This window comes from Streptomyces sp. HUAS 15-9 (assembly GCF_025642155.1).
In the GTDB taxonomy this organism is placed as follows: domain Bacteria; phylum Actinomycetota; class Actinomycetes; order Streptomycetales; family Streptomycetaceae; genus Streptomyces.
Genome location: NZ_CP106798.1, coordinates 4,501,099 through 4,558,769, shown reverse-complemented (window position 1 = coordinate 4,558,769; position 57,671 = coordinate 4,501,099). Strand labels below are relative to the sequence as shown.

Below are 57,671 nucleotides of genomic sequence, written 5' to 3'. Positions count from 1 at the left end.
GGTTGTTGTGCGGGGCCTGGACGACATTGCCGCCGAGGCGCCCGCCGGGCATCGACTGCCGGTAGAAGCTGGTCCCGCAGTCCTTGGGCACACCGGGGTTGAGATACAGCACGGCGGCATACCGGCACAGCGCACGCGAGTCGGTGTGCGGCCTAGGCTCGCTCTCGCCTTCGCCCACCACCTGCACGCAGTTGTGATTGAGGGTCCCGCCGCCGGGCGCCCGCTGCACCCACAGTTCCTTGGCGCCGGTGGCCTTCTTCACCAGCCGCTCCACCCGGCCCAGTTCGGCGGGTTCGAGCCCGGGCATGGTGCGCAGTCCCGGCCAGGTCTCCGACGTGTACGGATACCCCTGGACCCAGTCGTCCTTGGCGAGACACCGCTCCCGCACGGCGTCCACGTCGGGCAGCACGTCGTCCAGCACCCAGTAGTCACGGCCCTTGGTCGGCTTGCGATAGGGCAGGACGGGAAGAGGGGCGGGAACTCTGGGGGGAGGCTGTGGGGGCATGCGGCGAATCTAGGTCCGGGGCTCACCAGGACTCGCCCGCGAGGGGGTCAATGTTCCATCAACCGGCATCGCCGCTGACACGTACCCCCTCACACACCCGCCCCGACTCCCCGTAGATTTTGCCAAACCAAAAGACTCCCACACCTGCCGCATCCGTACTGGTGGCCGGGATTCACGAACGGCCAGGAGGCACGGTGCGCTTTTCGCGGAACGCGGCGGGAACTCTCTTCGTGGGCGGTGCCCTGATCCTGACCCTGGGGGCGCTCGTCTACCCGAGCATGCTGGGAGTGAGCAAGGTCTCCAGTTCGCCGGACCTGGTCATCGCCCAGACGCAGTGGGGGCCGTTGACCGAGGGCGACCGTGACTTCGTGGTCAAGGTGCGCGCGGCCGGTCTGTGGGAGTACCCGGTCGGTCAGATCGGGCTGCAGAAGGGCACCACGAAGGCGGTCGTCACCGCGAGCCGGCACCTGGTCGACGGGCACGCCGCACTGGACGCCTCCTGCCGCAAGATCGCGCCCATGCTGAACATCACGCTGCCCAACATCGCGAGTCCACAGCAGGAGGGCTTCGTCACCCAGCTGAAGTCCGAGAGCGGCAAGAAGTTCGACTCCGACTTCGCCAACATCCTGCGGATGACGCACGGTTCGATCTTCAACACCATCGCGAAGATCCGGTCCACCACCAAGAACACGCTCATACGTGCCCTGGCCGACCAGGCCAACGACACCGTGCTCGACCACATCACGGTGATGGAGAAGACCGGTCTGGTCGACTTCGACCAGACCATCTTCCAGCAGACCACCCCGCCGAAGCTGCCCGACGCCGACCTGACCCCACCGCCCCCGCCCGCCGGGCAGCCGCAGGTCGTACTCACCCCGCCGCCGAACGCCACGTCCAGCCCCCTGAACATCGACGGTTCCACCGGCGGCAGCGGTGGCGGCGCCACCCCCAGCCCCAGCCCCACGGTGGGCTAGCCGGCGCCCGGTCCTGTCTGCCGGAGGGGATCGTTCCCGATGTGGCGGAATTGTGACGGCGGCGTCAACTCCCCCCGCATCAGCGCAGGTTGACAGGTTCAAACCTCGGGAACCACCATGTGATCACGCCGTGCCGCATATGACCGATGGGGCCGGTGTCTCCATGCCGCTCTCCTCGGGCTCCTGAGATGGGATACGTATGTCCATAGCCAGACGTGTCACCGCGCGCCGCCTGCTGGGGGCGGGCGCCGCGTCGCTCGCCCTCTGCGCGGCCTCCGTCGCCGCCGCATCCGGCGCCTGGGCCCATGACACGCCCGGCGGTGACGGCTGGAAGTCCGGCGGCACCTACCAGCCCGGCACGGGCGCGGGCACGGAGACCGGCACCGACCGCTGCCAGTTCTCGCTCGACGGCACCTCGTTCTACGACTCGGTCAAGGTCGACGACCAGAACCTGAAGCCCACCGAGGACGGCAAGGTCCACATCAAGGTCCGCGCCGCCGGCGACGCCACCACCTGCACCGCCTCCCTGGCCTCCTACCTCGCCCACGGCTCCTCCTTCGCCACCTCCGGCGAGCAGGTCTTCGTCGACTTCGACTCAGTGACGGTCAAGCCCGGCCAGATGGACTCCCTCGACATCGCGGTGCCGGACGCGGGCTGCTTCGGCCAGATCGACCTCTACCGCGGCACGGTGAAGTTCGATGGCAAGGCGGACGCGAACGACGGCTTCGAGCACGGCGACCTGCCCAAGGGCCCGGACCACCCGGTCATCAAGGACAAGCTGATCGCGGCCTGGAACGGCGGCACGAAGGACTGCGCGACGACCGGGTCGCGGCCCCCGGCCACCCCCACCCCGTCCGCCCCCGAGTCCGCACAGCCCTCGACCCCGGCCGAGGAGTCGACACCGCCCGCGACGGGCACCCCGTCGACCGAGCCCCCCACCACCCCCGCCCCGAGCGCCTCCAAGTCGACCAGCGCTCCGGCCCCCACGCCGAACGGCGGCGGCGATGACCTCGCGGAGACCGGCGGCGGCACCGGCAGCGGCATCATCGCGGGAGGCGCCGCGGTGCTCCTCGTGGGCGGTGCCGCGATCGTCTTGGCGACGAAGCGCCGCCGTACGGCCCGCTCCTGATCCACCCCTGAACCACCCCCGAAACGAACGCCCCGGAGACCCCCGCTCCGGGGCGTTCGGCCGTCCGGCGGCGGAGTGTGACCGTCGCTAGGCCCGCTCCACCGTCTCCAGGTACAGCTTCACGTAGCGCTCCACGTCCACGTCCAACGCCACGTCCACCAGGGCCTGTTCGCGCGTGCCGTGGTGGATCTCCGACTCCCCGGGGCGCGGCCTGCGGTCGACGATCGTCTGGCCGCGGGTCGGGCCGAGGGCGAGGGAGACCTCGACCGGCAGCGGGCGGGTGGCGATGCCGGCCGGGTCGGCGACCGCGCACACGGCGCCCGCGTCACCCAGCCCGCCCGCCGGGTCGTCGCCGTCCGGGTCGGGGGCGGAGGGGCGGTGGGCCAGCAGCTCACCGGCGAGCCGGGTACCCGGTTCCGCGCTCGCCCGCAGCCGCCGCACCTCGGCCCCCGGGACCACGACCCGGGTGAACACGTCCAGCCCGTACATGGTGATCGGCACCCCCGCGGTGAGCAGGATCGCGGCCGCCTCCGGGTCGTGCCAGACGTTGAACTCGGCGACCGGCGTGGCGTTCCCGGCGGCCACCGCGCCACCCATGAACACGATCCGCTCGATGTTGCGGGTCACCTCCGGGTGGGTGCGCAGGAGCAGCGCGATGTTCGTCAGGGGCGCGGTCGGGATCAGGGTCACCGGCCGCGGCGAGGCGAGGATCTCGCGGCGCAGCAGCGTCACGGCGTCCACGTCGGCCGGGGCACGGGTGGGCGCGGGCAGCCCGAGGTCGCCCATCCCGTCCTCCCCGTGCACATGCCGGGCCGAGCGGGCCGGTTCGATCAGCGGCCGCGCGGCCCCGCGGGCGACGGGGATGTCCTCGGCGCCCGCCTGCTCCAGTACGGTCAGGGTGTTGCGGACCACCCCGTCCACGTTCGTGTTCCCGGCGACACAGGTGACGGCGCGCAGGTCGAGGCCGGGGTGGCGGACGGCGAGCAACAGGGCCAGGGCGTCGTCGACGCCGGTGTCGCAGTCGATGATCACGGGGATGGTCGTCCGGTCGGTCACGGCGGGGCTCCTTCTGTGGTCCCTCGTGCCTCTTCCCTCGCCCCGACCCTATGCGGGGTTCAGTCCCACAGCACGGTCCCGCGGGCCTCGACCCGGGCGGCGATCCGGGCCAGAAGCTCGGCGACGGGCAAGGTCCCCGGCCGACGGCTGTCCCGCAGCCGTACGGTCACCGCGTCGCCGTCGGCCTCGCGCGCGCCGATCACGGCCTGGTACGGCACCAGACGCGCCGCCCGGATCCGGGCACCGAGGCTGCCCTGCCCGGGGTCGGCGAGCTCGGCCCGCAGCCCCCGCGCGACTGCTTCCCGCACCACGGCCTCCGCGCGCGCGTACTGCTCGTCCGCGACCGGCAGCACCACCAGCTGCACGGGCGCCAGCCAGGCCGGGAAGGCCCCGCCGTGCTCCTCGACGAGGTGCGCGACGGCGCGCTCGATGCTGCCGATGACGCTGCGGTGCACCATCACCGGCCGGTGCTTGGCCCCGTCGGGGCCGATGTAGTGCAGGTCGAAGCGCTCGGGCTGGTGGAAGTCGATCTGGACGGTGGAGAGGGTGGACTCACGGCCCGCGGGGTCGGCGATCTGGACGTCGATCTTGGGGCCGTAGAACGCCGCCTCGCCCGCCGCCTCCTCGTAGTCCACGCCGGACTCGGCCAGCACCTCCTTCAGCAGCGCGGTGGCCCGCTGCCACAGCGCCGGGTCGGCGACGTACTTGCCGCCCTCACCGGGCAGCGAGAGGCGGTACCGGGCCGCGCGGATGCCGAGGTCGGCGTAGGCACGGGCGATCAGCTCCAGGGCGGCGCGGGCCTCCTGGACCGCCTGGTCCAGGGTGCAGAAGATGTGCGCGTCGTTGAGCTGGATCGCGCGGACCCGGGTGAGCCCGCCGAGCACACCGGACAGCTCGGAGCGGTACATGCCGCCCAGCTCGGCGATGCGCAGGGGCAGTTCGCGGTAGCTGTGGGAGCGGGAGCGGTAGATCAGGGCGTGATGGGGGCACAGGCTGGGACGCATGACGACCTGTTCGGAGCCCAGCTCCATCGGCGGGAACATGTCGTCGCTGTAGTGGTCCCAGTGCCCGGAGATCTCGTACAGCTCCCGTTTGCCGAGCACGGGCGAGTACACGTGCCGGTACCCGGCCACGCGTTCCGCGTCGCGGACGTACTCCTCCAGGGTGTGGCGTACGACGGCTCCGTCGGGCAGCCAGTAGGGCAGCCCGGCGCCCATCAGCGGGTCGGTGTCGAACAGGTCGAGCTCACGGCCGAGCCGGCGGTGGTCGTGCACGGTGGTCTCCTCGGTGAGGGAGGCGAACACCCCGTGAGCACGACGAAGCCCCGGGGCACTCGCCCCGGGGCTTCGGACTGGGTCAGCTGTCAGCGCGCCGGGACACTCTCCGGCGTCGTCGTGCGGAAGGGGTACGACAGGGCGCGCTGCATGGGCCGAGGCTAACCGGGCGCGGGCATACGGTCGATCGGTTTTCCGCACGGCACGCCGCGCCCCACCCGGACACCGCGCCTCACCCGGACGGCTCGTCGCGCTGGTGGCCGGGGCCGAGGGGTGATGCCGTGAGATCACACACGTACCCGGTCACCGGAACCGGCCCGCTCAGGAGGCCCCGCCATGTCCGTCCGCCCGGCCCGTCGCCTCGCCGCCTGCGTGTTCACCATCGGTGTGCTGGTCACGGCCTCCGGATGTCTGGCAGGCCGGCAGGGGAAGGCGGCCCGGCGGTCGGTCCCCGCCGCCTCCGCCGCCGGACAGCTCTCCCCGTCCGCCGGCCCCGCGCTCACCGCGGCCCAGGCGCGATCGGCCCTGATCACGGAGGCGGATCTGGGGGTGCCGTGGGGGCCGACCCAGGGAGCCGCGACCTGGCGGGACACGCTGCTGAAGGCGGCCACCACGGCCCCGCAGTGCCAGCAGCTGCTCGACGCCCTGTACGCCGACGAACTGCTGGTGCAGTCGCCGGGGGCGTACGCCGTGACCGCCCTCGACGACGGCGACGACCAGGCCCAGCTGCGCTACCAGGTGGCCGGCGACCGCCGGGTGGACCTGGACCGCACGCTGGCCTGGCTGAAGACGCTGCCGCGGACGTGCGCGCGGTTCTCGGCGGCCACCACCGGCGCGGGACCACAGACCGTCCAGGTCTACGAGGCCGAGCTGCCGCAGGTGGGGGACGCCCGGCAGGGTCTGCGGGTGACGCTGACCGGGGAGGCCGTCGACGAGGACGGCGACGCCGTCACCCTCACCGTGGACGTCGCGGTCGTGCGTGTCGGCGACGACGCGATCGTGCTCACCGAGGGCGCTCTGGGCACCCCGCCCTCCGATGCCGTCGCCCAGTCCCTCGAACTCGGCAGTCGGCGTCTGGCCCAGGTCCGGGAACAGGGACGCGCGCAGGCCTGACCCGGCGCTCAGTCCGCGTACAGGCTCCTGGGGTGCCCGACCAGGTCGTGCGCCACGTCGAGCACCGTACGGCCGCGCGCGAACGCGTAGCCGCGCAGCCGGTCGAGCGCCTCGTCCGCGGGAACCCGTAGCTGGGCCATGATCATGCCGACGGCCCGGTGGATCTGGTCGTGGTCCGCCGTCAGGCCGCTCAGCCCACCCCCGCCGAACGAGTCGGTGCCCGCCTCCGGGCGGGGCAGGGCGACGAGGGCGCGGGTCAGGACGCCCGCGAGGACCACGGCGGTGTGCAGATCACCGCCGTCCAGGTCGCCGGGCTCGGGGCCGTACAGGTCGAGGGTGCCCACGCAGACCGGCTCGACGCCCAGCGGTATCGACGTGACCGCGCGTACCCCGGCGGCCGTTGCCTGATGGGCGAAGACCGGCCAGCGCAGCACGGCCGGTACGGCCGTGAGATCGCGGGCGAGCACGGGCGCGGCGATCCTGGCGGCGTACAGGCACGGGCCGTCGCCCAGCGTGGTCTGCAGCTCGGCCATGCCCGCCGCCGCGTCGTCGCTCGCCCCGATCCGCACGGGCAGCCCCCCGACGCACAGCGACACGCTCGCGCCGGTGACCGGCAGCAACTCCACCGCCAGGGCGCACACCCGCCCGGGCGCGGCCCAGGGCGCCGTGCCCCGCAGCCGCTCGACGATCGCCTCGTCGACCCGCTGCACATCCACCGCCTCCTTCAGCATCGGCACAACCCGAAGGGCCCGGGCGGGCGACGCTCCCGTCGGAAGGGGGCACACCGGGTACCCACCGCACCGTGACCGAAACGGCCCCGCGCCCTCGGGGAGGGGGCTGACCGAGGGTCGTGGTGCCCCCTCACAAAGGCGGCTGCGCCGGCGCCGGACCGAGCGTCGTCGTGCCCGGGGCCGTACGGTGCCCCAGTCCCGTCCGGTACGCGTCCAGCGCGGCCTCCACGCGGCCGGTGCGGCGCAGCAGGTCGCCGAGCAGGCGGCACAGGTCGGCGAGGTCGCCGGCGGCGCCCGCCCGTTCCAGGAGGCTCAGGGCGCGGACGTAGTGCTCCTCGGCCGCCTCCGTCTCGCGGGCGTCCTCGGCGATGATGCCGAGCAGCCGGTGTGCGGCGGCGGAGTGCACGGCACCGCGTTCGGAGGACAGATCGCCCAGCACCCCGTGCAGCAGTTCGGCGGCCTCGTCGGACTTTCCGCGCCGGTGCAGTACGTCGGCGAGTTCGACGGCGACCTGGCTGCTGTAGAGGGCGGCGCGGGTGGCCGAGAGCATGGTCATGGCCTCCCGCAACTCGCCCTCGGCCCGCTCCAGTTCGCCGTCCTGGGCGTACACGTACCCGCGCATCCAGTGGCAGTTGGCGAGTTCGGTGCGCAGTTGCAGCTGGCGGTACAGCTCGGCCGCCTTGGCCAGTGAGGCGTCGGCCTCGGCGACCCGGCCCTCGGCGAGCAGGGTGCGGGCGACGGAGCGGTGCATCCGGGCGATCAGCGCGGGGTCGGCGACCTGCGGGGCGAGGGCCAGCGCGAACTCGGCGGCCTGGGCCGCGCGGGCATGGGCGCCCATGTCCATGTAGGGGCCGATGACGCTGGCGTACAGGAGCAGCAGGGCGTCGGGGTCGTGCAGTCCGCCGCGGTTGAGCTCGTCGAGCGTGGACTCCAGCAGGTAGACCGCGTACCGGAGTTCACCCGCGAGGTAGTGCGAGACGGCCCGCCCGCGCAGCGCGGGCACCCGGATGGGCAGCGGTTCCCCGGCCATCCGCTCCTCGGCCCGCTCGAAGTGCCCCCGGGCCCCGGCCAGGTCCCCGGTGTCCAGCGCGCACTCGCCGAGCCCGAGCAGCGCGGTGGCCTGCTCCAGCGGGAGCCCGTGCGCCTCCGCCTCCGCGAACAGGGCGGCGTACTGCGCGGCCGCCTCCTCGGCGGCCCCGGTGGCCAGGGTGCGCTGCGCCTCGGTGAGCCGCAGCCGCAGATCGGTGGCGAGGTGGGCGGGCCGCCCGATGGCCAGCTCCTCGAAGGCGACCCCGAGCCGCCCGGCGATGTGCCGCAGCGCGTCGTCGGAGGCGCGCACCCGCCCTGCCTCCAGGGTGGAGATATAGGCGGGCGTATAGGCGGGCTCGGCCAACTGCCGCTGGGTCAGCCCCCGTTCCGTGCGCAGCTGCTGCACCCGCCGCCCGATGATCGCCGGATCATCCCGCTCCTGCACCGCGAACTCCCCCCAACTGCCGCTGAACCCCTTGCCGTTAGGCTCCGCCAGCCCCTAGGTTAAACCGCGCATTAAGCATGCTTAACACGTCGCTGTCGTTGCGAGGTTGCCGTGCACGAACGCTACGGACGCCCCTCCACGCTCCCCCCTTCCCGCATGCGCTCGATCGGGGAGACCCCCACCGCCAGGGGCCTGGCCGCCGCCGTGGTGGCGGTGATCGCCCTGATCACGGCGGCGAATGCCGGCCCGGCCCGGGCGGCCGACGCCCATCCGGTCCAGCAGACCGTACAGACAGCCGAGACGGCCCGATAGAGCCGCTCCATCACTGGTACAGCGCGCCTCTCCCCGGGCCGCCGACCTGTGGCCCGGGGCCTACGCTGGCCCCGTGACCTCTCCCGCCGCTCGTACCGCGCTGGACCTCACCGCCGATCTCCCGGTCCCGGACCTGGAGCGCTTCTACCGGGATCTGCACCGGCACCCCGAGCTGTCCCTGCGTGAGCACCGCACCGCCGGGAAGCTGGCCGGGCGGCTGCGGGCGGCCGGGTTCGAGACGGCCGAGGGGGTCGGCGGGACCGGTGTCGCCGGGGTGCTGCGCAACGGGGACGGGCCGGTGGTGCTGCTGCGCGCCGACATGGACGCGCTGCCGGTCAAGGAGGAGACGGGGCTGCCGTACGCCTCGCGCACGGACGGCCTGATGCACGCCTGCGGGCACGATCTGCACGTCACCTGGCTCGCCGGGGCGGCCGCCGCGCTGGCGGCGGGGCGGGAGACCTGGTCGGGCACGCTGCTGGCGGTCGGGCAGCCCGCCGAGGAGACCGGGCAGGGCGCGCGGCGCATGGTCGAGGACGGGCTGTACGAGTGCTTCCCACGCCCCGATGTGCTGCTGGGGCAGCACGCGGCGCCGGGACCGGCCGGGCTGTATCCGCACGCGCCGGGGCTGATCATGTCCGCCTCGACGGACGTCGACATCGTGGTGCACGGCAGGGGCGGACACGGTTCGCGGCCCGAGTCGACCGTGGACCCGGTGGTGACGGCGGCGTATCTCGTCACGCGGCTGCAGAGCGTCGTCTCCCGTGAACTCGCCGCCCGTGAGCCGGCGGTGCTGACGGTGGGCCGTATCGGGGCGGGTACCCGGCACAACATCATCCCGTCCGAGGCGCGCATCGCCCTGAATCTGCGCACCCAGTCCGAGGCGGTGCGGGAGCGGATGCTCGCCGCGATCCGCCGTATCGCGCGGGGCGAGTGCCTGGCCGCCGGCTGCCCGCGCGAGCCGGAGGTGACGGTCGGCGGCACCTTCCCGGTGATGGTCAACGACGCCGACACCGACCGCAGGGTGGCCGCCGTGCACGGCGAGGTCTTCGGCGCCGGGACCGTGTTCGACCCGGGTGCGGCGATGGGCAGCGAGGACTTCCCGCAGCTGGCGGTGGGCTCGATCCCGTACTCCTACTGGTTCGTGACGACCACTCCGGCCGAGGTGTGGGAGCGGGCGCCCGGCGACGAGCTCATGGACAAGCTCCAGCGGGTGCCGAGCAACCACAGCCCGCACTTCGCGCCCGACCTCGCCACCGTGGCACCGGGTGTGCGGACGCTCGTCTCGGGGGCACTCACGTTTTTGTCAGTGGCATGACCTAGTGTTCCCCACCTAGTCTTCTCACATCCGCCACACACGGCTCACAGGGGACACACAACAGCCATGCCGTGTGGCGCCTTTCTTCATCATTCGCCCTGGGGGGTTCGAACCCGCGTGCGTATCCGCACTCTTCCCGCCGCAGCAGCCCTGGCGGCCCTCATCGGCTCGACGGCACTGGCCGTGCCGGCGTCCGCCGATTCCGACCGGCCCATCCCGGTCTCGGACACCAACGACATGGTGGTGGACGGGGTCCACCAGCACGTCTTCCTCAGCGACAGCTCGCACAACCAGATCGTCGTCACCGACTACTCCGGCAAGGTCGTCGGCACGGTCACCGGCCTGTCCCTGGTCAAGGACCTCGAACTGAGCCCGGACTCGGGCACCCTGTACGCCGCGGTCTACGGCGCCGACAAGATCGTCGCGATCGACACCACGCACCTCACGCAGACCGCCGAGTACCCGACCGGCGCCCTGACCATCCCCTCCCGACTGGCCTACGCCGACGGCAAGTTGTGGTTCGGCTACGGTGACCAGTGGGACTCCGGGCTCGGCGTGGTCGACCTGACCGCCCAGAAGCCCACGGTCACCCTCGACCTGGCGGCCGGCCACGACTTCGCCTCCCCGCCCGAGCTGTACGCCGACCCCGACAACCCGGGCACGCTGGTCGCTCTCGACGCGCACATCAGCTCCGGACCGATGGTCGTCTACGACATCTCCTCCGGTACCCCGGCGATCCGCGTGTCCGCCGACAAGGGCGGTTTCTACCACGACGCCGCCCTCACCCCGGACGGCCGGCACATCGTGGTGGCCGGCCCCGGCAACCGGGCGCTAACCGAGTACCGGCTCTCCGACCTGGCCGAGGTGCGGACCTACCCCGTCGCCTCCGAACCGGAGACGGTCAGCGTCGCCCCGGACGGCACGGTCGCGGCGACCGTCCTCGACACCGACGACCTCGGCGACACCTACGTCTTCCCCGGCGACACCGGCCGGCCCGCCAGTGTCCGCAACCTGGCCCACGACTGGATGCCGTGGGGCGGACACTCCATGAACTGGTCGGCCGACGGCACCAAGCTGTTCGTGCAGACGGGGACGGACACGTCCACCCGGCTGCACACCGTCGACGAGCCCCGCAAGTACGCCACGACCCTGACGGTGAACGCCCCGTCGACCGCCCCCCGGGCCAAGTCCCTCACCGTCACCGGCAAGCTCACCGCCGGCCTCGCGCTGCCCGCGGGCACACCGCTGAAGGTGACCCGCACGGACCTGGACTCGCCGAACGGCAAGTCCCTCGGCACCAAGTCCCTCGGCAGCGGCGGCAAGTTCTCCTTCACCGACACCCCGCCGGCCGGCAGCAAGGTCACGTACACGGTGACGTACGCGGGCGACGCCGCCCACACGTCCGCCTCGGCCTCCGACACCGTCGACGTCTCCCGGGCCAGGCCGACGCTGAGCGTCGACAACAACGGCAAGGTGTACTCGTACGGCGCCGACGTGAAGTTCACGGCGCACCTCGGGTCGACGTACAAGAACCGCACCGTGGAGATCTGGGCCGACCCGTTCGGCTCGGACAAGCCCAACAAGCTGGCCAAGAAGGGCACGGTCAACTCAAGCGGCAACCTGTCGGTCACCCTGGACCTGAAGCGGGACACCAAGGTCACGGCCAAGTTCAGCGGCGACGCCCGCTACCAGCCGCGCTCCGTGTCCAGCACGGTCGGCGCCAAGGTGAAGGTGTCCACGTCGGTCAGCCGGCAGTACAAGACGAAGAGCACGTGGGGCCACACGTACTACTTCTTCCACAAGTCCAGGAACCCGCTGTTCACGACCACGATGACGTACTTCCCCGGCCGTCAGCAGCGCCTGGAGTTCCAGGTGTACTACCAGGGCCGCTGGTACGACTCCGGCTCCCGGTACTTCCCGCTGGGCTCGAACGGCGTGTCCCGGGTGGAGCTGCGCGGCGACCACGGCCAGGACGTCGGCTGGCGCTTCCGGGCCCGCTCCTCGTACTTCAACAGCACCTCCGGTGACACCGTGAACTCCACCACGCACGGCGCCTGGAAGTACTTCACCTTCACCAGCTGAGGTACCGGCCGGGTCTCACTGGGTCTGGAGCTGACGCAGCTGCTGCTGGACATGGTCCAGCGCACCCTGCTTCCGCCCCGGCACCCTGAGCCTCAATTCCGCGAGCGCGGGCCCGAGTTCACGGGCCCGCGCTCTGTCGTCGATACGCCCCCACTGGTGGTGCGCCCGGTCCGCGGCCGCCTCCACGGCAGGCGCGTCCGCGGCCTGTCCGGCAGCCAGCCGGGCAGTGGCGACCGTCAGCCAGGTACGGCAGCTGCGTACCGCGTCCCCCGCGAACATCGCGAGATCCGCGCGGACTTCGGCCCAGTGCAGCGCGTCCTCGGAACCGGGCCCGTGCGCGCGCACCGCGGCCTGCTCCCACTGCGCGGCGAGCCCGTCGGCCTCCGCATGCCGCCCGGCCTCGACGGCGGCGGCGATGGCCGCGTGCGGATCACCGCTGTGCGGCACCCGCGCGGTCAGCAGGACGTTCGTGGCGGCCTCGGCCCCCAGCCGGACGACCGCCTCCTGGTGCAACTGCTCCAGCGGCGGCCGGTGCCCACTGCGCAGGATCGTCGCCACCGCCTTCATGTACGACGGCAGGCCGGCGCCGCGGCGGGACGGCGGCGGCGCGATGCGACCGTAAACGGCGTTGTTGCGGCCGGAGTCCAGTGGGTGGGCGGTCAAGTGCTCCCAGGTCTCGGCGTCCGCGTGCAGATCGACGAGCAACGTCGTGGCACCGGTCGGACGCAGCCGCAGCTCCTCGCGGATCCAGTGCCAGGGGAAGGCCGTGTAGCGGACGGTCGCCGGGGTGGTGCGGGCCAGCGCCAGATGGGGCAGGCTCTGACGGCGGTCCAGCTGGAGCTGGCCGGTGACGAACACGGTCAGCGGACCGGGGGCGGCCGCGGCGGCGCGCAGCCGGGTCAGGACGGCCTGCGGCTCCAGCGGGTCGGCGAGTTCGACCACGTTGGCGGTGTCCGTGCCGGACAGCACGGCGGGGGCGACGGCCGCGAGGACAGGGAGCACCGAGGCCGCGTCCACCAGTTGCCCACGGCCCATCGGCGAGGCCGCGAGCAGCAGCACGGTTCCGGGCATCGTCCCCCCTGTCGTCGGTCCGCGGTCGCCGGACCACGGTCGTCGGTCCTGGTGACCGGTCCCGGTCATCGGTCTGGGCAGCACCGTAACCGCTGCGGCTGCAAAGGGGGGTGTCAGGACGGCAATCGTCCCCCCAACGCGGCTCCTTGGAGCCGCCGGACCGCGAAGATCGTGGTGTCGTCGCCCAGATGACCGCCGCTGTGGCGCAGGACGCCGTCGCGCACATGGCCGACCAGGCGCTGCGGGTCGACGAGGTCGGGGTCGGCGGCGACGGCGCGGCTGACCTGGTCGGTGAGGGCGTAGTACACACCGTGGCCGTCCCGGGCCTCCGTCACGCCGTCCGTGGTGATCAGCAGCGTCGTGTCGGAGCCGAGGGTGACATGGGCCACGGGAGGCGCGCCCTCGGTGGGAACGAGGTCGTTCATGCCCAGCGGGAGGCGCTCGCCGGGCGGCAGGGGGCGTACGCCGTCGTGGCCGACCGCGAGCGGGGGTTCGTGGCCGAAGTTGACGACCTCGACCGTGCCGGGCCTATCGTCCGAGAAGCCGAGCAGCACGGCGGTGGCGAAGCGGTCGGCGTCGTCGCGGCCGAGGGCGGTCGTGTGGCCGCGGTGGCGGAGCATTCGGATCTCCAGGCGGGCGGCGACGGTCATCAGATCCGGTTCGTGGTACGCGGCCTCCCGGAAGGTGCCGAGCAGCGCGGCCGCGGTCTCCACCGCGCCCAGGCCCTTGCCCTGCACATCCCCGACCAGGACGCGGGCGCCGTACGGGCCGGGCTGGATGTCGTAGAAGTCGCCGCCCACCCGGGCGTCGGTGTCCGCGGAGAGGTAGACCGCCGCGTGCTCAAGACCCGCCCAGTCCGACGGCAGTGGGCGCAGCACGGTACGGCGGGTGGTCTCGGCGACGTCCTGCATGTGCAGCATGCGCTGCACGCCGCGCACCCGTATCGCACAGGCCAGCGTGGCCAGGACACCACCGAAGGCGACCAGGATGAAGTCGGGCAGGCCCGCGTGGTACTCGTTCGGATAGGCGCTGTCCATCACGACGTACACCACGACCGAGACCACCGCGAACGCGGCCGTGGTCCACACCCCGCAGATCGCGGCGGCGATACCCGGCACCAGGACGATCCAGGAGGTGATCCGGAACCGCTCGCCGGTGTAGAAGTCGATCAGCGCGATCGCGACGAGCAGCAGCAGCGGTGCCAGCCAGGCCACACTCCGCCCATGGATCCGCAGCAGCTGCTGCCGGCGCAGGCCCGGGTCGTCGGTCACGCGCCTCAGCCAAACACGCCAGGGTTCTGGTCGCATCCGGACCCCTTTTCCGACTTGCCAGGCGGTCCCCCCAGGTGTGCTCTGGAAGGCGGGGGCGAGGAGAGAGGAGTGCTCTCATGGCTCATGCGGCACCCGCGACCGGTGCGGTGACCCGGCGCGGCGCACTGCCCGACGTCTTCAGCGAGCGGACCCATGCGATCGCCAGGTGGGCCACGCCCGCGGTACTGGGGCTCGTCTACGGGTACTGGGCCGCGGCCAACACCCGTTACGGCGGCCCCATCACCGGCTGGAACCTGCTGTTCGGCTTCGTGACCGCGATCGTGTTCTTCGCCGTGTACATGGGTGTGCAGGCGCTGGCCCCGCGGATGCCGCGCGAGGTGCACGCGGTGCTGTGGGGCGCCTTCGCGGGCATCGCGGTCGGCTTCCTGTTCAGCCTGAGCGGCCGCGGTCACACGTGGCTGGCGTCCACGATCCTGGGCCTGGTGATCGGCGCGGTCGTGTTCTGCACGCTGTTCTATCGCTACTACACACACGAGGACGCGGAGGGACACAGAATCCACTGATGCACTGATCCACGGATCCGTACACCGATCCGCCGATCCGTGCACCGGATCCGCCGATCCGTGGGGCACGTGCGGGCCCCGGCCGGACTGCCGGGGCCCACACGCTCCCCTGTTCCCTCCTCATCGGCCGCCGAGCAGGCTCCAGATGCTCGACGGCGTCCAGGCGGCGGTCCACGCGGGTGCCGGGCTCGAAGCCCGTCCTCCCCCACCACCAGGAAACACCCGTTCGGGTGATCCCTCCACCGGAGCGCATGGCCCCCACCCGCCTGAGGGACCGTCGGAGGGACCCCCGTTCGGCTGGACTCACTCCCCCAAATGCCAATAAATACCTCCGAATGCAGGCGTACCGCTCGCGCTCCCGGTCCCCAGGCTCTTGCCTGAAAGCGTGCCCCCACGCCTCAGGAGCGCCCTGTCGGCGGCGCTGATCGCCCTGTCCTGCCTCCTCGCGCCGTTCGGCGCGCTGGCGGCCTGGGCGGCGTACACGCTCGCCGACACCGGCCGGTACGTCACGACGATGGCGCCGCTCGCCACCGACCCGGACGTGCGCGACGCCGTGGCGGACACCGTCGGGGCCGGAATCATGCGCGAGGTCGGCATCCGGTTCGACACCCGCCGCATGCGCGGCACGGTCGGCCCCTTCGTGCACGACGCGGTGCGCTCCTTCACCCAGACCCGGGCCTACCGCCTGGCCTGGGACGCGGGCAACCGGGCCACGCACGACGCCGTCCTGCGGGCGCTGCGCGACGAGGACGGCGGCGTGGAGAGCACCGTCTTCGTCGATCTCGCCCCCGTCACCGCCCAGGTCAAGGAGCAACTCGCCCAGGACCATGTGCCGCTCGCGGCCCGCATCCCCGTCGAGCACACCGCGGTCGCCGTGCTCCCGGCAGGCCGACTGACCCCGTTCCGGAAGGGTTTCCACGTGCTCGAAGTCGCCGGTTTCTGGCTCCCCGTCGCCTCCGTCGTCCTCGCGGTCGCCGGGATCGCGCTCGCCGTCCACCGCCGCCGTGCGATCGTCGCCACCGGCCTGGGCACGGCCCTGGGCGGCGCCCTGCTCGGCGTCGCCCTAGCCGTCGGCCGCGGCCTCACCCTCGCCGACCTGCCCACCGACGTCCCGCCCGCGGCCGCGGGCGCCGTCTACGACGCGCTCACGGCCACCCTGCGCACGGTGTCCTGGCTGCTGGTGGGCCTCGGCCTGACGGTGGCACTGACCGTCTGGCTGACCCGGTACGTGCGCGCGGTGCGCCTGGTACGACGCCGGCGCGCGGCCGCGACGACAGCCGCCCCGGCTCCCACCCGCGCCGAGGTGTGACGGCGTACCCTCGGCCTCGTGACCTACCAGCCCGTCCGGGGTTCCGGGACAAGGCCGTTCGGTCCGAACGGGGAGTACGGGGACGACCATCCCCGGCGAACGGGGCGAGGGCTCCGCGTATGGGCCGCCGCGCTGCTGCTGGCAGGCGTGAGCGCGGTCGTCGGCTGCCGCTTGGCCGACACCGACGGCGTCACCCCCGTACCGCAGCTGCTGGCCTTCCTGCCCTGGCTCCTGATCCCCACGGGTGTGGCCCTGCTGTGCGCGCTGCTCGCGCGGTGGTGGCCGGGGCTGGTGTGGGGGGTGGCCGCACTCGCGCTGCTGGCGTGGTTCATCGAGCCGTACGGAAAGAGCACGGAGCCCACCGGCGCGCCCCTGGCCCGGCTGCGGGTGCTGACCTCGAACGTCGAGTTCGGACGGGCGACCGACGCCCTCGCCCCCGAGATCAAGCACCTGCACCCCGACGTCGTATTCGTCCAGGAGTGCGACTACACCTGCCAGGCCACCCTGGAGCGGGACTTCGGCGGCACCTATCCCCACCGACAGGCGGTAGAGGCGGGCGGCTCTGCGGGCTCCCTGCTGCTGAGCCGCTTCCCGCTGGAGGGCACCGACGGCGTCCACGGCACGATGGGTATGCCCGGCGCCGTCGCCGACGTCCAAGGACACCAGGTGCGCCTGCAACTCGCCCACCCCATGCCCCCGTTGCCCGGACAGCTCGGCGTCTGGCGCCGTGAGCTGGGCCGGTTGCGCGACTTCGCCGAGGCCGACGACGACACCCCGACCGTGCTGGCCGGCGACTTCAACGCGTCCCAGGACCACGCCGCCTTCCGCGACATCCTCGACACCGGCCTGTACGACGCCGCCCGCCTGGCCGGACACGACCGCACCCCCAGCTGGCCCGCCCGCACCTCCCCGGTCCTCGGCGCCCAGATCGACCACGTCCTGGTGTCCCGTGACTTCTCGGCGACCGACGCCCGCTTCCTGCGCCTGGCCGACACCGACCACCGTGCGCTGGTAGTCGACATCACGCTCCATGAGCGGCAATGACATGAAGTAACGGTAAATGACCCGGATCGGCCCAAGGGAGCTGGAGCTCTCAGCGCAAACCTGACCCTCCCCAAGATCGCCCCCGAGGGCCGCTAACCTTACGTGTCCGTCCTGGCCAGGGATTGACGGGCATCAACTCACGCGAAGGGTTGCGCACATGGGCATTCTCACTCTCCTGCGGAACGCATTCGGCCGGTCACGCAAGACGCGTACCGCCGAGGCAGAGGGTGCGGATCGAGTTCCTTCGCAGGAGCAGGAACCGCAGGTCACACCCCCCACCCCCCACGTCCCCGAGCCCCGCACGTCCGCCCAGGACGAACACGAACTGGTCTCGGCGGCATTCAACAACGTAACGGTCCCGAAGCAGCAGGACGGGACGGATGCGGATCTGGAGCCGGTGGCTGAGGCGGAGCCGGTGGCCGAGGCGGAGCCTGAGCCGGTGGCTGAGGCCGAGCCGGTCGCCGAGGCGGAGCCGGCGGCTGAGGCCGAGCCGGTGGCCGAGGCGGAGGCCGGGGCTGCCCCTGAGCCCGTGGCTGAGGCGGAGCCGGTCGCCGAGGCGGAGCCTGAGCCGGTGGCTGAGGCCGAGCCGGTCGCCGAGGCGGAGCCTATGGCGGAGGTCGAGGCTGAGGCGGAGCCTGAGCCCGTGGCTGAGGCCGAGGCTGAGGCGGAGCCTGAGCCCGTGGCTGAGGCCGAGGCTGAGGCGGAGCCTGAGCCCGTGGCTGAGGCCGAGGTCGAAGCGGAGCCTGAGCCCGTGGCTGAGGCCGAGGCTGAGGCGGAGCCTGAGCCCGTGGCTGAGGCCGAGGTCGAAGCGGAGCCTGAGCCCGTGGCTGAGGCCGAAGTCGAGGCTGAGGCGGAGCCGGTGGCTGAAGCTGAGGCGGAGCCCGAGCCGGTGGCCGAGCCCGTGGCTGCGCCCGAGCCCGTGGCTGAGGCCGAGGTCGAAGCGGAGCCTGAGCCCGTGGCTGAGGCCGAAGTCGAGGCTGAGGCGGAGCCGGTGGCTGAGGCCGAGGCGGAGCCCGAGCCGGTGGCCGAGGCCGAAGCGGAGCCCGAGCCCGTGGCTGCGCCCGAGCCCGTGGCTGAGGCCGAGCCGGATACGGTCGCCGAGGCGGAACCTGTCGTGGAGCCCGAGCCGGTGGCAGCGGCCGAGGCCGAGCCGGAACCGACCACGGAGGCCACCCCCGAGCCCATCGCCGAGGCCGAGGCCGTCGTGGAGCCGGAGCCGGTGGCCGAGGTCGAGGCTGTCGTGGAGCCCGAGAGCACCCCCGAGCCCGAGCCGGTGGCCACCGCAGCGATCGCACCCGCGGACGCCGACGGCGAGGACGCCCCACAGGGGCCACCCGCACTCGACGACGAAACCCGCACGGGCGGTGCGGGTGGGAACGACCCCGCCGAAGGCGAAGCCGAGGCGGAGGCCGCAGCAGCCAGCGCACCCGCGGACGCCGACGGCGAGGACGCCCCACAGGGGCCACCCGCACTCGACGACGAGACCCGCACGGGCGGTGCGGGTGGGAACGACCCCGCCGAAGGCGAAGCCGAGGCCGACGACGCCGCCAAGGCCGCCGAGGCCGACGCCGACGCCGAGTTCCCGGAGGGCCCCGCCCCGGGCCTCGCCACCGCCTACAAGGCCGCCGCAGCCACCCTCACCAAGACCAACCTCACCGGCACCCGAGCAAAGCTCTACCTCGTGCTCGACCGCTCCGCCTCCATGCGCCCGTACTACAAGGACGGCTCCGCCCAGGCCCTCGCCGAGCAGACCCTCGCCCTCGCCGCCCACCTCGACCCCGACGCCACGGTCCACGTCGTCTTCTTCTCCACGGAAGTGGACGGCACCACCGACCTCACCCCCACCGCCCACGAGAACAAGATCGACGAGGTCCACGCCGGCCTCGGCCGCATGGGCCGTACCAGCTACCACGCCGCCGTGGAAGCCGTACTCGCCCACCACGACAAGGAAAACGACGCCACGGCCCCCGCCCTGGTCGTCTTCCAGACGGACGGCGCCCCCGACGCCAAGACCCCCGCCACCCAGTCCCTCACGGCCGCCGCGAAGAGCCACCCCTCCGTCTTCTTCTCCTTCGTCGCCTTCGGTGAGCACGACAACAAGGCCTTCGACTACCTCCGCAAGCTGAAGACCGGCAACACGTCGTTCTTCCACGCGGGCCCGACCCCCCGCGAGCTCACGGACACGGAGCTGTACGAGGGCGTACTGGCGAACTGGCGCCCGTAACCCCGCGTGAACGCCCCATAACCGAACAGCGACATCCCCCGACCACCACCCCATGCCGCCCGCTTCCCACCCCGTAAAACGGGAAGCGGGCGGCATACACATGTCGGCTACGATTTCAAGGTTCGTACACACCACGACCGCGACCTGGGAGCAGCCCCCGATGGCTCGACACCTCATCACCAGCGCCCTTCCGTACATCAACGGGATCAAGCACCTGGGCAACATGGTGGGGTCCATGCTCCCGGCGGACGTGTACTCCCGGTACCTCCGCCAGCGCGGCCACGACGTGCTCTACATCTGCGCGACGGACGAGCACGGCACCCCCGCCGAGCTGGCCGCGAAGGAGGCGGGCCTCTCCGTCGCCGAGTTCTGCGCCCAGGCGCACGACGCCCAGAAGGCGGTCTACGACGGCTTCGCGCTGGCCTTCGACTACTTCGGCCGCAGCTCCAGCGCCGAGAACCGCGACATCACGCAGCACTTCGCCCGCAAGCTGAACGAGAACGGCTTCATCGAAGAGCGCGCCATCCGCCAGGTCTACTCGCCCGCCGACGGCCGCTTCCTCCCGGACCGCTACGTCGAGGGCACCTGCCCCCACTGCGGCTACGACAAGGCCCGCGGCGACCAGTGCGAGAACTGCACCCGCGTCCTCGACCCCACCGACCTGATCAACCCGCGCTCGGCGATCTCCGGCTCCACGGACCTGGAGGTCCGCGAGACCAAGCACCTCTTCCTGCTCCAGTCGAAGCTCCAGCACGAGGTCATGGAGTGGGTCGCCCGCCATGACAACGACTGGCCGCAGCTGGCGTCCTCCATCGCCCACAAGTGGCTGACCGAGGGCCTGCACGACCGTGCGATCACCCGTGACCTGGACTGGGGCGTCCCGGTCCCGGCGGACACCTGGCCGGAGCTGGCCGCCGAGGGCAAGGTCTTCTACGTCTGGTTCGACGCCCCGATCGAGTACATCGGCGCGACGAAGGAGTGGTCGGACCAGGACCCGGAGACCCGCGACTGGAAGTCCTGGTGGTACGACGTCGACAACGACGTCCGCTACACGGAGTTCATGGCGAAGGACAACGTCCCCTTCCACACGGTGATGTTCCCGGCCACGGAACTCGGCGTACGCGAACCGTGGAAGAAGGTCGACTACGTCAAGGCCTTCAACTGGCTGACGTACTACGGCGGAAAGTTCTCCACGTCCCAGAAGCGAGGCGTCTTCACCGACCAGGCTCTGGAGATCCTCCCGGCCGACTACTGGCGCTACTTCCTCATCGCGAACGCCCCGGAGTCGGACGACTCCTCGTTCACGTGGGAGCACTTCACCGCGACGGTCAACAAGGACCTCGCCGACACCCTCGGCAACTTCGTCAACCGCGTCCTGTCCTTCTCCCGCAAGCGCTTCGGCGACGACGTCCCCGCGGGCGGCGAGCCGGGCGAGGCGGAGGCGAAGCTCGGCGAGGAGATCGCGCGTCTGCTCGCGGAGTACGAGGAGCACATGGAGGCGCTCCAGTTCCGCAAGGCGGCCGCCGCGCTGCGCGCCCTGTGGTCGGCCGGCAACTCCTACCTGGAGGAGAAGGCCCCCTGGCTGGAGATCAAGACCGACAAGGACGGCGCGGCCCTCACCCTGCGCACGGCGATGAACCTGATCCACCTGTACGCGGTGGTCTCGGAGCCCCTCATCCCGAGCTCGGCGGCCACGATGCGCGCGGCGTTCGACCTGAAGGACGACTCGGCCGTGTGGGTCTCGGCGGACGAGGCGAAGTCCCTCTCCTCCGTCCCGGCCGGCACGCCCTTCACGGTCCCGCCGGTGCTGTTCGCCAAGCTCACGGACGAGGACCTGGAGACGTACAAGGAGCGCTTCGGCGGCCAGGAGGGCTGACACCGTGACGCCCCGGAACCCGTCGTCGTACTAGCTCACGGGGGCGGCCCTCTTCCTGCGGCTGGAGGAGGAGCCGGGCGAATGACACCGCCCGGCTTCTCCCCTCAGACCGAGGCACCAAGAACAAGCGCACCGACCACCGGGGCCGCGTAGACGAGCGGGAACGGGATGTGTGAGTACCACCGCGCCCGTGCCACGGTCACAACGGCCCCGGCGAAGTAGAGCACCAGCCCCACCCCCGCCGCTACCCCGATCACCGGCACGAACAGCCCGACAAGCAGCCCCACGGCCCCGGCGGCCTTGGCCAGCCCGAGCAGGGTCCACCACGACTTGGGCACCCGGTACTCCTCGAGCAGCTTGACGATCCACTGGGCCCGCAGCAGCAGGACGGCACCCGAGAAGCCGGACATCAAAGCGGCGAGGACGGTGACGACGACATAGGCGACGCGCATGAGGAGCTCCGTTCGACATCAGTACCGGACACCCCTCTGACGACCGCGAACCCACACATGTGACCGCCACCGCAAAAAACTTCGGCAGAAGGGATCAGCTTCCCGACGCGTATGTCACGAAGTTCGCCCAGGCGCCGGGCGTGAGCGCCAACCGGGGACCCTCGACGTTCTTGGAGTCGCGGACATGCACGGTGCCGGGGGTGACGGCAAGCTCAATGCAGGAGTTCCCGTCGTTGCCGCTGCTGTAGCTGCTCTTGAACCACGCCAGCTCGGAGGCGTCCCCGGCAGTGGTCTTGCGGATCATGTTTCTCCCAGCAGTTGCTCGATAAAGGCCAGCGACTCCCGTGGCGGGAGCGCCTGAGCCCGGATCGTGCCATACCGCAGCTCAAGGATGCGCAGATGTTTGGGATCGGAGGTGGGCCGACCGTTGAACGCACCATCGGAGCGACCCACGGCCGAACCATCCACGAACTTCAGGAGCTCGATCTTGCCGTCCATCCCGGAGTGGGTCTCGCAGTGCAACGGCATCACCTGAAGAACGACGTTGTGTAGCCCACCAACCTCCACCAGACGTTCGAGCTGCTGGCGCAACACCATTGTGCCCCCGATCGGACGGCGCAGAGCAGCCTCTTCCAGGACGAAGCTGAGCGCAGGCGCGGGCGAACGCTCGTAGATCGACGCACGAGCCACGCGTGCCGCCACCATTCGCTCCACCTCGTCCGGGGAGTACGGAGGTTGCATGGCCTCGAACAACGCTTTGGCGTGGTCCGGGACTTGCAAGAGGCCGTTGATGCTGTTGTTCTCGTAGATACCGACCTCTACCGCCTGCGCTTCCAACTTGGCCAGCTCCCGAACCTTCCTCGGATACCGGACCCTCTTCACGTCCTCCCACGTCGCCGCGATGAGCCCACCCGCCTTCAACACCTCGTCGGCCCGGTTCAAGTAGTCCTGCCGAGGGATCCGCTTCCCGCCCTCGACCTTGTAAACCAGGTCCTCCCCGTACCCGACGGCCGCCCCGAACTCGGCTGCCCGTAGCCCCGCCGCCTCCCTCCGGAGCTTCAGCTGCCGCCCCACCGTGGTGATGACGGCCACACCCCACTCGTCGTCCGGGTCCACCTCCCAACCCGGCTCGTCCGCCTCGCCCTTGAGCCGACCCTCGTCACCGCTCACGTGCTGCATCCCGCGCCCCTCCGTCGTACGTCCGCGCCGCAACGCCGCTTACCCATACAGCCCGTGCCGACAGCCCCGACAGCACCGGACAAACTGCGGACGGTCACCGTACGGACCGCTTGAGTCACTGTTCACGGTACGCACACACCACCACGCTCAGTCACGTGAACCAGGAAAACTCCACCCAACTCCACCCCCACACCCGCTACTTCAGCGCCCTCTTGTCCCCCACCCCACGCGGTGCCCGCCTCGCCCGACTCCTCGCCACGGAGTGGCTGCGCACCTGGGACCTGCCGTACGGCCTCACCGACGCCGCCGAACACGTCGTCGCCGAACTCGCCACGAACGCCGCCACTCACGGCCGGCTCCCCGCCCGGAACTTCCACGTCGCCCTGCACGCCACCACCCACGCACTTCGGATCGAGGTGACGGACACACGCGGTGACGACCTCCCCCGCCGCCAACCGCCCACCCCGGACGCCGAATCCGGCCGCGGCCTCCTCCTCGTCGAGGCCCTCTCCGACCGCTGGGGCGTCGAACTCGGGCCCACTCCCCGCAAGACCGTCTGGGCCGAACTGGACCTCTCGTCACCGGAGCACAGCGGACCACGCTCCGGTGCTGCCGGCGCCCTTCCCTAAGAACCGCGGGGAGAAAGAAACCCCACCAAGCCCCACCCCTCCCGCCCGCCGCGCAAACTCACTCCCGCGAGTGAATATGCCCAACTCAGCTGGATTTGGTCCCGGTTACCTGCCCTACGCTCAGCGCGAGCGACACAGCACAACCGCAAACATGCGACGGCCCTCGCCGGGACTGCAATCCCAGTGCGAGGGCCTGACCACCGAGGAAGAGAGAGCTTCCCGATGGACACCGAAAACCCTAGCGCGCCCCCGCACGCCCAGTCCCGTATCCCGGGCAAAAACCACCCTCACCGGGACCGGCAGGCGCACCCCGGCGGAGTCATCCACGACAACGCCCGCCACACCAGCCACTTCACGGTGATCGGCAACCACCTCACCCAGCACCGGGAGCTGTCCCTGCTCGCCATCGGACTGGCCTGTCACATCCAGTCCCTCCCCACCGGCGCCGCCATCGACATCAAGAGCCTCACCGCCCGCTTCCCCGAGGGCCCGACCCGTATCGCCGCCGCGCTGCGCGAACTCGAAGCCCACGGCTACCTCCGCCGCACCCGCGAGCGCGCACCCGGCGGCCGGATCGTCACCCGCACGGTTTCCTGCAACCTGCCCGGACACCGAACCACCGCAGCCGACACCCCAAGCAGGCCCACCCGCCGCGCCGCCCCCGACAAGCCCCCACCCCGCAAGCTCCTCCCCGCCGTACCCCAGCCCGCGCACCCCAGTCCCACCCTCATCCGCGCAGCCACCGACCTCCTCGCCGGCCTCCGCCGCACGGACCCCCGCCTCCTCCTCTCCGCCACCGACGCCGAACACCTCGCCCCTGGCGTCGCCGCCTGGCTGGAGCGCGACGTCACGCCCGCCGCCGTACGCCACGCCCTGGTCACGAACCTCCCCCAGGACCCCCTGCACCGCCCGGCCGCCCTCCTGGCCCACCGCCTGGCCGCCCAGCTCCCGCCCCCACCACCGTTCCGGGCCCCGGACCCACCGCCCCCGGACCCACGGCACCCGATCCAGAACTGCGACGGCTGCGACCGCGGCTTCCGCTCCCCCACCCCCGGCCACTGCCGGGACTGTCGGGCCCCCTCGGCCGCACCCCTCTGACGACCGAGCCAAAGACAAGGCACCGAAAGGAACAGCAAGGAACCACATTGGCCACCGCCACCTCCAGCCCGCGCCGCCAGGCATCCGCGGCCATGTCGATGTCCTCCGCCCGCAGCTCCACCCGGACCCTGCGCTGGCGGAGGGCGTCCTCGAGCCGGTAGCAGTCCTCGCCGGCGGGGGAGCTACGGGGTGCACCGGCCGCCGCGTACGCACCACCGCCGAGTCCCGCCGCGGCGACCGCGCCCGCGCCGACGGCAGCCACCCGGCGTCGCGTCGGATTGCTTGTCCTCTGGCCCTGTTGGTGTTCCTGTTGGTGTTCCTGATGCGCTGTCATGCGCCTGGAAGGTAGGCAGGAACCCTGTCATTGAGCTGAGAAAACGGCTCCTTTGCGCAGCCGCGCGCGAAAGGGGCCGGAAACCGGTGTCGGTCTCCAGCCCCTCGAAACGCCCTGCCGCTGACCTACTTCGGCTGCGGCTTGCGCACCGTCAGGTGCAGTTCCTTCAGCCGTGCCTCCTCCAGCTCCGTCGGCGCGCCCATCATCAGGTCCTGGGCGTTGCCGTTGAGCGGGAAGGCGATGGTCTCGCGGATGTTCGGCTCGTCGGCCAGCAGCATGACGATGCGGTCGACGCCCGGCGCGATGCCGCCGTGCGGCGGGGCGCCGAAGCGGAAGGCTCGGAGCATGCCCGCGAACTTCTCCTCGACGGTCTCCCGGTCGTAACCCGCGATCTCGAAGGCCTTGAGCATGATCTCCGGCTCGTGGTTCCGGATGGCACCGGAGGACAGCTCGACGCCGTTGCAGACGATGTCGTACTGCCAGCCCACGATGTCCAGCGGGTCCTGGTTCTCCAGGGCCTCCAGGCCGCCCTGCGGCATGGAGAAGGGGTTGTGCGAGAAGTCGATCGCGCCGGTGTCCTCGTCCTTCTCGTACATCGGGAAGTCGACGATCCAGCAGAAGCGGAAGACGCCCTCCTCGAAGTGGCCGGCCCGCTTGGCGGCCTCGACCCGCACCGCGCCCATGACCTTCGAGACCTCGTCGAACTCGCCCGCGCCGAAGAAGACGGCGTGACCGGCCACCAGCCCGAGGCGCTCGGTGAGGACCTTGACGTTCTCCTCCGTCAGGAACTTCGCGATCGGGCCCGTCAGCGAGCCGTCCTCGGCGACCCGGACCCACGCGAGGCCCTTGGCGCCCAGCGACACCGCGAAGTCGCCCAGCTGGTCGAAGAACTTGCGGGGCTGGTCCTGGACGGCCGGGACCGGCAGCGCACGCACGTGCTTGCCCGCGAACGCCTTGAACTCGGAGCCCTCGAAGACATCCGTGATGTCCACCAGCTCCAGCTGGGCGCGCAGATCCGGCTTGTCGGAGCCGTACTTGAGCACCGCCTCGCGGAACGGGATCCGCGGGAAGGGCGAGGTGACGTGGCGGCCGTTGCCGAACTCCTCGAAGAGCTCCGTCATGAGCTTCTCGACGGGCTGGAAGACGTCCTCCTGCTCGACGAAGGACATCTCGACGTCGAGCTGGTAGAACTCGCCCGGCGAGCGGTCCGCGCGGGCGTCCTCGTCACGGAAGCAGGGCGCGATCTGGAAGTAGCGGTCGAAGCCGGAGATCATCAGCAGCTGCTTGAACTGCTGCGGGGCCTGCGGCAGGGCGTAGAACTTGCCCGGGTTCAGACGGGAGGGGACCACGAAGTCACGGGCGCCCTCGGGGGAGGTGGCGGACAGGATCGGCGTCGCCATCTCGTTGAAGCCGAGCGCGGTCATCTTGTGACGGATCGCGGAGATCACCGCCGTACGCAGCATGATGTTGCGGTGCATGCGCTCGCGGCGCAGGTCCAGGAAGCGGTACTCCAGGCGCCGCTCCTCGTTGACCCCGTCCTCGGCGTTGATCGTGAAGGGGAGCGGCGCGGCGGCGCCGAGCACCTCGACCTCGCCGACCTCGATCTCGATCTCACCCGTCGGCAGGTCCGGGTTCACGTTCTCGGTGCCTCGCGAGACGACCTTGCCGTCGGCGCGGACCACCGTCTCCTTGGACAGCTTGTCCAGGGCCTCGTACGCGGCGGTGCCGGGGCGGGCGACCAGCTGTGTGATGCCGTAGTGGTCGCGCAGATCGATGAAGAGGATGCCGCCCAGGTCGCGCCGATTGTGCAGCCAGCCACTCAGCCGGACGTCGGTCTCGACGTCAGAGGCGCGGAGCTCGCCGCAGGTGTGGGACCTGTACCGATGCATCGTCGTTCATCCAGTCTTCGCGGATCGGGGTCTGTGTGGGGCTGTGCTTCAGGTTGTTTCACGTGAAACACAGACCAGCGTACCGGGCACCCGAAGATCGCCTCCCACCATTACCGCACCCTGGAGCAGTGGCACTGTTTGCTCGCATCTTCTTAAAGTGGGGCAATGCGCACTGGCGAGCCCCTGCCCGCCGTCGGGGACGTTCTCTCCTCCCTCGCGACCGGGGTGTGGCACTGGAACACCGCCACCGGGCTGGTCACGATCGACGCGGAGACCGCTCGGCTGCTCGGACTGCCCGGCGAGACGACCACCCTCACCGAGGCGCGGGCACGCGCCCGCTTCCACCCCGTCGACTGGAACGAGAACACGAGCATCATCCGGCTCGCCTCCGACGAGGGCACGCTGGCCGAGGTACGGCTGCGGATCATGGACGAGCAGGGCCGGATCGTACGCACGGTACGCAGCCGCTTCAGGCCGGTGTACGACCGCACAGAGCGCGTGTACCGGGTGACGGGCACCCTGCAGGAGGTCACCGAGCCGACTCCGGGCACCGCGGCGCAGACCCCCGTCACCGGTGACTGGCGCCGCTCCCGCGAGGCGTTCCTGCTGGACGCGGGCCGGGCGCTGGCCGAGGCACGGTCCACGTCGGAGGTGCTGCGGGTCGCGGCGGGGCTGTCGATGCCGGGGTTCTCGCCGGACGGGCTGGCCGTCTTCGGGGTGCAGGGCGACCGGCTGACGGTCATCGGCCATCACGGGCATCAGCCCGGCGACGAGGCTCCCTTCACCGATATGCCGCTGGAGACGGACTACCCGGCCGCCGAGGTGGTCCGCACCGGCCGTGGGGTCTATCTGTCCTCCCCCGAGCAGTACAAGACCCGCTACCCGGTGACCTGGCCGCTCGCCCGGCACTTCGGCCGGCAGTCCTGGGCGTTCCTTCCGCTGACGGTGGCCGGCCGCACGATGGGCGCCTGGCTGGCCGCCTTCGCCTATCCGGTCGCCTTCACACCGGACGAGCGCTCGGTGCTCACGACGGTGGCCCGCATGCTGGCCCAGGCCCTGTCCCGGGCGGGAGCCGCCGAGTCCCAGCGCGAACTGACCGACGGGCTGCAGCGCTCCATGCTGCCCACGCTGGGCCCCGAGGTCCCCGGCATGAGCGTGGCCGCCCGCTACATCCCGACCGGCGGCGGGCTCCAGGTCGGCGGCGACTGGTACGACATGATCCCGCTGCCCAACAGCCGGTTCGCGCTGGTCATCGGCGACGTCCAGGGACATGACGTACGGGCCGCCGGGCTGATGGGTCAGCTGCGGATCGCCCTGCGCGCCTATGCCTCCGAGGGCCACCGCCCGGACGCGGTCCTCACCCGGGCCTCCCGCTTTCTGCACGGTGTCACCGAGGGCGCCGGCGACGACGCCGACCCGCGCTTCGCGACCTGCCTGTACGCGGAGGTCGACCCGGTGTCCGGCGTCATGGAGATCGCCCGCGCCGGGCATCCGGACCCGGTGATCCGGATGGGGGACGGCACGGTGATGATGCGGCCGACGGCGGGCGGTCTGCCGCTGGGCATCGACCCGGACGCCGACTACCCGACGACGCGGTTCGCGCTGGAGCCCGGCGAGACCATGATGATCTGCACCGACGGTCTGATCGAGACCGGCGGTCATGACCTGGAGAGCGGCTGGCACCGACTCCGCGCCGTCCTGGAGGACCACGAGGGCGGCCTGGAGTCGCTCGCGGACGCCCTGGTGCAGGCGGTGCACGGACCGTCCTCCCACCAGACGCCGGGGCCACTGGCCGACCGCCGCGAGGACGACATAGCCGTGCTGCTGCTGGGCAGACCGGGGGAGGGCGACGGCTACGGCGCCACGATGCTGGTCGGGCCCACGGTCCGGCGCACCCTGCTGTCGGTGGCGCAGGACGAGCCGGAGCGGGTCGCCGAGGCCCGCGAGCATGTGCGCGGGCTGCTGCACGACTGGACCTCCGACGAGCAGGTGGACACCGCGGTGCTGCTGGTGTCGGAGATGCTCACCAACGTCCTTGTGCACACCGACGCCGACGCCCTGTTGCTCGCCGAGGTCACCGGGGAGACGGGCGAGCGGCGGCTGCGGGCCGAGGTCACCGACGTCGGCGACGACCTCCCGCACAAACGCAGCCCCGGTGAGCTGGCCTCCTCCGGACGCGGCCTGGTGCTGATGGAACTGCTCGCGGACGCGTGGGGGGTGGATCCGCGGGGCGAGGGGAAGAGCATCTGGTTCGAGCTGTACGAGAAGCGGTGAACCGGTCGGGGCGTCGGCTACGGGGTGGCGTACCGGTTCCGCAGTTCGTGCACGACCCCGAAGGCGGCCGCGGTGAGCGGTACGGCCAGCAGCATCCCGACGATGCCCGCGACGGACGCCCCGGCCGTGATCGCCAGCATCACCACCGCGGGATGCATCTGCACGGTCCGGCTCTGGATCATCGGCTGGAGCACATGCCCCTCCAGCACCTGCACGGCGAGGACGACCCCGAGGGCCCACAGCGCGATCACGAACCCCCGGTCGGCGAGCGCGACCAGCACGGCCACCGCGCCGGAGAGGAAGGCGCCGAGGTAGGGGATGTAGGCGCCGACGAAGACGAGCGCGCCGAGGCCGGGCGCGCCCGGCACCTGAAGGATCAGCAGCCCGATGGTGATGCAGGTGGCGTCGATGAGCGCGATGACGGTGGTGCCGCGCATGAACCCCTCGACGGCCGCGAAGGCCCGTCGCGCCATGGCCTCCAGGGTGTCGCCGGTGCCGTGCGGGGCGAGGGCCCGCAGGCTCTCGGCGGCCCGGTGGGAGTCGCGCAGGAAGAAGAAGACGAGCAGCAGGGCCAGTACGGCCATGGCGATGCTCTCGCCGACCACGCTGACCCCGCTGATGACGTTGGAGGCAGCCGTCCCGCCGAACTTGGCCAGCAGGTCCTTGGAGTTCTCGGCGAGGTCGTCCAGCGAGGTGCCGGCCGCCCCGAAGTGCTCGGCGACGGACCTCGCGGCGGCCCGCAGCGAAGAGATGATCTGGCCCCCGGTGTCGATCAGCGCGGCGACCACGATGTAGACGGCCCCGCCGATGACGGCCACGACGGCGACGCAGGTGAGCCCGGCGGCCAGCGAGCGCTGCACCCCGGCCCGGACGAGCCGCCGGTACAGCGGCCCGAGCAGCGCGGTCCCGAGCAGCGCGAGCAGCACGGGTGTGACAGCCGTACGGAACGTGGTGCAGAGCCGGACCCCGACGTACCCGACCCCGTAGACGAGCAGGATCACCACGCACCAGGCGGCGAGTCGGCGGACGGGATCGGGCAGAAGCTGCACGCATCCAGCCGATCACGCGCCCGGCCGGGCTGTCCTGCGCTCAGACCCGGCCGGGTGACGCGGTACGCGAAAGCCCCGTCCGGCGCCATTGACGGACGGGGCTGTCAGGGGGTCCGGGACTCGGGCTCAGGCCTGCGGTCCGCTCTCGGTCATGCCGTGGACGGCCGGGATGGTCCCGAGCCGGCCCTTCTGGAAGTCCTCGAAGGCCTGCTGGAGTTCCTCGCGGGTGTTCATGACGAAGGGGCCGTAGTGGGCCATGGGCTCACGGATGGGCTGCCCGCCGAGCAGGACTACCTCCAGGTCCGGGGTGTGGGAGTCCTGCTTCTCGTCCGCGCGGACGGTCAGCGAACCGCCGGCGCCGAAGACCGCAGTCTGGCCCAGGTGGATCGGACGGCGCTCGGCACCGACCGAGCCCTTGCCCGCCAGCACGTACGCCAGCCCATTGAAGTCCTCCCGCCACGGCAGCGTGACCTCCGCACCCGGCGCCACCGTCGCGTGGATCATCGTGATCGGGGTGTGCGTGATGCCGGGACCGGCGTGGCCGTCCAGCTCGCCGGCGATCACGCGGAGCAGCGCGCCGCCGTCGGGCGTGGTCAGCAGCTGGACGTTGCCGCCGCGGATGTCCTGGTAGCGCGGAGGCATCATCTTGTCCTTCGCCGGCAGGTTCACCCAAAGCTGGAGACCGTGGAAGAGACCGCCGGACATGACCAGATGCTCCGGCGGAGCCTCGATGTGCAGCAGGCCGGAGCCCGCCGTCATCCACTGGGTGTCGCCGTTGGTGATGGTGCCGCCGCCGCCGTTGGAGTCCTGGTGGTCGAAGATCCCGTCGATGATGTACGTGACGGTCTCGAAGCCGCGGTGCGGGTGCCACGGGGTCCCTTTCGGCTCCCCAGGCTGATACTCAACCTCACCCATCTGATCCATCATGATGAACGGATCCAGGTGGCGGTAGTTGATCCCCGCGAACGCCCGACGGACGGGGAAGCCCTCACCTTCGAAGCCACTCGGCGCGGTCGTCACGGCCAGCACGGGACGGGCGACGGCGTCCGCCGGCGCGGCCACACGGGGCAGGGTCAGCGGGTTCTCGACGGTCACTGCAGGCATGGGTCGGTACCTCCTTGTGCGCTCACTTTAGTTGAGCATTGAACTTTCTGCCACCCCCAACAGAGAAGGCCCGGAGGACATTCCCTCCGGGCCTCGCCGGGTGCCGGTCAGCCGAACAGGGCGGCCACCGCCGTCCCCACCAGGGAGAAGCCGAGCAAGGTCATGGAGACGTCGGCGTAGGAGTAGACGCAGTGCGTGACCGCGTCCTCACCGGTTCCGACGTCATGGGAGGACTCCAGCCGCCCCTCGACCGCGATCCCCCGGGCACGCAGCACGACGGTGTCGCGCAGCATGCGCAGGCCGGCCACCACGGCAGCGACGCCGGGCGCCAGGACACAGGGGATGCCCACCAGCCAGGAGACGGTGGCCCGCTCCCCTGCGCCGCGGACCGGCAACGCTGCGACAACCAGTACGTAGAGGACGCCCAGCACCCCGAGGGGCACGTTCCTCGGTTCCGGCCCCGCGAACTCGCGGACGGCGGGTGCGCTGCGGGAGGTGAGGGAGTGGGTCGCCGGGTCGGGCAGGGCCGAGGTCAGGACGACGGTCAGTTCGCGGCCCCGGCGGCCGCACGTCGACACGTTCGATCGCGGCGACGGGTATCTCGCGGCGCACTCCCGCCGACTCCCACAGCAGGACGCCGGAACGGAGCCGGGCGGCAGAACGCCGTCGGCCGTGCAGGACCAGCGGCGAGGTGTCGGGTGGGGTCACGCGGGCACAGTAGGGCAGATCCCCGGACGGAAGGGGCGGTTCAGCCGCCGTACATCCGGCGCATCGCGAAGTCCACCATCTGCTCGACCGCCTTCGCGTCGAAGACCATCCGGTGCTCGCCCTCCATGTCCAGGACGAAGCCGTACCCGGTCGGCAGCAGGTCGATCACCTCGGCGCCGGTGATCACGAAGTACTTGGACTCCTTGCCCGCATACCGCCGCAGCTCCTTGAGCGAGGTGAACATCGGGATCACCGGCTGCTGGGTGTTGTGCAGCGCGAGGAAGCCCGGGTTGTCGCCGCGCGGGCAGTAGACCTTGGACGTGGCGAACACCTGCTGGAAGTCCTCCGCGGCCAGCTGGCCGGTGGTGAAGGCACGCACCGCGTCCGCGAGCGAGGGCGGCGACGGCTCCGGGTAGAGCGGCGGCTGCTGGCCGTACCCGCCGTGACCGCCGGGCATCTGCTGCTGCGGCGGGGCGTACTGCGCACCCACGTTCTGGTCGTAGCCGTACATGGGCGCTAGCCTACCGACCCCACCGGGGTCGCCGAAGGCCCGTCAAGCCTTCTTGAGCCGTTCCCTAGCGTCCTTATGTAGACCCTTCTCACACTTGGACCGGCAGGGGTTGCTTCTTATTACCGACGGGTAGCATCATCTTAGCTACTTGTTGGTACGTGAACCAGTTGCGAGGAGACAGTGCCTCGCCGAGTCCGAGACGGAGCCGTCACCCATGGGGCACTACAAGTCGAACCTCCGCGACATCGAGTTCAACCTGTTCGAAGTACTCGGGCGCGACAAGCTGTACGGCACGGGCCCGTTCGGTGAGATGGACACGGACACCGCCAAGAGCGTCCTCGAGGAGCTGACGCGCCTCGCGGAGAACGAGCTGGCCGAGTCCTTCACGGACGCGGACCGCAACCCGCCGGTCTTCGACCCGGAGACCAACACCGCGCCCGTCCCGGCGTCCTTCAAGAAGAGCTACAAGGCCTTCATGGACTCCGAGTACTGGCGCCTGGGCCTGCCCGAGGGCATCGGCGGCACGACGGCTCCCCCGTCCCTGATCTGGGCGTACGCGGAGCTGATCCTCGGCTCGAACCCGGCCGTGTGGATGTACTCCTCCGGCCCGGCGTTCGCCGGCATCCTCTACGACGAGGGCAACGACGTACAGAAGAAGATCGCGCAGATCGCCGTGGAGCGGACCTGGGGTTCGACCATGGTGCTCACCGAGCCCGACGCGGGCTCCGACGTCGGCGCCGGCCGCACCAAGGCGATCCAGCAGGAGGACGGCTCCTGGCACATCGAGGGCGTCAAGCGCTTCATCACCTCCGGTGAGCACGACATGGAGGAGAACATCCTCCACTACGTCCTCGCCCGCCCCGAGGGCGCGGGCCCCGGCACCAAGGGTCTGTCCCTCTTCATGGTCCCGAAGTACCTGTTCGACTTCGAGACCGGCGAGCTGGGCGAGCGCAACGGCGCCTATGCCACCAACGTCGAGCACAAGATGGGCCTGAAGGCCTCCAACACCTGCGAGATGACCTTCGGCGACCGCCACCCGGCCAAGGGCTGGCTGATCGGCGACAAGCACGACGGCATCCGCCAGATGTTCCGCATCATCGAGTTCGCCCGCATGATGGTCGGCACGAAGGCGATCTCCACGCTGTCCACCGGCTACCTCAACGCCCTCGAGTACGCCAAGGAGCGCGTCCAGGGTCCTGACCTGGCCAACTTCATGGACAAGGCCGCGCCCAAGGTCACCATCACGCACCACCCCGACGTGCGCCGCTCGCTGATGACGCAGAAGGCGTACGCGGAGGGCATGCGCGCCCTCGTCCTCTACACCGCCTCCGTCCAGGACGCCATCGCGGTCAAGGAGGCGAACGGCGAGGACACGAAGTCCGAGCACGCGCTCAACGACCTGCTCCTGCCGATCGTCAAGGGCTACGGCTCCGAGAAGGGCTACGAGCAGCTCGCCCAGTCGCTGCAGACCTTCGGCGGCTCCGGCTTCCTGCAGGAGTACCCGATCGAGCAGTACATCCGCGACGCCAAGATCGACACCCTCTACGAGGGCACGACCGCGATCCAGGGCCAGGACTACTTCTTCCGGAAGATCGTCCGCAACCAGGGCGCCGCGCTGAACTCCCTCGCCGAGGACATCAAGAAGTTCCTGGCGCTCGGCACCGGCGGCGAGGAGCTGGCGGGCGCCCGCGAGCACCTGGCCAAGGCCGCCGTGGAGCTGGAGGCCATCGTCGGCCTGATGCTGACCGACCTCGCGGCCACCGAGCAGGACGTCAAGAACATCTACAAGGTGGGCCTGAACACCACCCGCCTGCTGCTGGCCTCCGGTGACGTGGTCGTCGGCTACCTGCTGCTGAAGGGCGCCGCGGTCGCCGCCGAGAAGCTGGAGACGGCCTCCGCCAAGGCTGTGTCTTCCAAGGATGTGGCCTTCTACACCGGCAAGATCGCGGCGGCGAAGTTCTTCGCGGCCAACGTCCTGCCCGGCGTCACCCTGGCCCGCAAGGTGTCCGAGGGCGTCGACCTGGACCTCATGGAGCTGGACGAGGCCGCCTTCTAGTTCCGGCAGCCTCTGCCACAGGTTTCCTGTGTGGGCCCGTTCCCGGTAAGGGGGAACGGGCCCTCGCCCGTCGTTAAGGTGAACCCCATGAGCGAACCAGCCCGCTTCGACCGCGGCCACACCGATGACCTCATGTCCTTCCTCGCGGCGAGCCCGTCGCCGTACCACGCCGTGGCGAACACCGCCGAGCGGCTGGAGAAGGCCGGCTTCCGGCAGGTCGCGGAGACGGACGCGTGGGACGGGACGAGCGGCGGCAGGTTCGTGCTGCGCGGCGGCGCGATCGTGGCCTGGTACGTCCCCGAGGGCGCCGCGCCCCACACGCCGTTCCGGATCGTCGGCGCGCACACCGACTCACCGAACCTGCGGATCAAGCCGCAGCCGGACAGCGGGGCGCACGGCTGGCGCCAGGTCGCCGTGGAGATCTACGGCGGACCCCTGCTCAACTCCTGGCTCGACCGTGACCTGGGCCTGGCCGGGCGACTGACCCTGCGGGACGGCTCGACCCGCCTGGTGAACGTGGACCGGCCCCTGCTGCGGGTACCGCAGCTGGCAATCCACCTCGACCGGTCGGTGTCGTCCGAGGGGCTCAAGCTCGACAAGCAGCGGCATCTGCAGCCGGTCTGGGGCCTGAGCCACGATGTGCGCGACGGCGACCTGATCGCCTTCCTCGAAGAGGAGTGCGGGCTGCCCGCGGGCGACGTGGCCGGCTGGGATCTGATGACGCACTCCGTGGAGCCGCCCGCCTATCTGGGCCGCGACAAGGAGCTGGTCGCCGGACCCCGGATGGACAACCTCCTGTCGGTGCACGCGGGCGCGGCGGCCCTGGCGGCCGTGGCCTGCTCCGAGCAGGCACTCCCCCACATCCCCGTGCTGGCCGCCTTCGACCACGAGGAGAACGGCTCGCAGTCGGACACCGGCGCGGACGGACCGCTGCTGGGCAGCGTGCTGGAGCGTTCGGTGTTCGCGCGCGGCGGGTCGTACGAGGACCGGGCCCGCTCCTTCGCCGGCACCGTCTGTCTGTCCTCCGACACGGGCCACGCGGTCCACCCCAACTACGCGGAGCGGCACGACCCGACGCACCACCCGCGGGTCAACGGCGGGCCGATCCTGAAGGTGAACGTCAACAACCGCTACGCCACGGACGGTTCGGGCCGCGCGGTCTTCGCCGCCGCCTGCGAGCGGGCGGGCGTCCCCTTCCAGACGTTCGTCTCCCACAACGCCATGCCCTGCGGCACCACCATCGGCCCGATCACCGCGGCCCGCCACGGCATCCGAACCGTCGACATCGGCGCGGCGATCCTGTCGATGCACAGCGCCCGCGAACTGTGCGGCGCGGACGACCCGTTCCTGCTGGCGAACGCGCTGGTGGCGTTCCTGGAGCAGTAGGCAGGCCCCGCACCCCCGGGCATGAGCACCGGGGTCCCGGGTACCCGACCCCCGACCGGAACCACCGGATCACAAGGGGAGGAGACACCCATGGGCCTCGGCGGATGCATCATCCTCATCGCCGCGGGCGCGATCCTCACGTTCGCGACCGACTGGCACATGAAGGGGGTCAACCTCGACCTGGTCGGACTCATCCTGATGGCCGTCGGACTGATCGGGGTCACCACGTTCACCAGCATCGCCCGGCGCAGGAGGGTCGTGGTGCCGCCCCCGACGACGCTCGTCGAGGAGGAGCGGCACCACCACCGTGACGGCTACGGCGACGGCTACGGCATCTGAGCGTCGTCCGTCCCCGCGTCGTCCATTCCCGCGAGGACCAGGGGAAGGCGGTCCGCACCGCCCTCGGTGAGGCGGACCGGTACGCCCCAGTCCTGCTGGTGGACATGGCAGGCGGGGTACTCGTTGGCAGGGTCGTCGTCGCACGACGCCGCCATCGCCGAGACGTGCAGGACGCCCTCCGCCACCGCCGGATCGAGCTCCAGGGTGCGGGACAGGTCGGTGTCCGCGCCCTCGCCCTTCAGCAGCAGTTCGGGCGGGGTGGCGGAGACCAGGAGACGGGTCGAGGGGCCGTACCGGGTGTCCAGCTTCTGGCCGGCCGGGGCCTGGAAGATCACGTCCAACCGCAGCCGCCCCGGGGCGACTTCGGTCGCCGCGCGCTGCGTGCGGTGGGCGACGGCCGCCACCCGGACCGCCTCCTCCGGGAGCCGCAGCCTGGTCAGGCGGTGGCGGGCCGACTCGACGACCACGATGTCGTCGCCGACGAGGACGGCATCGCTCGGCTCCCTCAAGTCGGTGGCCAGGGTGGTCACTTCGCCGGTCGCGGGGTCGTAGCGGCGCAGGGCGTGGTTGTAGGTGTCGGCGACGGCCACGGAACCGTCGGGCAGCGCCGTCACCCCCAACGGATGCTGGAGCAGCGCCTGTTCGGCGGCACCGTCACGGTGGCCGAAGTCGAACAGCCCCGTGCCGACGGCGGTGTGGACCCGGCCGTCGAGGTCCACCCAGCGCAGCGCGGAGGTCTCGGAGTCGGCCAGCCAGACCCGGTCGGCACTCGCCGCGAGACCGGAGGGCTGGGCGAACCAGGCCTCCGCGGCCGGCCCGTCGACCAGCCCCTCGTTGGTGGTCCCCGCGGCCACGGCGACGGTGCCCTCGACCGGGTCGTACGCCCACAGCTGGTGCACACCGGCCATGGCGATCCACACCCTGCCGCCGAAGACGGCCACGTCCCAGGGGGAGGAGAGGTCGATCTCGCGGGCCGGTCCCGAGGTCGGCGACCCCTGCCACCACTGCCGGCCGGTGCCCGCGAGCGTGCTCACCTCGCCCGTGCCGAGGTCCAGTCGCCGCAGCGCGTGGTTGACGGTGTCCGCGACGACCACGGACGCCCCGTCCTCGAAGAGGGCGAGGCCCTGCGGCTCGCTGAAGGAGGCCGTCTGCGCCGTACCGTCCGCGAAGCCCCGCGCGCCGGAGCCGATCCGCCGCGCGACCGTCTCCCCGTCCGATTCCAGCTCCACCAGCTGATGCCGGGTGGTGTCGCTGACCAGGAAGTTCCCGGACGGCAGCAGCAGCGCCTTGCCGGGGAAGCGCAGCACGGTCGGCTCCGGCTCCGGCGCCACGTACGGCCCGTCCCCGCGCCGCAGCGTCCCCTTCGCCCCGTGCTCGGCCTCCAGCTCCTCCACCAGCCGCTCGACGGCGTGCGCATGCCCCTCACCGGCGTGCTGCGCGACGACGTACCCCTCGGGGTCGATCACGACGAGTGTCGGCCAGGCGCGCACGGCGTACTGCTTCCAGGTGGCGAGCTCGGGGTCGTCGAGCACCGGATGCTCGACGCCGTACCGCTCCACGGCGTCCACGACCGCCTGGTGCTCGGCCTCGTGCACGAACTTCGGTGAGTGCACGCCGATGATCACGACCGTGTCCCGGTGCTTCTCCTCGAGCTCGCGCAGTTCGTCGAGGACGTGCAGGCAGTTGATGCAGCAAAATGTCCAGAAATCCAGGACGACGATGCGTCCTCGCAGGTCGGCGAGGGTGTACTGCCTGTCTCCCGTGTTCAGCCAGCCGCCCTTGCCGATCAGTTCGGGGGCACGGACACGGGCGCGACGGGGTGCGGAATCGGTCATGCGTCCTAGGGTGCCATTCGCGCGGCACGCCGTGACATCCGTCCGCACCCAGCCCCCGCCCAGGCCTCGTCAGTCCTGGTGGACCACGCTCCTGCCGGGCCCGCCGGACAGCGTGTCCCGGCCGGGGCCGCCGTACAGCTTGTCGTTGCCGCTGTTGCCGTAGAGCTTGTCGTTCCCGCTGTTCCCGTACAGGACATCGTTGCCCTTGCCGCCGTACAGGGCGTCGTCGCCGGTTCCGCCGTAGAGCTTGTCGTTGCCGTCGTCTCCGGACAGGTCCTGGGCCCGGCGCCGCCGTGCAGCTCGTCGTCGCCCTTGCCGCCCTGCACGATGTTGTCGCGGCAGCTCGCGTAGATCGTGTCCTTGCCGTCACCGCCCCAGGCCAGGCCCTCGGCGCCCACCGTGACTGCACGTCCGGGAGACGTACGACGTCGACGTGGTACGGGACGACGCGGACCCGGCGCTGCTGATCGCGGTGGCGGTCTGCGTGATCCACCTCGCCGAGAAGGAGCGCTCGGCGGACTGACGGCCGCCGTGTCCGGCCCGCGGAACGGTGTTAGAAAAGAGGCATGGCGGGATTTCCCGGCCGCCTGCGTTCGGTGCTGAGCGCACGCACCGTCGCCCAGCAGGTCTTCGTCCTTCAGGCGGCGATCGTGGTGCTCCTCGTCGTCGCCGCGGTGGCCGCCGTCCTGCTTCAGGTGCGGTCCGACAGCGGACGAGAGGCCCGTAACCGCGCGCTCGCGGTGGCCCAGACCTTCGCGCACTCGCCGGGCATCGCCGCGGCGATGCAGGGTCCGGACCCGAGCGCGGTGCTGGAACCGCGCGCCGAGGCGGTACGGAAGGAATCCGGCGTCGACTTTGTCGTGGCCATGAGCAAGAACGGCATCCGCTACACGCACCCCGACCCCGGTCAGATCGGCAAGCACTACATCGGCACGATCGGCCCCGCCGCCAAGGGCGGCACCGTCCGGGAGACCTACACGGGCACGCTGGGCCCCTCGGTGCGCGCCGTCGTCCCCGTGAAGGACGCGCACGGCAAGATCGTCGGCCTCGTCGCCGCCGGGGTCAGGCTCTCCGCCGTGACGGGGGTCGTCGCACGTCAGCTGCCCGTGTTCATCGGCGCGGCGGCCGTGGCCTTCGCCGTCGCCACCGCAGGCACCGCCCTGGTCAGCAGGCGGCTCCGGAACCAGACGCACGGTCTGGAGCCCGCCGAGATGACCCGGATGTACGAGCATCACGACGCCGTCCTGCACTCCGTGCGGGAGGGCGTGCTGATCATGGACGGCGAGGGCAGGCTGGCGCTGGCCAACGACGAGGCGCGCAGGCTGCTCGGGCTGCCCGCGGACGCGGAGGGACGCCCGGCCCTGGACCTGGACGTCGGCGGCGACATGGCCCGGCTGTTCGCCTCCGGGCGGGACGCCACCGACGAGGTCCACCTGGCGCGCGGCCGGTTGCTGGCCGTCAACCAGCGGCCGACCGACCGTGAGGGCGGACCGCCTGGCAGCGTCGTGACCCTGCGGGACACCACCGAGCTGCAGGCCCTCAGCGGGCGGGCGGACCAGGCCCAGGAGCGCCTCAAACTGCTGTACGACGCCGGGCTGGAGGTCGGCACCCGCCTCGACATGACCCGCACCGCCCAGGAACTGGCGGACGTCGCGGTACCCCGGTTCGCCGACTTCGTCACCATCGACCTGGCCGATCCCGTCCTGCGCGGCGGGGAGCCCGGGGACGGCTCCCCGGACATGCGGCGCGTCGCCTTCCGCGGTGTGCGGGAGGGCAGCCCGCTCTACAGCCTCGGCCAGCTGATCCGCTTCGTGCCGGCCACCCCGCAGGCCAACGGCTTCGGCACCGGCGTGGCCGTGCTGGAGGCGGATCTGGCCGCGTTCTCCGGGTGGCAGGCGCAGGACCCGGAGCGGGCCCGCAGGGTCGTGGAGTTCGGGATCCACTCGATGATCGCCGCTCCGCTGCGCGCCCGGGGCGTCATCATGGGCGTGGCCACCTTCTGGCGCTCCGGCCCGCGCAAGTCCTTCGAGCAGGACGACGTCTCCCTCGCCGAGGAGCTGGTGGCGCGCGCCGCCGTCAGCATCGACAACGCCCGCCGCTACACGCGCGAGCACGCGATGGCCGTCACGCTGCAGCGCAGCCTGCTGCCCCGGGCCCTGCCCGACCAGAGCGCCCTTGACGTGGCCTACGGCTATCTGCCCGCGCAGGCCTCCCAGGGCGGCGTCGGCGGGGACTGGTTCGACGTCATCCCGCTGCCCGGTGCCCGGGTGGCGCTGGTCGTCGGGGACGTCGTCGGCCACGGTCTGCACGCGGCGGCCACGATGGGCCGGCTGCGGACCGCGGTGCACAACTTCTCCACCCTGGACGTCCCGCCCGACGAGCTCCTGTGGCACCTGGACGAGCTGGTGACCCGTATCGACCAGGACGAGGACGGGACCGTCGGCGTCGAGGGCCCGCCGGTCACCGGAGCCACCTGTCTGTACGCCGTCTACGACCCCGGCTCCGGCCAGTGCGTCCTGTCCCGCGCCGGGCATCTCCAGCCCGCCGTCGTCAGTCCCGACGGGAGCGTGGAGTTCCTCGACGTCCCCGGCGGGCCTCCGCTGGGCCTGGGCAACCGCCTCCCCTTCGAGATGACCGGGCTGAAGCTTCCCGAGGGCAGCGCGCTGGTGCTGTACACGGACGGGCTGGTCGAGGACCACAACCGTGACATCGACGAGGGTCTTGAACTGCTGCGGCAGACGCTGTCCCGGCCCGGCCGGACGCCAGAGGCGACCTGCCGGGAGGTGCTGAAGGCCATGGTGCCCGAGCGGCCGCGCGACGACGTGGCCCTGGTCGTGGCCCGTACGCGGATGCTCGCCGCCGACAGCGCGGCGGCCTGGGACGTGCCGTCCGACCCGTCGGCCGTCGGCCGGGTCCGTGCCTCGGCCGCCCGGACGCTGGAGGCCTGGGGCCTTGCGGAATCCGCCTTCACGACCGAACTGATCCTCAGCGAACTGGTCACCAACGCCATCCGGCACGCCGACGGGCCCATCCGCGTCCGTCTGGTCCGCGACCGCTCCCTGACCTGCGAGGTCGCCGACGGCAGCAGCACCGCCCCGCATCTGCGCCGCGCGTCCGCCACGGACGAGGACGGACGCGGCCTGTTCCTGGTGGCCCAGTTCGCCGAGCGCTGGGGCACCCGCTACACGACCGAAGGCAAGGTCATCTGGGCGGAGCAGCCGCTGCCTGCCGGGTGGGACGAGACGTAGGGCCGTTGCCGGGTGGGTGGGTGGTGCGTAGGGCCGCCGCCTAGAGGCCGCGGCGCGGCGGTGCCAGTCCCAGGACGCGGTCCTTCAGCGCCGGGAACTGCTCCCGGATCGTCGCCACCCTTCCGGGGTCGAACTCCACGGTGAGCACCTGCTCCCCGGCTCCCGCCTCCGCCACCACGTCGCCCCAGGGATCGACAACGATCGAGTGACCCGCCTGCGGAACCCGCCCGTTGGTCCCGGACGTTCCACAGGCAAGCACGAACGCCTGGTTCTCGACCGCCCGCGCCTTGGCCAGCAGCGTCCAGTGCGCACGCCGGCGCTCGGGCCAGCCCGCCGGGATCACCAGTGTCTCGGCACCGGCGTCGACCAGTCCGCGGAAGAGCTCGGGGAAACGGAGGTCGTAACAGGTCGCCACGCCAAGGGTGGTCCCGGGCAGACGCACCGTCACCAGATCCTGCCCCGCGCCCATCAGGACGGCCTCGCCCTTGTCGAAGCCGAAGCGGTGGATCTTGCGGTAGGCCGCGACCAGATCACCTGAGGGGGAGAAGACCAGGGACGTGTTGTAGAGGGGGCCGTCGGGGTCGCGCTCCGGGATCGAGCCCGCGTGCAGCCAGACACCCGCCTCGCTCGCGGCCTTCGCCATGACTTCGTACGTCGCGCCTTCGAGCGGCTCGGCCTCGCGGCCGAACTCCTCGTACGCGAAGGCACCCGTCGTCCACAGCTCGGGCAGCACGACGAGATCGGAATCGGCCTGGTCCCGTACCAGCGCGGCCACCCGCCGCCTACGGAATTCGACTGATTCGCCCTCATCTACGGCGATCTGGATCAGCGAGGCGCGCACACTACCACCGTCCTGGCATTCGAGCCGTCCACACGGGCCTACGATCGTCACACGAAAGCACTGCCGGGGTGCCTCACAGCAGCGTAACTTGGGGGTCCCCCCTGTTCGAGCAAAGCCGATAGCTTGGGGGAGTTCCAAGACACCCGCCGACAGGCACGTCCCTGGCAACCGCCGCCCAACCTGCCCGTGTACCGACCGCCGAGGGGTCCCGTTCCGTGAGTCTGCATCCCACCCTCCAGCCCTACGCCGACGCCTGGACCCACTCCATCGACGCGATATCCGAGCTGGTGCAGCCGCTTGTCGAGGGCGAGTGGAACCGGCGGACACCGTGCCCCGGATGGTCGGTCCGCGACATCGTCTCCCATGTCATCGGCATGGACTGTGAACTGCTCGGCGACCCGCGCCCCATCCACGCACTCCCGCGCGACCTGTTCCATGTGACGAACGAACACCAGCGGTACATGGAGATGCAGGTCGACGTCCGCCGCCATCACACGGCCCCGGAGATGACCTCCGAGCTGGAGTACACGATCATCCGCCGCAACCGCCAGCTGCGGAACGAGTCCCGCGAACCCGGCCACAAGGTGCGCGGCCCGCTCGGCACCGAGATCACGCTCGAGGAGGCCATGCGCAACCGCGCGTTCGACGTGTGGGTCCACGAGCAGGATCTGCGCACGGCCCTGGGGCAGCCGGGCAACCTCGACTCCCCGGGCGCGCACATCACCCGTGACGTGCTGCTCGACGAGCTGCCGCGCATCGTCGCCGACAGGGCGAACGCCCCGCGCAGTTCGGCGATCGTCTTCGACGTGTACGGGCCCGTGGAGTTCCTGCGCACCATCCGCGTCGACATCCAGGGCCGCGGCACCCTGGAGACGGCCCCCGCCCTCGGTCCCGCCGCCTCCTTCACCCTGGACTGGGAGACCTATGTCCGGCTGGCCTGCGGCCGCCTGACGCCGGAGGCCGCGGGCGAGCGGGTGAAGACGGAGGGCGACCCGGAACTGACGGCGGCGGTCCTGCGGAACTTCACGGTCACGCAGTAGGGCCGTCCGCGCGGTCACGCGACAGGGCCGCCTGCGCGGTCATTCGGTCCGGCCGTCCACATGGTTGCGCGGAGGGCCGCTTGCCCGGTCATTCGGCAGGGCCGATGGGCGCGGTCATTTGGGCAGCGCCGTCCGCACGGTGACTTCGCAAGGCCGACTGCGGTCACGTGGCAAGGCCGCCTGCGCGGTCGGCAGCGCCGTCCGCGCGGTCACCGGCGGCGCCGTCCGCGCGGCCCCATGGCGAGGCCACTACGCGGTCATTCGGCAAGGCCGACCGCAAGGTCACGCGGCAGTACCGTCCGCACGGTCACATGGCAAGGCCGCCTGCGCGGTCATTCGGCAGCGCCGTCCGCGCGGTCACCGGCGGCGCCGTCCGCGCGGCCCCATGGCGAGGCCACTACGCGGTCATTCGGCAAGGCCGACCGCAAGGTCACGCGGCAGTACCGTCCGCAAGGCCGCCTGCGCGGTCATTCGGCAGCGCCGTCCGCGCGGTCGGCCAGTACGGCCGTCCGTGGTCGGGTAATTCGGTGTCGCCGGTCCGTTGCCGGTAACTAGCGTGCCCGCCATGACGGACACAGTGGCCACGCCCCGGACCGACGACCGACCGCCCCGGCTGACCCGGCTGACCTTCCACGGCCCGCTCTCCGAGGCCCGCGCGGCCGCGCTGGTCGGCCGTCTCGCGCGGCAGCGGCCCGGCAGCGTGCTCGACGTCGGCTGCGGCTGGGGCGAGTTGATGCTCCGTGTCCTGGACGCCGTACCGGACGCCCGAGGGGCCGGGATCGATGTGCGCGGCGAGGATCTGGAGCGGGGCCGGCACAACGCCGGGGCGCGGGGGCTCGCGGACCGGGTGGAGTTCGTCGAGGAGTCCGCCGAGGGGACCGAGCGCGGGCCCGCCGACCTGGTGCTGTGCCTCGGGGCCAGTCACGCCCTGAGCGCGGCCGAGCCCCCCGGGCACACCCTGGAAGCCCTGCGCGAGCTGCGGCGGCTGGTCGCGGACGGCGGACGCGTGGTGCTCGGCGAGGGCTTCTGGGAGCGGCCGCCGGCGCCGGCCGAGCTGGCGGACATGTGGCCCGGGGCCGAGGCGGGCCAGCACTACGACCTGGCCCGGCTCGTCGAGCTCGCGGTGGAGGCCGGGTTCCGGTGCGAGTGGTTGGAGACCGCGAGCCTGGACGAGTGGGAGGAGTTCGAGTCGGCGTACCAGGCGGACACCGAGGTGTGGCTCGCCGCGCATCCGGACCATCCCCGGGCGGCAGAGACGCGCGCGGACCTCGACCGGCACCGGGCCCAGTGGCTCACGTACCGAGGCATCCTGGGCATCGTGTACCTCACCCTCGTACCGGTCGCCGCGGCCGGCTGACTCACGCGGGGACGTGCACCGTCTCCACCCGGCTGGCGACCAGCCGTTCCCGCTCCCGGCGCGCCGCGCGCCCGCGCAGCCGCAGGATCTGGCTCACGCCCAGCGCCTGCAGGACGAACACCGCCGAGAAGGCCACGCCGTAGTTGCCGCCGGTGGCGTCCAACAGGACGCCGATCGCGAACAGGGTCGTCATCGAGGCTACGAAACCACCCATGTTGGTGATCCCGGACGCGGTGCCCTGTCGCTCGGGCGGGTTGGCGGGGCGGGCGAAGTCGAAGCCGATCATCGACGCGGGACCGCACGCGCCCAGCACCGAGCACAGCACGACGAGGAGCCACATCGGCGCCCGGTCGGCCGGGTAGAGCAGGGTCGCCGCCCAGACGACGGCGGTCGCCGCGACCGTGCCCAGGGCCAGCGGCAGCCGCGCCGCGTGGTGCCGGGCCACGATCTGGCCGTAGACCAGGCCGACCACCATGTTCGACAGGACCACCAGGGTCAGCAGTCCGCCCGCCGTGGCGCGGCTGAGGCCCTGGGCCTCGACCAGGAACGGAAGGCCCCACAGCAAGAGGAACACCATCGCCGGGAACTGCGTGGTGAAGTGCACCCACAGGCCCAGGCGGGTGCCCGGCTCCCGCCAGGACGCGGCGATCTGCCGGCGTACGTAGGCCGCGCCCCGGTGCGGGAAGGGCTCGGGCTCGTGGCCCTCGGGGTGGTCCTTCAGGAAGAGCAGGACGAGAACGAGGACGACCGCGCCCGCCAGCGCGCTGCCCGCGAACGCCGGGGTCCAGCCGATGCCGTGCAGCAGCCGGGCCAGCAGCAGCGTGGAGACCAGGTTGCCCGCCATGCCGACCAGTCCCGCGAGCTGCGCGACCAGTGGTCCGCGCCGCACCGGGAACCAGCGGGTGCCCAGGCGCAGCACGCTGATGAACGTCATCGCGTCACCGCAGCCGAGCAGCGCGCGCGAGGCGAGGGCCGTGCCGTACGACGGTGAGAAGGCGAAGCCGAGCTGTCCCGCGGTGAACAGTACGGCCCCGATGCTCAGCACCTTCTTGGTGCCCAGCCGGTCGACGAGCAGGCCCACCGGTATCTGCATGCCGGCGTAGACCAGGAGCTGGAGGATCGAGAACGTGGACAGGGCCGAGGCGTTGACGTGGAAGCGGTCGGCCGCGTCCAGGCCGGCGACCCCGAGGGACGTCCGGAAAATGACGGCGACGAAGTAGACCGAGACGCCGATGCCCCAGACGGCGACGGCGCGGCGGCCGCCGAGGGTCCCCCCGGGCTTTTCGGGCACTGGGGGAGGGTCACCCGGACGGGTGGTGTTGTTCATCGGACCTCACCCCGAGCGAGGTGGGAGAACCAGCTCACGTGCCGGTGCACGACCCCGACGGCCTCCTCCGCGTCCCCGGAGCGCAGCGCGTCGAGGATCTCCTCGTGCTCCGTGAGCGTCTTGGCGATCCGGTCGGGGTGGGAGTGCATGACGGCGACGCCCATGCGCAGCTGGCGGTCGCGGAGCTGGTCGTAGAGGCGGGAGAGGATCTCGTTGCCGCCGCTGCGCACGATCTCGGCGTGGAAACAGCGGTCGGTGACCGCGGCCGCGGCCAGGTCACCGGCGGCGGCCTGCTCCTTCTGCCGGACGAGCAGCTCCTCCAGACGCCCGATCAGTCCGGCCGGTGCGGGAACGGCCTTGCGGGCCGCGTGCTCCTCCACCAGCAGTCGAGTCTCCACGACGTCCGCGATCTCCTGCGCGGAGACGGGCAGCACCAGGGCGCCCTTCTTCGGGTAGAGCTTGATGAGTCCTTCCACCTCGAGCCGCAGCAGCGCCTCGCGCACCGGTGTGCGGGAGACACCGACGGCCTCGGCCAGCTCGCCCTCGGTGAGCAGCGTGCCGCCCTCGTAACGGCGGTCCAGGACACTCTGCTTGACATGGCTGTAGACGCGGTCGGCGGCGGGGGGCTGCTTGACGGCGAGACTCATGCCCACAGGATAGATACAACGCGTACGCATGGGGGTGGCGGTCCATGATGCGGACGGGCGGGAAATTTTCCTCAGGAACAACACAACCTTCTGTGCTAATTACGTGTCACACACGTGCGGCCCCACTCCCCCTTGCCACCGCAACTCGGCCGCACCGCAGGGGCATTCGACACAATTCGGGGTATTGACTTGATTACCGGCATTAAGGGCATCCGCCTCCGCAGAGCCGTAGCCGTCGCCGTCACGTCCGGCGCGGTGCTCGCGACCGGGGCCCTCACCGCGGCACCGGCGCTGGCCGTAACGACGCCGACCATCACCGCCAAGGGCGGGTACCTGATGAACAGCGCGACGGGCGCGACCCTCTTCAACAAAGCCGCTGACACGAAGCGGCTCACCGCCTCCACCACGAAGATCATGACGGCCAAGGTCGTGCTCTCGCAGTCGAACCTGAACCTCGACACCAAGGTCACGATCAAGAAGGCGGTCAGCGACTACATGGTCGCCAAGGGCTACCCCTCGTCGGCCCACCTGATCGTCGGCGACAAGGTCACCGTCCGTCAGCTGCTGTACGGGATGATGCTGCCGTCCGGCTGCGACGCCGCGATGGCCCTCGCCGACAAGTTCGGCACCGGCACGACGGTAGCGGCCCGCACCAAGAGCTTCATCGGCAAGATGAACACCATGGCCAAGAACCTGGGCATGACGAATACGCACTTCGACTCGTTCGACGGCCTGAGCAACGGCTCCAACTACTCGACGCCGCGCGACCTGACGAAGCTCGCCCGCAGCGCGATGAAGAGCTCCACGTTCAAGGCCGTCGTGAAGACCAAGTCGTACACGGCCAAGACGATCGCCAGCTCCGGCTACACCCGCACGATGGCGCCCTGGACCAACACCAACACGCTGCTCGGCTGGAACGGCACGCTCGGTATCAAGACCGGCTCCGGCACCGAGGCCAAGTACTGCCTCGTCTTCGCCGCCACCCTCAACGGGGAGTCGGTGATGGGCACCGTCATGACCGCCCCCTCTGCGGCCGACCGCACGTCCGACGTGAAGAAGCTGATCAACTACGGCTACACCAGGATCAACTGAGGCCTGCTGACGCCCGCGTTCAGTGAAAGGGGGCTGCCACTCGACAGTGGCAGCCCCCTTTCGCTACCGCCTGTGGCTCACGCCCAGGTGATCAGCCGCTTCGGCTGTTCCAGGATCGCCGCCACATCGGCCAGGACCTTGGAGCCCAACTCGCCGTCCACCAGACGGTGGTCGAAGCTCAGCGCCAGGGTAGTGACCTGGCGCGGCTTCACCTTGCCCTTGTGGACCCACGGCTGGAGCTTGATCGCGCCGACCGCGAGGATCGCGGACTCGCCCGAGTTCAGGATCGGCGTGCCGGTGTCGACGCCGAAGACGCCGACGTTGGTGATCGTCACCGTGCCGCCCTGCATGGCGGCGGGGGACGTCTTGCCCTCCTTCGCCGTCGACACCAGCTCGCCGAGGGCCTCCGCGAGCTGCGGAAGCGTCTTGGCGTGCGCGTCCTTGATGTTCGGGACGATCAGGCCACGCGGGGTGGCGGCGGCGATGCCCAGGTTGACGTAGTGCTTGAGCACGATCTCCTGGTTCGCCTCGTCCCAGGACGCGTTGATGTCCGGGTGGCGCCTGACGGCGACCAGCAGGGCCTTGGCGACCAGCAGCAGCGGGTTGATCCGCACGCCCTGCATCTCCTTGTCCTGCTTCAGCTCCTCGACGAGCCGCATCGTGCGCGTCACGTCCACCGTCACGAACTCCGTGACGTGCGGCGCCGTGAACGCCGAGCCGACCATGGCCTGGGCGGTCGCCTTGCGGACGCCCTTGACCGGAACACGGGTCTCACGCGCGCCGTCGTACGTCACGGCCGGCGCCGGAGGCGTCACGGCGGCGGGTGCCGCCACCACGGGCTCGGCGACCGCGGGCGCGACCGCCGTGACCACCGAGGCCGCCGTGTGCACGTCCTCGCGCGTGATGATGCCGTCGGGGCCCGACGGGACCACCGTGGCCAGGTCGACGCCGAGGTCCTTGGCCAGCTTGCGCACCGGGGGCTTGGCCAGCGGGCGCGGCTGGGCGGCGGCTGGAGCGGGGCCGTGGCCGTGGCCGTTCAGCTCGGTCTGGACCGGCTGCGCTGCCGCCGGGGCCGCGGCCTGGGTGCCCTTGCGCGGGCGGCGCTTGGTCGAGGAGGCGGCGACGCCGTAGCCGACCAGCACCGGCTGGCGGCCCTGCGGCTGCTCCTGTTCGGGCTGCTCGGCGGGAGCCGGTGCGGGCGCCTCGGCGGGAGCCCCGCCCGCGACGTCCACCGCGATGATCGCCGTGCCCACGTCCACCGTGGTGCCCTCGGGGAAGTGCAGCTCGCGGACCACGCCGTCATAGGGGATGGGGAGTTCGACGGCCGCCTTCGCGGTCTCGACCTCGCACACCACCTGGCCGTCGGTCACCTTGTCGCCCGGCTGCACGTACCACTTGAGGATCTCGGCCTCGGTGAGTCCCTCGCCCACGTCGGGCATCTTGAACTCGCGTACGGACGCTTCCGTCATCGTCGTCACGACCCTTTCCTCAGTACGCCAGGGCACGGTCGACGGCGTCGAGCACCCGGTCCAGGTCCGGAAGATACGACTCCTCCAGGCGCGCCGGCGGATACGGGGCGTGGTAGCCGCCCACCCGGAGCACCGGGGCCTCCAGGTGGTAGAAGCAGCGCTCCGTGATCCGGGCGGCGATCTCCGCGCCCGAGCCGAAGAACACCGGCGCCTCGTGGACCACGACCAGACGGCGGGTCTTCTCGACCGAGGCCTGGACGGTGTCGAAGTCGAGCGGCGAGACCGAGCGCAGGTCCACGACCTCCAGGGACTTGCCCTCCTCGGCGGCCGCGTCGGCGGCCTCCTGGCAGAGCTTCACCATCGGGCCGTAGGCGACGAGGGTCAGGTCGGTGCCCTCGCGGGCGACGCGGGCCTTGTGCAGCGGGCCCGGGATGGCCTCGGTGTTGACCTCGGCCTTGTCCCAGTAGCGCCGCTTGGGCTCGAAGTAGATCACCGGGTCGTCGCTCTGGATGGCCTGCTGCATCATCCAGTAGGCGTCCGACGCGTTGGAGGGGCTGACGATCTTCAGTCCCGCCACGTGCGCGAACAGGGCCTCGGGGGACTCGGAGTGGTGCTCGACCGCGCCGATGCCACCGCCGTAGGGGATGCGGATGACGACCGGCATCTTGACCTTGCCCAGGGAGCGGGCGTGCATCTTCGCGAGCTGGGTGACGATCTGGTCGTACGCCGGGAAGACGAAGCCGTCGAACTGGATCTCCACCACCGGGCGGTAGCCGCGCAGGGCCAGACCGATCGCGGTGCCGACGATGCCGGACTCGGCGAGCGGCGTGTCGATGACCCGGCTCTCGCCGAAGTCCTTCTGCAGGCCGTCCGTCACGCGGAAGACTCCACCGAGCTTGCCGACGTCCTCACCCATGACGAGGACCTTGGGGTCGGACTCCAGAGCCTTGCGCAGGGATTCGGTGATCGCCTTGGCGAGCGCCATCTTCTCGGCCATGTCAGTTGCCCCCCTCTGCGTCCGCGAACGACGCCTGGTAGGCGGCGAACTGGGCTCGCTCCTCGTCGACGAGCGCGTGCCCGTCCGCGTACACGTTCTCGAACATGGCGAAGTCGTCCGGGTCCGGCATGGAGCGGACCACTTCGCGTACTCGTTTGCCCAACGCTTCGCTCTCCGCTTCGAGTTCCGCGAAGAATCCGTCGTCCGCGTGGTTTGCGGACTCCAGGAACCGGCGAAGGCGCAGGATCGGGTCCTTCGCCTCCCAGGAGGCCCGCTCGTCGTCGTGGCGGTAGCGGGTGGGGTCGTCCGAGGTGGTGTGCGCGCCCATGCGGTACGTGTACGCCTCGATCAGCGTCGGGCCCTCACCGGCGCGGGCGCGCTCCAGCGCCCACTGGGTGGCCGCGAGGCAGGCCAGCACGTCGTTGCCGTCGACCCGCACGCCCGGGAAGCCGAAGCCCTGCGCCCGCTGGTAGAGCGGCACCCGGGTCTGCTTCTCGGTCGGCTCGGAGATGGCCCACTGGTTGTTCTGGCAGAAGAACACGACGGGGGCGTTGTAGACCGCGGCGAAGTTGAAGGCCTCGGACACGTCGCCCTGGCTGGAGGCGCCGTCGCCGAAGTAGGCGATGACCGCGGAGTCCGCGCCGTCCTTGGTGATGCCCATCGCGTAGCCAGTGGCGTGCAGCGCCTGGGAGCCGATGACGATCGTGTAGAGGTGGAAGTTGTTGCTGTTCGGGTCCCAGCCGCCGTGGTTCACACCGCGGAACATGCCGAGCAGGTTGGTCGGGTCGACCCCGCGGCACCAGGCCACGCCGTGCTCGCGGTAGGTCGGGAAGACGTAGTCGTCGTCGCGCAGGGCCCGGCCGGAACCGATCTGGGCCGCCTCCTGGCCGAGCAGCGAGGCCCACAGGCCCAGCTCGCCCTGGCGCTGCAGGGAGGTCGCCTCGGCGTCGAAGCGGCGGGTGAGGACCATGTCGCGGTACAGGCCGCGCAGCTCGTCCGGGGTGATGCCGGCGACGTATCCGTCGTACTCGGCGTTCTTGACCCGCTTGCCCTCCGGCGTCAGCAGCTGCACGAGCTCGGGATCGGAGCTCTTCCTCGCAGCGCTGCGGGTGGTGCGCTTGGTGCCGGTGGTGCCGGCCTTGCCTGCGGTGCTGCGTCGCGGCTTGCTCGCGGCACTGCTGTCCACGGTCACGTGTGCTCCTCCGTCGATCCGGCCCCCGGGGTTGCCGGTGAGCTGGGGGTCCCCCTTGCCCTTTTGAGCTCGGGGGAGCGGCTCACCTGTTCCGAAACCCGTGCACGGGGTGGGTGCCGCTCGGCCGGGAACAGGCGTGACAGGTGCCCCGGCGAGCGCCCTGCAAACGTCACGTTACCCAGTGCTTCACATTTCTGTGAAACCCCTCCTGACCTGCGATTTTGCTTGGATTTCCAAGTAAATTCGGCACGGACGGGAAGGTCGCTGGTCACAGCCTTGCAGGAGGCCGGAGCAACGGCACGTTATCCCGCACACCCCGGCCACGGGAAGAGTTGACGTCCGAAAGCGACCTGGCACAGAAATAAGGCTGTATGGGCTTATTTCACGCAAACGGCAGAGTCGACGTCGCTTCGAGCACTGACCGTGAACGAAAGCGACTACCTGTGACAAGCCCCAGCTCACCGGCCGCGCGGGTGCCCTAACATCTGGCGCGTGCCGCGCTCATGTGTACCACCCCCAGTACCCCTCGCGCCCCCTCTGGGCGCCCTGCTCCGTCTGTACGCCGCCGGTTCCGCCCTCGCCTGCGAGCCCGTCGAGCAGGGGCTGCTCAACCGTGGCTACCGGCTGTGCACCACCCGCGGCCGCTACTTCCTCAAGCACCACTTCGACCCCGACACCGCCGATCCGGCCGCCATCGAGCGCCGGCACCGCGCCACCCAGCGCCTGGCCGACCTGGGCGTCCCCGTCGCCCCGCCGCTGCCCGGCCGTGACGGGCGCACCGTCGCCGTCGTCGGCGGCCACGCCTACGCCCTGCACCCCTGGATCGACGGCAGGCACCGCCACGGCGGCCAGCTCACGCCCGGGCAGTGCGTGCGGCTCGGGGCGCTGTTGGGAGCCGTGCACGCCGCTCTGGAGCGGGTCATGCCGCCGAAGGGGCGCACGCGCCCGGCCACCGGTCCGCACCCCGTGAAGAGCGCCGACCCCGCCGACACCTTCGCCCTCATCGACGAACTGCTCGCCCACGTGAGCCGGCACCGCCCGGCCGACGCCTTCGACGAACTGGCCCGGCACCGGCTGCTCGAACGCCGCGCGCTCCTCGAACAGCACGCGGACCGGCGCCCCCCGCGCGGCGGCCCGGTGGGCTGGGTGCACGGCGACTTCCACCCCTTCAACCTGCTCTACAAGGGTGACGCGCCCGCCGCGATCGTCGACTGGGACCGGCTCGGTGTGCAGCCCCGCGCGGAGGAGGCCGTACGGGCCGCCGCGATCTTCTTCGTACGGCCCGCCGGCGCGCTCGACCTGCCGAAGGTGCGGGAGTACGCGCGCGCGTACCGGCGCGCCGCCGGAGCCACGCCGTCGGAGCTGGCGGCGGCCGTGCACCGCGTGTGGTGGGAGCGGCTCAACGACTTCTGGATGCTGCGCTGGCACTACGAGCGCGGCGACACCCGCGCGGACCCCCAGTTCCCGGCCGCGTCGGCGCTCGCGGTGTGGTGGACGCGGGAGTACGACGCCGTGTGCGACGCGTTCGTGGAATGAGCCCGCGAGCAGCACGCGCGCATGAGGCATCGATGGGCTCTCACGCGCGCGAGACGGTCGTCTCAGGGGGCGGGCGTCTCAGCCGGTGCCCTTCAGAGCCCGCCCGTGCCGGCCGGGTCGCCCGTCGGGCCCGTCGCCGGGTCCGAGGACTGCGGCTGCGACGGGGTCCCCGGCTCCGTCGGCTCGTCCGTGGGCGTCGGCTCCGTCGGCTCGTCGGTCGGTGCGCTGCTCGGGGTCTCGGACGGGGTGTACGACGGGGTGTACGAGGGCGTGTAGTCGGAACCGGTGCCCGGGTCCGTGGTGTCGTCCGTGGACTCGTCCGTGGGCTCGTCCGTCGCCTCGTCGGTCGGGCTCTGGGTGGCCTTCTCGTGCTTCGAGGTCTGCGAGGTGGTGGGCGACTGCGTGGTGCCGCCGCCACCGGTGCTGTCGCCGGTGTTCTTCAGCGCCAGCGCCACCCCCGCCGCGATGGCGATCACCGCGAGGACGGCGAGGATCCACAGCTTGCCGCGGCCGCTGCCCTTGTTGCCGTACCCCTCGAAGCCGCCGTCGTCGCCGCTGCCGTACCCGGCGGGCAGGATCGGCTGCGGGATCTGGGTGGTGCCTGAGGCGTGCGCCGGGTGCGGCATGGCGGTCGTGCCGGCGAAGCCTCCGGCCGGGGTGTGCCGGCCCTCGTGCATCGTCACCGGCCCGGTGTTCCAGGTGCCGGTGTGGCCGCCCTGGTCGTACAGCATCTGAAGGCCGTACTGGACCAGGCCGCGCATCTCCTCGGCCGTCTGGAAGCGGTCGTCCGGCTCCTTGGCGAGCGAGCGCATGACCAGGCCGTCGAGCTCCGGCGGAACGGACGCGGAGGCCTCGGACGGAGGCGTGGGGATGTCCTGGACGTGCTGGTAGACCACCGACAGCGGCGTCTCGCCCGTGAACGGGGGCCGCAGCGCGAGCAGTTCGTACAGCAGGCAGCCCACCGCGTACAGGTCGGAGCGGTGGTCGACGGCCTTGCCGAGCGCCTGCTCCGGCGACAGGTACTGGGGCGTGCCCATGACCATGCCGGTCTGCGTCATCGTCGTGGACGCGCCGTGCAGCGCGCGGGCGATGCCGAAGTCCATGACCTTGACGGCACCGTTGGTGGTGATGATGACGTTGGCGGGCTTGATGTCACGGTGCACGATGCCGTGCTGGTGCGAGTAGGCCAGCGCCTCCAGGACGCCGGAGACGATGATCAGGGCCTGCTCGGGGCCCGGCGCCTCGGCGTTGATCAGCAGATCGCGGATGGTGCGGCCCTCGACCAGCTCCATCACGATGTACGGCACCGACTGGCCGCCCACGAAGTCCTCGCCGGAGTCGTACACGGCGACGATCGCGTGGTGGTTGAGGCCGGCCACCGACTGGGCCTCACGCGTGAAGCGGGCCTTGGAGGTCGGATCCTCGGCGAGGTCGGCGCGCAGCAGCTTGACCGCGACCGTGCGCCCGAGGCGCACGTCCTCGGCCGCGAACACCTCGGCCATGCCGCCCCGGCCGAGCCGATGGGTCAGCCGGTACCGGCCGTCGCCGACGAGCCCTCCGTTGCCCCACATCTCCGGCGCGTCTGACATGCCGCCGCCGGACGCCTCGGGGTCGGACGGGCCCTGGGCGCGCTGCGTCTGTGCCATCAGTCCTCGCCGTCGTTTCTGCCCGCGGTGCGCGCGGTGTTGTTACGGTCTCCGTCGGCCACGCTACAGCCTCCGCGCAAGCCGCCGGTCCGCGTTGGGTACAGGGACCGGCCCATGACCGGCCGGTCATCAAACCCGTAGCACGCGCTGTCGTGCAAATTCTGTGTACTGGGCGTACAGCCGCTGTAACGCTTCCGCGACGCTTCTTTCGCGTACGGTCACGGAACGGGCACCGCGCTTGACGTGTCGGTGCCCTGGGGCAGACTTGGCCGGGAATGACACTTTCGATCAACGACAACCGGCCAACGACGGCGCCTGAGAGCCTAGTGGGGGACAGGGTAAAGATGAGCCAGGACGGCGCACACGGCCGGTATGCGGGGCGGGCGCTCGCCGGCGGCCGCTACCAGCTGCGCGACTTGCTCGGCGAGGGCGGCATGGCCTCGGTGCACCTGGCGTACGACGCGGTGCTCGACCGCCAGGTCGCGATCAAGACACTCCACACCGAGCTGGGCCGTGAACAGGCCTTCCGCGAGCGGTTCCGCCGCGAGGCCCAGGCCGTGGCGAAGCTCACGCACACCAATATCGTCTCCGTCTTCGACACCGGCGAGGACGACCTGGACGGGATGACCACTCCGTACATCGTCATGGAGTACATCGAGGGCCGCCCGCTGGGCTCGGTCCTCGACGAGGACGTCCACCGGCAGGGCGCCATGCCCGTCGACAAGGCGCTGAAGATCACCGCCGACGTGCTGGCGGCGCTGGAGATCAGCCACGAGATGGGGCTGGTCCACCGCGACATCAAGCCCGGCAACGTGATGATGACCAAGCGCGGCGTCGTCAAGGTGATGGACTTCGGCATCGCCCGCGCCATGCAGTCCGGTGTCACCTCCATGACGCAGACCGGCATGGTCGTCGGCACCCCGCAGTACCTCTCGCCCGAGCAGGCCCTCGGCCGGGGCGTGGACGCCCGCTCCGACCTCTACTCGGTCGGCATCATGCTGTTCCAGCTGGTCACCGGGCGACTGCCGTTCGACGCGGACTCCCCGTTGGCCATCGCCTACGCGCATGTGCAGGAGGAGCCGGTGGCTCCTTCGTCGATCAACCGCGCGCTGCCGCCGGCCGTGGACGCACTGGTCGCCCGCGCGCTGAAGAAGAACCCCAACGAGCGTTTCCCGTCCGCCGAGTCCATGCGCGGCGAGTGCCTGCGCGTCGCCGCCTCCGTCCAGGCGACCCCGCCGAGCATCGTGCCGGGCACGCCCGCACAGAGCGGCGCCGGCGTCGGCTCCGCGGTGTTCCCGCCGGTCGACCAGGCGACCCCGGCGCCCACCGGTCCCGTACAGACGCCGTACCAGCCGGCCCCGGCCCCGAACCCGTACGGCGCCCCGACGCCCTCCCCGGCCTACGGCTACCCGCAGCAGGGCGGCTACCAGACGCCTGCCCCGGTCGGGTACGGGCAGCAGGCCCCGTCGACCCCGCCGCCCTACACCATCTCGCCCCAGACCTCGGTCCAGTCCTCCGGCGGCTCCAAGGGCAACAAGCCGGTGATCATCGGCTCGATCGCGGTGTCCCTGGTCGCGGTCGTCGGCCTGATCGTGGCGCTGGTCCTGAACAACGGCAGCGACGACAACACCGGGGGCGGGGGCGGCCGCAGCAGCGCGAGCGCGTCCTCCTCGGCGTCCCACGCGGCGGGCTACCGCGGGCCGGACACATCGCGGACGATCGAGACCACCGAGTGCACGGAGCCGCAGGAGTCGTACAACGACCCCAAGAAGATCCAGCTCCCCGACTTCCGCTTCAAGTACATCAAGTCGGTCAAGGCCTGCGCACAGGCCGCGGGCTGGACCGTGAAGACGGTGCCGGTCGACGAGAACACATACGGCGAGGGCACGGTCATCAACCAGCTCCCCGCCCCCGACTCGGACGTCGGCCCGAAGAACGTCGAGATCCAGGTCTACGTCTCCACGGGCAACCCGCCGACGGGCTGAGCGCATGAGCTCGATGAGCACAGGAGAGAGGGCCCGGCATTCTTTGCCGGGCCCTCTTGTGTACGGGCTGGTTGCCGGGCCCTCGCGGGCAGGGGCTGCAGGGGGGGTACGGGCTTACAGGTACGGGCCGCCCGTACGGCCGCCCGCGCGGGGGTCGTCGCCGTCGTGGCTCGCGCCCGGCGGGAGGGCGCGGCGCATCTGCTCCAGCTGGGCCCTGGCGGCCATCTGCTGGGCGAACAGCGTCGTCTGGATCCCGTGGAAGAGCCCCTCCAGCCAGCCGACCAGCTGAGCCTGCGCGATGCGCAGCTCGGCGTCGCTCGGCGTCACATCGTCCATGAACGGCAGCGAGATCCGCTCCAGCTCCTCCACGAGTTCCGGGGCGAGCCCGTCCTCCAGCTCCTTCACCGAGCTGCGGTGGATCTCCTTGAGCCGGGCCCGGCTCGCCTCGTCCAGGGGAGCGGCGCGCACCTCCTCCAGCAGCTGCTTGATCATGCTGCCGATCCGCATGACCTTGGCGGGCTGCTCCACCTGATCCGTCACCGGCGTCTCGCGGGAGTCCTGGTCTCCTGTGCCACCGAGCGCCAGCCCGTCCTGGCCCAGGACCAGGATCTGGGGATTCTCCGGCGACCTTTCGTTCCTCGGCATCTCCATGCCGCCATTCTCTCGCACGCGTACACCTCACCACCGAGGTGCCCCCCGTGGGGCCTGATCCACCGTTTAGACCCGTCGGCGGAACCCGGAATGCCGGGATGCTTCGTAAATGTGAGGCTTATTTCTGTCGATCTTGGCGACTGGGTTCCAGGAGGTCACCGCTGTGACTCCATGGCTGCGTTTCACGCTCCGCGCTGCGGGGCTGCCGTTCGTCCTCGGTGCGGTGGCCGTTCCGTGCGGCGCCATGCCCTCGTACGGCGCCGAGGCCTCACCCCCGGGCTCCCCCGCCACCGCCGCCTCCGGGTCCGCGTCCGCCTCGGCCGCCGGCTCCGGCCCCACCGCCTCCGGCTCCGCCTCCGCTTCGGCCATGGCCTCGCCCGAGCCGTCCCGGGCCGGGAGCCGGGCCGGTGAGGGGCGCGAGCGGCCGGGGCGGCCTCAGGAGCCCGACGCGGAGGTCGAGGGCGACGAGACCGAGTC

General features: G+C 71.3%; 49 protein-coding genes and 1 pseudogene (2 of these 50 only partly in view). 24 read left to right on the top strand and 26 right to left on the bottom strand.

All coding sequences use genetic code 11. The annotated features are described in order from the left end of the window. Positions 1–505: the 5' portion of a DUF6445 family protein gene (locus N8I87_RS21080; protein WP_263210755.1), read on the bottom strand. It extends 182 nt beyond the left edge of the window; 505 of the gene's 687 nt are visible here — the first part of the coding sequence; it begins with the start codon at positions 503–505; its stop codon lies beyond the left edge, outside the window. Positions 506–735: 230 nt separating this feature from the next. Here N8I87_RS21080 and N8I87_RS21075 point away from each other — a divergent pair, with 230 nt between their 5' ends. Then, positions 736–1,479, top strand: coding sequence for a DUF4142 domain-containing protein (locus N8I87_RS21075; protein WP_263216575.1), 744 nt, complete (start codon positions 736–738; stop codon positions 1,477–1,479). Between the two features lie 199 nt (positions 1,480–1,678). Further along, positions 1,679–2,608 (top strand): LAETG motif-containing sortase-dependent surface protein, encoded by a 930-nt coding sequence (locus N8I87_RS21070; RefSeq protein WP_263210754.1) that lies wholly within the window; start codon positions 1,679–1,681, stop codon positions 2,606–2,608. A gap of 87 nt (positions 2,609–2,695) precedes the next feature. Here N8I87_RS21070 and N8I87_RS21065 read toward each other — a convergent pair whose 3' ends face one another. Both N8I87_RS21065 and thrS read right to left on the bottom strand, forming a co-directional pair. Further along, positions 2,696–3,664: a nucleoside hydrolase gene (locus N8I87_RS21065; RefSeq protein ID WP_263210753.1), complete on the bottom strand. Its 969-nt coding sequence runs from the start codon at positions 3,662–3,664 to the stop codon at positions 2,696–2,698. A 59-nt stretch (positions 3,665–3,723) separates the two neighbouring features. Continuing rightward, positions 3,724–4,968, bottom strand: a complete 1,245-nt coding sequence (gene thrS, locus N8I87_RS21060) for a threonine--tRNA ligase (protein ID WP_317633484.1) — start codon at positions 4,966–4,968, stop codon at positions 3,724–3,726. Positions 4,969–5,274: 306 nt separating this feature from the next. On the opposite strand from thrS, the gene N8I87_RS21055 reads away from it, so the two are divergent. Further along, positions 5,275–6,051 (top strand): hypothetical protein, encoded by a 777-nt coding sequence (locus tag N8I87_RS21055; protein ID WP_263210752.1) that lies wholly within the window; start codon positions 5,275–5,277, stop codon positions 6,049–6,051. Between the two features lie 8 nt (positions 6,052–6,059). On the opposite strand, the gene N8I87_RS21050 is transcribed toward N8I87_RS21055, so the two are convergent. Further along, on the bottom strand, positions 6,060–6,782 hold the full coding sequence (locus tag N8I87_RS21050; protein WP_263210751.1) for a GAF and ANTAR domain-containing protein: 723 nt from the start codon (positions 6,780–6,782) through the stop codon (positions 6,060–6,062). Positions 6,783–6,912: 130 nt separating this feature from the next. Beyond that, a complete protein-coding gene (locus N8I87_RS21045; protein WP_263210750.1) occupies positions 6,913–8,256 on the bottom strand; it encodes a helix-turn-helix domain-containing protein in 1,344 nt (447 codons plus the stop codon). 156 nt (positions 8,257–8,412) lie between these two features. Here N8I87_RS21045 and N8I87_RS21040 point away from each other — a divergent pair, with 156 nt between their 5' ends. From N8I87_RS21040 to N8I87_RS21030, 3 genes are all read left to right on the top strand, one after another. Further along, the gene (locus N8I87_RS21040) at positions 8,413–8,568 is read left to right on the top strand and encodes a hypothetical protein (protein WP_263210749.1); all 156 of its coding nucleotides are present in this window, start codon (positions 8,413–8,415) and stop codon (positions 8,566–8,568) included. 73 nt (positions 8,569–8,641) lie between these two features. Then, positions 8,642–9,883 carry an amidohydrolase gene (locus tag N8I87_RS21035; RefSeq protein WP_263210748.1) on the top strand — a complete coding sequence of 414 codons (1,242 nt, stop codon included), beginning with the start codon at positions 8,642–8,644 and terminating at the stop codon, positions 9,881–9,883. Between the two features lie 117 nt (positions 9,884–10,000). Further along, a complete protein-coding gene (locus N8I87_RS21030; protein ID WP_263210747.1) occupies positions 10,001–11,965 on the top strand; it encodes a YncE family protein in 1,965 nt (654 codons plus the stop codon). A 15-nt stretch (positions 11,966–11,980) separates the two neighbouring features. Here the strand turns inward: N8I87_RS21030 and N8I87_RS21025 are convergent, their stop codons facing one another. Together N8I87_RS21025 and N8I87_RS21020 are read right to left on the bottom strand one after the other, a co-directional pair. After that, positions 11,981–13,036, bottom strand: a complete 1,056-nt coding sequence (locus N8I87_RS21025) for a hypothetical protein (protein WP_263210746.1) — start codon at positions 13,034–13,036, stop codon at positions 11,981–11,983. Positions 13,037–13,149: 113 nt separating this feature from the next. After that, positions 13,150–14,343 (bottom strand): PP2C family protein-serine/threonine phosphatase, encoded by a 1,194-nt coding sequence (locus N8I87_RS21020; protein ID WP_411577261.1) that lies wholly within the window; start codon positions 14,341–14,343, stop codon positions 13,150–13,152. A gap of 80 nt (positions 14,344–14,423) precedes the next feature. Here N8I87_RS21020 and N8I87_RS21015 point away from each other — a divergent pair, with 80 nt between their 5' ends. The 5 genes from N8I87_RS21015 (at position 14,424) to metG (ending at position 21,323) form a co-directional block, all read left to right on the top strand. After that, positions 14,424–14,870 (top strand): hypothetical protein, encoded by a 447-nt coding sequence (locus N8I87_RS21015; RefSeq protein WP_263210743.1) that lies wholly within the window; start codon positions 14,424–14,426, stop codon positions 14,868–14,870. 385 nt (positions 14,871–15,255) lie between these two features. Beyond that, the gene (locus tag N8I87_RS21010) at positions 15,256–16,179 is read left to right on the top strand and encodes a hypothetical protein (protein WP_263210742.1); all 924 of its coding nucleotides are present in this window, start codon (positions 15,256–15,258) and stop codon (positions 16,177–16,179) included. Between the two features lie 132 nt (positions 16,180–16,311). Beyond that, positions 16,312–17,223, top strand: a complete 912-nt coding sequence (locus N8I87_RS21005; RefSeq protein ID WP_263216572.1) for an endonuclease/exonuclease/phosphatase family protein — start codon at positions 16,312–16,314, stop codon at positions 17,221–17,223. 157 nt (positions 17,224–17,380) lie between these two features. Then, positions 17,381–19,447 (top strand): VWA domain-containing protein, encoded by a 2,067-nt coding sequence (locus tag N8I87_RS21000; protein ID WP_263210741.1) that lies wholly within the window; start codon positions 17,381–17,383, stop codon positions 19,445–19,447. A gap of 160 nt (positions 19,448–19,607) precedes the next feature. After that, a complete protein-coding gene (metG, locus tag N8I87_RS20995) occupies positions 19,608–21,323 on the top strand; it encodes a methionine--tRNA ligase (RefSeq protein ID WP_263210740.1) in 1,716 nt (571 codons plus the stop codon). Positions 21,324–21,427: 104 nt separating this feature from the next. Here the strand turns inward: metG and N8I87_RS20990 are convergent, their stop codons facing one another. From N8I87_RS20990 to N8I87_RS20980, 3 genes are all read right to left on the bottom strand, one after another. After that, positions 21,428–21,775: a DoxX family protein gene (locus tag N8I87_RS20990; RefSeq protein WP_263210739.1), complete on the bottom strand. Its 348-nt coding sequence runs from the start codon at positions 21,773–21,775 to the stop codon at positions 21,428–21,430. Between the two features lie 94 nt (positions 21,776–21,869). Further along, entirely contained in the window at positions 21,870–22,079 is a 210-nt protein-coding gene (locus tag N8I87_RS20985; RefSeq protein ID WP_263210737.1) for a DUF397 domain-containing protein, read from the bottom strand. Then, a complete protein-coding gene (locus N8I87_RS20980; protein ID WP_263210736.1) occupies positions 22,076–22,954 on the bottom strand; it encodes a helix-turn-helix domain-containing protein in 879 nt (292 codons plus the stop codon). The genes N8I87_RS20985 and N8I87_RS20980 overlap by 4 nt, the downstream gene beginning before the upstream one ends. A gap of 155 nt (positions 22,955–23,109) precedes the next feature. Between N8I87_RS20980 and N8I87_RS20975 the strand changes: the two genes are divergently transcribed. Together N8I87_RS20975 and N8I87_RS20970 are read left to right on the top strand one after the other, a co-directional pair. Continuing rightward, complete coding sequence (locus tag N8I87_RS20975) at positions 23,110–23,583, top strand: ATP-binding protein (protein ID WP_263210734.1); 474 nt, start codon at positions 23,110–23,112, stop codon at positions 23,581–23,583. A gap of 222 nt (positions 23,584–23,805) precedes the next feature. After that, complete coding sequence (locus N8I87_RS20970) at positions 23,806–24,681, top strand: helix-turn-helix domain-containing protein (protein ID WP_263210733.1); 876 nt, start codon at positions 23,806–23,808, stop codon at positions 24,679–24,681. Between the two features lie 459 nt (positions 24,682–25,140). On the opposite strand, the gene aspS is transcribed toward N8I87_RS20970, so the two are convergent. Continuing rightward, complete coding sequence (gene aspS / locus N8I87_RS20965) at positions 25,141–26,904, bottom strand: aspartate--tRNA ligase (protein ID WP_263210731.1); 1,764 nt, start codon at positions 26,902–26,904, stop codon at positions 25,141–25,143. A 165-nt stretch (positions 26,905–27,069) separates the two neighbouring features. Between aspS and N8I87_RS20960 the strand changes: the two genes are divergently transcribed. After that, entirely contained in the window at positions 27,070–29,178 is a 2,109-nt protein-coding gene (locus N8I87_RS20960; RefSeq protein ID WP_263210729.1) for a SpoIIE family protein phosphatase, read from the top strand. Positions 29,179–29,195: 17 nt separating this feature from the next. Here N8I87_RS20960 and N8I87_RS20955 read toward each other — a convergent pair whose 3' ends face one another. From N8I87_RS20955 to N8I87_RS20940, 4 genes are all read right to left on the bottom strand, one after another. Beyond that, positions 29,196–30,227 carry an AI-2E family transporter gene (locus N8I87_RS20955; RefSeq protein ID WP_263210728.1) on the bottom strand — a complete coding sequence of 344 codons (1,032 nt, stop codon included), beginning with the start codon at positions 30,225–30,227 and terminating at the stop codon, positions 29,196–29,198. Positions 30,228–30,353: 126 nt separating this feature from the next. After that, entirely contained in the window at positions 30,354–31,331 is a 978-nt protein-coding gene (locus N8I87_RS20950) for a pirin family protein (protein ID WP_263210727.1), read from the bottom strand. A 107-nt stretch (positions 31,332–31,438) separates the two neighbouring features. Next, positions 31,439–31,909, bottom strand: coding sequence for a hypothetical protein (locus N8I87_RS20945; RefSeq protein WP_263210725.1), 471 nt, complete (start codon positions 31,907–31,909; stop codon positions 31,439–31,441). 170 nt (positions 31,910–32,079) lie between these two features. Continuing rightward, positions 32,080–32,550 (bottom strand): SseB family protein, encoded by a 471-nt coding sequence (locus N8I87_RS20940; RefSeq protein WP_263210724.1) that lies wholly within the window; start codon positions 32,548–32,550, stop codon positions 32,080–32,082. Positions 32,551–32,764: 214 nt separating this feature from the next. Here N8I87_RS20940 and N8I87_RS20935 point away from each other — a divergent pair, with 214 nt between their 5' ends. The 3 genes from N8I87_RS20935 (at position 32,765) to N8I87_RS20925 (ending at position 36,331) form a co-directional block, all read left to right on the top strand. Continuing rightward, positions 32,765–34,606, top strand: a complete 1,842-nt coding sequence (locus N8I87_RS20935; protein WP_263210722.1) for an acyl-CoA dehydrogenase — start codon at positions 32,765–32,767, stop codon at positions 34,604–34,606. Between the two features lie 87 nt (positions 34,607–34,693). Next, positions 34,694–35,992: a M18 family aminopeptidase gene (locus tag N8I87_RS20930; protein WP_263210721.1), complete on the top strand. Its 1,299-nt coding sequence runs from the start codon at positions 34,694–34,696 to the stop codon at positions 35,990–35,992. A 90-nt stretch (positions 35,993–36,082) separates the two neighbouring features. Next, complete coding sequence (locus tag N8I87_RS20925; RefSeq protein ID WP_263210720.1) at positions 36,083–36,331, top strand: DUF6458 family protein; 249 nt, start codon at positions 36,083–36,085, stop codon at positions 36,329–36,331. Here N8I87_RS20925 and N8I87_RS20920 read toward each other — a convergent pair. The 3 genes and pseudogenes from N8I87_RS20920 to N8I87_RS20910 form a co-directional block, all read right to left on the bottom strand. Beyond that, positions 36,319–38,166, bottom strand: coding sequence for a thioredoxin-like domain-containing protein (locus N8I87_RS20920; RefSeq protein WP_263210718.1), 1,848 nt, complete (start codon positions 38,164–38,166; stop codon positions 36,319–36,321). The two genes, N8I87_RS20925 and N8I87_RS20920, sit on opposite strands and share 13 nt — an antisense overlap. A 69-nt stretch (positions 38,167–38,235) precedes the next feature. Continuing rightward, positions 38,236–38,439: a calcium-binding protein gene (locus N8I87_RS20915; protein WP_263216571.1), complete on the bottom strand. Its 204-nt coding sequence runs from the start codon at positions 38,437–38,439 to the stop codon at positions 38,236–38,238. A 53-nt stretch (positions 38,440–38,492) separates the two neighbouring features. After that, a pseudogene (locus N8I87_RS20910) lies at positions 38,493–38,564 on the bottom strand (hypothetical protein); the annotation flags it as partial. A 168-nt stretch (positions 38,565–38,732) separates the two neighbouring features. Here N8I87_RS20910 and N8I87_RS20905 point away from each other — a divergent pair. Continuing rightward, positions 38,733–41,414 (top strand): SpoIIE family protein phosphatase, encoded by a 2,682-nt coding sequence (locus tag N8I87_RS20905; RefSeq protein ID WP_263210717.1) that lies wholly within the window; start codon positions 38,733–38,735, stop codon positions 41,412–41,414. 40 nt (positions 41,415–41,454) lie between these two features. Here N8I87_RS20905 and N8I87_RS20900 read toward each other — a convergent pair whose 3' ends face one another. Then, positions 41,455–42,255, bottom strand: a complete 801-nt coding sequence (locus N8I87_RS20900) for a carbon-nitrogen family hydrolase (RefSeq protein WP_263210716.1) — start codon at positions 42,253–42,255, stop codon at positions 41,455–41,457. 215 nt (positions 42,256–42,470) lie between these two features. Between N8I87_RS20900 and N8I87_RS20895 the strand changes: the two genes are divergently transcribed. After that, entirely contained in the window at positions 42,471–43,295 is an 825-nt protein-coding gene (locus tag N8I87_RS20895) for a maleylpyruvate isomerase family mycothiol-dependent enzyme (protein WP_263210714.1), read from the top strand. Positions 43,296–43,860: 565 nt separating this feature from the next. After that, positions 43,861–44,652 (top strand): SAM-dependent methyltransferase, encoded by a 792-nt coding sequence (locus N8I87_RS20890; protein WP_263210712.1) that lies wholly within the window; start codon positions 43,861–43,863, stop codon positions 44,650–44,652. Between the two features lies 1 nt (position 44,653). Here N8I87_RS20890 and N8I87_RS20885 read toward each other — a convergent pair whose 3' ends face one another. Further along, the gene (locus tag N8I87_RS20885; protein ID WP_263210711.1) at positions 44,654–45,979 is read right to left on the bottom strand and encodes an MFS transporter; all 1,326 of its coding nucleotides are present in this window, start codon (positions 45,977–45,979) and stop codon (positions 44,654–44,656) included. Then, entirely contained in the window at positions 45,976–46,626 is a 651-nt protein-coding gene (locus N8I87_RS20880) for a GntR family transcriptional regulator (RefSeq protein WP_263210710.1), read from the bottom strand. The genes N8I87_RS20885 and N8I87_RS20880 overlap by 4 nt, the downstream gene beginning before the upstream one ends. Before the next feature lie 189 nt (positions 46,627–46,815). Here N8I87_RS20880 and N8I87_RS20875 point away from each other — a divergent pair, with 189 nt between their 5' ends. Continuing rightward, positions 46,816–47,718, top strand: coding sequence for a D-alanyl-D-alanine carboxypeptidase family protein (locus N8I87_RS20875; protein ID WP_263210708.1), 903 nt, complete (start codon positions 46,816–46,818; stop codon positions 47,716–47,718). A gap of 77 nt (positions 47,719–47,795) precedes the next feature. On the opposite strand, the gene N8I87_RS20870 is transcribed toward N8I87_RS20875, so the two are convergent. Genes N8I87_RS20870 through pdhA form a run of 3 tightly spaced genes read right to left on the bottom strand, consistent with a single transcriptional unit; the run spans position 47,796 to position 51,376 of the window. After that, positions 47,796–49,196 carry a dihydrolipoamide acetyltransferase family protein gene (locus tag N8I87_RS20870; protein WP_263210707.1) on the bottom strand — a complete coding sequence of 467 codons (1,401 nt, stop codon included), beginning with the start codon at positions 49,194–49,196 and terminating at the stop codon, positions 47,796–47,798. Positions 49,197–49,206: 10 nt separating this feature from the next. Further along, complete coding sequence (locus tag N8I87_RS20865) at positions 49,207–50,184, bottom strand: alpha-ketoacid dehydrogenase subunit beta (protein WP_263210706.1); 978 nt, start codon at positions 50,182–50,184, stop codon at positions 49,207–49,209. A gap of 1 nt (position 50,185) precedes the next feature. Then, positions 50,186–51,376: a pyruvate dehydrogenase (acetyl-transferring) E1 component subunit alpha gene (gene pdhA / locus N8I87_RS20860; RefSeq protein ID WP_263210705.1), complete on the bottom strand. Its 1,191-nt coding sequence runs from the start codon at positions 51,374–51,376 to the stop codon at positions 50,186–50,188. A 492-nt stretch (positions 51,377–51,868) separates the two neighbouring features. Here pdhA and N8I87_RS20855 point away from each other — a divergent pair, with 492 nt between their 5' ends. Further along, positions 51,869–52,912, top strand: coding sequence for a phosphotransferase (locus N8I87_RS20855; RefSeq protein WP_263210703.1), 1,044 nt, complete (start codon positions 51,869–51,871; stop codon positions 52,910–52,912). Positions 52,913–53,004: 92 nt separating this feature from the next. Here the strand turns inward: N8I87_RS20855 and N8I87_RS20850 are convergent, their stop codons facing one another. Continuing rightward, entirely contained in the window at positions 53,005–54,558 is a 1,554-nt protein-coding gene (locus tag N8I87_RS20850; protein ID WP_263210701.1) for a protein kinase domain-containing protein, read from the bottom strand. Positions 54,559–54,902: 344 nt separating this feature from the next. Between N8I87_RS20850 and N8I87_RS20845 the strand changes: the two genes are divergently transcribed. Further along, entirely contained in the window at positions 54,903–56,543 is a 1,641-nt protein-coding gene (locus N8I87_RS20845; RefSeq protein WP_263210700.1) for a protein kinase domain-containing protein, read from the top strand. A gap of 114 nt (positions 56,544–56,657) precedes the next feature. On the opposite strand, the gene N8I87_RS20840 is transcribed toward N8I87_RS20845, so the two are convergent. Then, complete coding sequence (locus N8I87_RS20840; protein ID WP_263210699.1) at positions 56,658–57,194, bottom strand: bacterial proteasome activator family protein; 537 nt, start codon at positions 57,192–57,194, stop codon at positions 56,658–56,660. Positions 57,195–57,357: 163 nt separating this feature from the next. Between N8I87_RS20840 and N8I87_RS20835 the strand changes: the two genes are divergently transcribed. Continuing rightward, positions 57,358–57,671, top strand: the 5' portion of a protein-coding gene (locus N8I87_RS20835; protein WP_263210697.1) for a hypothetical protein. The gene runs 262 nt beyond the window's last position; 314 of the gene's 576 nt are visible here — the first part of the coding sequence; its start codon is at positions 57,358–57,360; the stop codon falls past the right edge of the window.

Coding starts and splice junctions, on each gene's coding strand:
- N8I87_RS21070 (WP_263210754.1), top strand. CDS start 1,679: ATGTCCATAGCCAGACGTGTCACCGCGCGCCGCCTGCTGGGGGCGGGC.
- N8I87_RS21055 (WP_263210752.1), top strand. CDS start 5,275: ATGTCCGTCCGCCCGGCCCGTCGCCTCGCCGCCTGCGTGTTCACCATC.
- N8I87_RS21050 (WP_263210751.1), bottom strand. CDS start 6,782: ATGCTGAAGGAGGCGGTGGATGTGCAGCGGGTCGACGAGGCGATCGTC.
- N8I87_RS21040 (WP_263210749.1), top strand. CDS start 8,413: ATGCGCTCGATCGGGGAGACCCCCACCGCCAGGGGCCTGGCCGCCGCC.
- N8I87_RS21025 (WP_263210746.1), bottom strand. CDS start 13,036: ATGCCCGGAACCGTGCTGCTGCTCGCGGCCTCGCCGATGGGCCGTGGG.
- N8I87_RS21020 (WP_411577261.1), bottom strand. CDS start 14,343: ATGCGACCAGAACCCTGGCGTGTTTGGCTGAGGCGCGTGACCGACGAC.
- N8I87_RS21015 (WP_263210743.1), top strand. CDS start 14,424: ATGGCTCATGCGGCACCCGCGACCGGTGCGGTGACCCGGCGCGGCGCA.
- N8I87_RS21000 (WP_263210741.1), top strand. CDS start 17,381: ATGGGCATTCTCACTCTCCTGCGGAACGCATTCGGCCGGTCACGCAAG.
- metG (WP_263210740.1), top strand. CDS start 19,608: ATGGCTCGACACCTCATCACCAGCGCCCTTCCGTACATCAACGGGATC.
- N8I87_RS20990 (WP_263210739.1), bottom strand. CDS start 21,775: ATGCGCGTCGCCTATGTCGTCGTCACCGTCCTCGCCGCTTTGATGTCC.
- N8I87_RS20985 (WP_263210737.1), bottom strand. CDS start 22,079: ATGATCCGCAAGACCACTGCCGGGGACGCCTCCGAGCTGGCGTGGTTC.
- N8I87_RS20980 (WP_263210736.1), bottom strand. CDS start 22,954: ATGCAGCACGTGAGCGGTGACGAGGGTCGGCTCAAGGGCGAGGCGGAC.
- N8I87_RS20970 (WP_263210733.1), top strand. CDS start 23,806: ATGGACACCGAAAACCCTAGCGCGCCCCCGCACGCCCAGTCCCGTATC.
- aspS (WP_263210731.1), bottom strand. CDS start 26,904: ATGCATCGGTACAGGTCCCACACCTGCGGCGAGCTCCGCGCCTCTGAC.
- N8I87_RS20960 (WP_263210729.1), top strand. CDS start 27,070: ATGCGCACTGGCGAGCCCCTGCCCGCCGTCGGGGACGTTCTCTCCTCC.
- N8I87_RS20950 (WP_263210727.1), bottom strand. CDS start 31,331: ATGCCTGCAGTGACCGTCGAGAACCCGCTGACCCTGCCCCGTGTGGCC.
- N8I87_RS20940 (WP_263210724.1), bottom strand. CDS start 32,550: ATGTACGGCTACGACCAGAACGTGGGTGCGCAGTACGCCCCGCCGCAG.
- N8I87_RS20935 (WP_263210722.1), top strand. CDS start 32,765: ATGGGGCACTACAAGTCGAACCTCCGCGACATCGAGTTCAACCTGTTC.
- N8I87_RS20930 (WP_263210721.1), top strand. CDS start 34,694: ATGAGCGAACCAGCCCGCTTCGACCGCGGCCACACCGATGACCTCATG.
- N8I87_RS20925 (WP_263210720.1), top strand. CDS start 36,083: ATGGGCCTCGGCGGATGCATCATCCTCATCGCCGCGGGCGCGATCCTC.
- N8I87_RS20920 (WP_263210718.1), bottom strand. CDS start 38,166: ATGACCGATTCCGCACCCCGTCGCGCCCGTGTCCGTGCCCCCGAACTG.
- N8I87_RS20905 (WP_263210717.1), top strand. CDS start 38,733: ATGGCGGGATTTCCCGGCCGCCTGCGTTCGGTGCTGAGCGCACGCACC.
- N8I87_RS20890 (WP_263210712.1), top strand. CDS start 43,861: ATGACGGACACAGTGGCCACGCCCCGGACCGACGACCGACCGCCCCGG.
- N8I87_RS20885 (WP_263210711.1), bottom strand. CDS start 45,979: ATGAACAACACCACCCGTCCGGGTGACCCTCCCCCAGTGCCCGAAAAG.
- N8I87_RS20880 (WP_263210710.1), bottom strand. CDS start 46,626: ATGAGTCTCGCCGTCAAGCAGCCCCCCGCCGCCGACCGCGTCTACAGC.
- N8I87_RS20865 (WP_263210706.1), bottom strand. CDS start 50,184: ATGGCCGAGAAGATGGCGCTCGCCAAGGCGATCACCGAATCCCTGCGC.
- N8I87_RS20850 (WP_263210701.1), bottom strand. CDS start 54,558: ATGGCACAGACGCAGCGCGCCCAGGGCCCGTCCGACCCCGAGGCGTCC.
- N8I87_RS20845 (WP_263210700.1), top strand. CDS start 54,903: ATGAGCCAGGACGGCGCACACGGCCGGTATGCGGGGCGGGCGCTCGCC.
- N8I87_RS20840 (WP_263210699.1), bottom strand. CDS start 57,194: ATGGAGATGCCGAGGAACGAAAGGTCGCCGGAGAATCCCCAGATCCTG.